The sequence below is a fragment of the Streptomyces sp. ADI95-16 genome, from assembly GCF_003721495.1.
Taxonomy (GTDB): Bacteria; Actinomycetota; Actinomycetes; order Streptomycetales; family Streptomycetaceae; genus Streptomyces; species Streptomyces goshikiensis.
On sequence record NZ_CP033581.1, the window covers coordinates 5,819,450 to 5,876,027 of the forward strand.

Here is a 56,578-nt window from a genome sequence, read left to right on the forward strand (position 1 = left end):
GCGGGTCGTCGGCATCGGCGGCGACACCGTCAAGTGCTGCGGGCAGGGCGGCCGGCTCACGGTGAACGGCAAGGAACTCGACGAGCCGTACATCGACCAGCCCAAGCCGGAAGGGGTGGGCGCCTTCGGGGAGTCGGACACGCCGAGTACGGGGGGCGCCTCGGGCGGCGCGGGCGCGTCGAGTGGGCCGGGCGCTCCCGACACGGCGGGCGCGCTGCCGGTCGTGGCCTCCGGCACGCCGTTCGAGGTGACGGTGCCGGAGGGCAAGCTGTTCCTGCTCGGTGACCAGCGGTCCGTCTCGATCGACTCCCGGGCGCACCTCCAGGAAGCGGGGCAGGGGACCGTGCCCCGGTCCGAGGTCAGTGCCCGCGTCGACGCCCTGGCCTGGCCCAGGCTGCGGATGGTGGACCGCCCGAAGACGTACGAGCCGCTGCCCGGCGGCACCTCGAAGGCCGGGCCGCTGCGGTTCCAGGCGGCGACGGTGCTGGGCGGCGCCCTCCTGGTGGCGATCGGGGCCGCGTACGGGCCGCTGGTACGGGTTCTCGGGCGCGGGCGGCGGCGGGAGCCGGTCGGTGTCGGCTGAGCCCGCGGGCGGCTCAGCCCGCAAGGTGTCACGGGTGATCCTGCTGGATCCCGAGGACCGCATCCTCCTGCTGCACGGCTTCGAGCCGGGGGACCCGTCGGACGACTGGTGGTTCACCCCGGGCGGCGGGCTGGAGGGTGCGGAGACCCGCGAGGAGGCCGCGCTGCGGGAGCTCGCGGAGGAGACCGGGATCAAGGACGTGGAGCTCGGGCCGGTGCTGTGGCACCGGTACTGCTCCTTCCCCTTCGACGGGCGGCGCTGGGAACAGGACGAGTGGTACTTCCTCGCCCGCACCCGGACGGTCCGCGCGGAGACCGTGATGGGCGGGCTGACCGAGCTGGAGCGGCGCAGCGTCAGCGGTGCCAGGTGGTGGACCTCCGAGGAACTTCTCGCGGCCCATGAGACGGTGTACCCGACCAAACTCGCCGGGCTGCTCCGGACGCTGCTCGACGTCGGTCCTCCGGGTGTGCCGGTGGTCCTCGCCCCGGAAATCGTTTAGGGGCGCGGAGGCCTGGCGCACAATAGGGGGACGCACGGCTGAAGGGGAACATGCCATGAGTGCCGAGGACCTCGAAAAGTACGAGACCGAGATGGAGCTGAAGCTCTATCGCGAGTACCGCGACGTCGTCGGGCTGTTCAAGTATGTGATCGAGACCGAACGCCGTTTCTACCTCACCAACGACTACGAGATGCAGGTGCACTCGGTCCAGGGAGAGGTGTTCTTCGAGGTCTCGATGGCCGACGCGTGGGTCTGGGACATGTACCGGCCGGCCCGGTTCGTGAAGCAGGTGCGGGTGCTGACCTTCAAGGACGTGAACATCGAGGAGCTCAACAAGACCGATCTCGAACTGCCCGGCAGCTGAGGCCGCCCGCGCGTTCGCGTCCGTCGTGTGGGTGACGCGGTTGTCCACAACGGCCCGGCTGTCCACCAAGATCCACAGGATCGGTGGGGACGCGGGACCGTCGGCGTCGGAGGTGGTGCCGGATGGACGCGAAGCGCGTGGCACAAGAGGAGTTGGCGGGGCGGGCTCCGGGACAGCGGGGTCCGGGTCCGGCGGGGCGGGCATCGGCGCAGCGGGCCCTGGGCCGGTACGGCGAAGAGCTGGCGGCGCGGAGGCTGACCGAGGCGGGGATGACCGTCCTGGCGCGGAACTGGCGGTGCCGGAGCGGCGAGATCGACATCGTCGCGCGGGACGGGGACGCCCTCGTCGTGTGCGAGGTGAAGACCCGTAGGGCGGGGGAGTTCGAGCACCCCATGGCCGCCGTCCGGCCCGGCAAGGCCGAGCGGTTGCGCCGGCTCGCCGGGCGATGGCTCGCCGACCACGGGGGACCACCGGCGGGCGGCGTGCGCATCGACCTGGTCGGCGTCGTACTGCCGCGGCGCGGTGCGCCCGTGGTGGAACACGTCAGGGGGGTGGCCTGATGGGGTTCGCGCGAGCCTGCTCGGTCGCCCTCGTCGGCGTCGACGGCGTGGTGGTGGAGGTCCAGGCCGACCTGGAGCCCGGGGTCGCCGCCTTCACCCTGGTCGGACTGCCCGACAAGACCCTCGTCGAAAGCCGGGACCGGGTGCGGGCGGCCGTGGTGAACTCCGGCGCGGCCTGGCCGCAGAAGAAGCTCACGGTCGGGCTCAGCCCCGCCTCCGTACCCAAGGGCGGCGCGGGCTTCGACCTGGCGGTGGCCGCCGCCGTGCTGGGCGCCGCCGAGGTGGTCGACCCCGGAGCCATCGCCGACCTCGTGCTCATCGGGGAGCTCGGCCTGGACGGCCGGGTGCGCCCCGTGCGCGGCATCCTCCCGGCGGTCCTCGCGGCCGCGGAAGCCGGGTACCGGCAGGTGGTGGTCCCCCAGCAGTGCGCCGCCGAGGCCACGCTGGTCCCCGACGTGTCGGTGCTCGGGGTGCGCAGCCTGCGGCAGTTGATCGCCGTGCTGACCGACGGGGTGGTGCCCGAGGAGGAACCCCCGGATCCACCGGGGCGACCGGATCCGATGCTGGCCGGCCTGATCGTCCCCGGCGCCGGACTCGGCACGGGCCTGGCCCGGGGCACGGGGAGCGAGGGCGAAGCCCCGGACCACCCCGACCTGTCCGACGTCGCCGGACAGCACGCCGCGCGCCGGGCCCTGGAGGTGGCCGCCGCCGGGGGACACCACCTCTTCCTCAGCGGGCCACCGGGCGCGGGCAAGACGATGCTGGCCGAACGGCTCCCGTGGATCCTGCCGCCGCTCACCCGGCAGGACTCGCTGGAGGTCACCGCCGTCCACTCGGTCGCGGGCATCCTCCCGCCCGGCGAACCGCTGGTCACCAAGGCCCCGTACTGCGCCCCGCACCACTCGGCGACCATGCAGTCGCTGGTCGGGGGCGGGGCCGGGGTACCCAGGCCCGGGGCGGTCTCCCTGGCCCATCGCGGCGTCCTCTTCCTGGACGAGGCCGCCGAGTTCAGCGCCAAGGCCCTGGACGCGCTGCGCCAGCCCCTGGAGTCGGGGCACGTGGTGATCGCCCGCGCCGCCGGGGTGGTACGGCTGCCGGCCAGGTTCCTGATGCTGCTCGCGGCCAACCCCTGCCCGTGCGGGAGGCACAACCTGCAAGGGGCCGGCTGCGAATGCCCGGCCTCCGTGGTGCGGCGCTACCAGGCGCGGCTGTCCGGCCCGCTGCTGGACCGGGTGGACCTGCGGGTGGAGGTAGAACCGGTCACCCGGTCCGACCTACTGGGCCGGGGCGGCCGCGGGGAGGGCACGGCGACGGTCGCCGACCGGGTGCGGGAAGCCAGGGCCCGGGCCGCGGCGCGGCTCGCCGACACCCCGTGGCGGCTCAACTCCGAGGTGCCCGGGCACGAACTGAGGACCCGCTGGCCGGCGGCCCCCGGAGCGCTGGCCCAGGCCGAACGGGACCTGGAGCGGGGGCTGCTCACCGCGCGCGGGCTGGACCGGGTACTGCGGGTCGCCTGGACCGTGGCCGACCTCCGGGGCCGCGACCGCCCCGACGCGCTGGACGTGGCGGTGGCCCTGGAGCTGCGCACCGGCATCGCCCGCGGCGCGACCCTGCCGCCCGGAGCCGGATCGTGACCCGGCCCGAGGAACAGGACCGAACACCGCTCCACGAGCCCGGGCCGGATCGAGGGGGCGCGCCCGGGCCCGCGGTGGATGCGGCGGGTGGAGAGGAGGCCGAGACGCTCGCCCGGGCCGCGTTGACGCGGGTGCTGGAGCCCGGGGAGGAACACGGCGGCCGGTGGCTCCGGGAGTTCGGGGCCGTCGGGCTGATGAGGCTGCTGACCGGGCCCGCCCCCGCGCCCGGCACGCTGACCGGGGTGGGTCCCGAGCGGCTCGCCGGCTACCGCGGCCGGGCCGCGCTCGCCGACCCCCGGCGGGACCTCGCGGCGGCCGCCGGATCGGGGGCCCGGTTCATCTGCCCGGGCTCGGCGGAGTGGCCGACCCAGCTGGACGACCTGGGCGACGCGCGGCCCGTCGGGCTGTGGCTGCGGGGCCGGCCCAACCTGCGGACCTGGGCGCTGCGCTCCGTCGCCGTGGTCGGCGCGCGGGCCTGCACCCCGTACGGGGCGCACATGGCGCAGACCCTGGCCACCGGGCTCGCCGAGCGCGGCTGGGTGGTGGTCTCCGGCGCGGCGTACGGGATCGACGGCGCCGCGCACCGGGGCGCCCTCGCCTCGGAAGGGGCCACCGCCGCGGTACTGGCCTGCGGGGTGGATGTGGCCTACCCGCGCGGACACGCCGGGCTGCTCGGCCGGATCGCCGGACAGGGCCTGGTGATGGGGGAACTGCCACCGGGAAGCCACCCCACGCCCAGCCGGTTCGTGCTGCGCAACCGCGTCATCGCCGCCCTGACCCGGGGAACGGTGGTGGTGGAGGCGGCCCACCGCAGCGGCTCGCTGGTGACCGCCCGCCGGGCCCAGCGGCTCGGCCGGCTCACCATGGGCGTGCCCGGCCCGGCCACCAGCGGCCTCTCCGCCGGGGTGCACGAACTGCTGCGCGGCGAGGCGGCGCTCGTCACGGACGCCGCCGAGGTCGTCGAACTCGTCGGCGCCATCGGCGAGCTGGCTCCCGAGCGGCGCGGCCCGGTGCTCGCCCGGGACCTGCTCGACCCGGACACCGCCCGGGTCCTCGAAGCCCTCCCGGCCGGCCGCCCCGCGCAGGTGGCGGAGGTGGCCCTCGCCGCGGCCACCGGTACCGATGAAGTCATCGGCAGACTGTACGAACTTCACTCTCTGGGGTTCGTCGAACGGCAGGGCGACGGCTGGCAGTTGGCCGGGCAGACACCTGGAAGAGGCACGCAAACGGACACCCCCCGGCGAGGCGGTCGTTGACCTGGGGCGTTCCGGTGAAAGAGTGAAGCCGATGAGAGACGCGGTCTTCCCGGTGACGGTCACCGGGACCGAGCGCCAGGCGCCGGTCCCGGGTCGCCCGCGCGGGTCCGGACGCCCCTGCACCTCCGCGCGATCCCGTACTCTTCGCGCACCGCGACACTTCCGTCACGCTACGTTCCCAAGGAATCCCGCTCCGGCAAAGGCGAAGCATGCCCCAGCACACCTCAGGGTCTGACCGCGCTGCGGTGCCCCCCGCTGCCCGTGGCAGCGTGCGGTCCACCGCACCCTCGTCCCTGGAGGCGCTCTGGCGCTCGTACAAGGAGTCGGGTGACGAGCGGCTGCGGCAGCAGCTGATCCTGCACTACTCGCCCCTGGTGAAGTACGTGGCCGGCCGGGTCAGCGTGGGCCTGCCGCCCAACGTGGAGCAGGCCGACTTCGTCTCCTCCGGGGTCTTCGGGCTGATCGACGCCATCGAGAAGTTCGACATCGACCGCTCCATCAAGTTCGAGACGTACGCGATCACCCGGATCCGGGGCGCGATGATCGACGAACTGCGGGCGCTGGACTGGATCCCGCGCTCGGTCCGGCAGAAGGCGCGGGCCGTGGAGCGGGCCTACGCCACGCTGGAGGCCCAGCTGCGGCGCACCCCGACGGAGTGCGAGGTCGCCGACGAGATGGGCATCGCAGTCGAGGAACTCCACACCGTCTTCAGCCAGTTGTCCCTCGCCAACGTGGTCGCGCTGGACGAGCTGCTGCACGTCGGCGGGGAGGGCGGCGACCGCCTTTCGCTGATGGACACCCTGGAGGACACCGCCGCCGACAACCCGGTGGAAGTGGCCGAGGGCCGAGAGCTGCGCCGGCTGCTGGCGCGGGCGATCAACACCCTTCCCGAGCGCGAGAAGACGGTGGTGACCCTCTACTACTACGAGGGGCTCACGCTGGCCGAGATCGGCAACGTGCTCGGTGTCACCGAGAGCCGGGTGAGTCAGATCCACACCAAGTCGGTGCTGCAACTGCGCGCGAAGCTGGCGGATGTCGGGAGATGACGGCGATCGGTCTTGCGCACCTCCGTAGAGTGGACGTGTGCCCAGGATTCGAGCGGCCTCCGTGGCCGAGCACCGGTCGATGCAGCGCGGCGCCCTGTTGGACGCCGCGCGTTCCCTGCTGTCCGAAGGCGGGACGGAGGCGCTGACCTTCCCCGCCCTCGCGGAACGGACGGGCCTCGCCCGGTCGTCCGTGTACGAGTACTTCCGCTCCCGCGCGGCCGTGGTCGAAGAGCTGTGCGCGGTGGACTTCCCCGTCTGGGCCGCCGAGATCGAGGCGGCGATGGAGCAGGCGGAGTCGCCGGAGGCGAAGATCGAGGCCTACGTGCGCAGCCAGCTGGCGCTGGTCGGGGACCGGCGGCACCGGGCCGTGGTGGCGATCTCGGCGAGCGAGCTGGACGCCGGGGCGCGGGAGAAGATCCGCGCGGCGCACGGCGGGCTGGTCGCGATGATCGTCGAGGCGCTGGGGGTGCTGGGGCAGCCGGAGCCCCGCCTCGCCGCGATGCTGCTCCAGGGCGTCGTGGACGCGGCGGTCCGGCGGATCGAGCTCGGCGCGGCCGAGGAACCCGAGGTCGTCACGCGGACCGCCGTCGCCATGGCCCTGCGCGGCGTCACCGGATAACCCCGCGGGCGCCGCCGCCGGCAGCAGGCGCGGCGTGGGCCGCGGGAGCAGGGCCAGCGGGTTGAGGTAGGTGTCGCCCGCCAGCAGCCCCCAGTGCAGGCAGGGCGCGGAGCAGTGGGCGCCCTCGGTGAGGACCGCGACCACCTGGCCCGCCGCCACCTCCTCGCCCTCCGTGACCAGTGGCCGGACCGGCTCGTACGTCGTCCGCAGCCCGCCCGGAAGGGTCAGGGAGAGGACCCCGCGCCCCGCCACCGGCCCGGCGAAGTGCACCCGCCCCGGGCCGACCGCCCGGACCTCCGCGCCCACCGGGGCCGCCAGGTCCACGCCGCGGTGCCCGGCCGCGTACGGCCCCGGCGGTGGATCCCACCACCGGACCACGGCCAGCGGCGCGGGCAGGGGCCGCACGCCGGGGACGGCGGCCAGGGCCAGGAGCAGGCTGAGCAGCAGTGTCGTCATGCCCCCCAGCGTCCCCGCGGGCCCCCGCGGCCCGCCCGCGCCTGTGGACGGACCGGCCGGTGTGGACAAGTGCGTCACCCGGCATACCGCCGGGTCCCGTACACTTCTTGTGGCGATCCGGGTCACCGGGTCGACTTCGCACGCCCCAGCAGCGGCCGGTCAGGCCGCGTGCCAGCGCTTCTCGGTCCCCTCTTCGGGGGCAGGGCGCAACGGGGCGTCAGGAACCAAACCGAGAAAACAAGGAGATGGCCATGGCCGTCGTTACGATGCGGGAGCTGCTGGAAAGCGGCGTCCACTTCGGTCACCAGACCCGCCGTTGGAACCCGAAGATGAAGCGCTTCATCTTCACGGAGCGCAACGGCATCTACATCATCGACCTGCTGCAGTCGCTGTCGTACATCGACCGCGCCTACGAGTTCGTTAAGGAGACCGTCGCGCACGGTGGCTCCATCATGTTCGTCGGTACCAAGAAGCAGGCCCAGGAGGCCATCGCCGAGCAGGCGACGCGCGTTGGTATGCCGTACGTCAACCAGCGGTGGCTGGGTGGCATGCTCACCAACTTCTCCACCGTCTACAAGCGCCTTCAGCGTCTGAAGGAGCTTGAGGCGATCGACTTCGAGGACGTCGCCGCCTCGGGTCTCACCAAGAAGGAGCTCCTGGTCCTCTCCCGCGAGAAGATCAAGCTGGAGAAGACCCTCGGTGGTATCCGCGAGATGTCGAAGGTTCCCAGCGCCGTCTGGATCGTCGACACCAAGAAGGAGCACATCGCGGTCGGTGAGGCGCGCAAGCTGCACATCCCCGTCGTCGCGATCCTCGACACCAACTGCGACCCCGACGAGGTCGACTACAAGATCCCGGGCAACGACGACGCGATCCGCTCCGTCACCCTGCTCACCCGCGTGATCGCCGACGCCGTCGCCGAGGGCCTCATCGCCCGTTCCGGTGCCGCGACCGGTGACTCGAAGCCGGGCGAGAAGGCCGCCGCCGAGCCGCTCGCCGAGTGGGAGCGCGACCTGCTCGAGGGCGAGAAGAAGGCTGACGACGCCGAGGCCCCCGCGGCCGAGGCCGCTGTCGAGGCCCCCGCCGCCGAGGCCACCGAGGCCCCTGCCGCCGAGGCCACCGAGGCCCCTGCCGCTGAGGCCCCGGCCGCCGAGGCTGTCGAGGCCCCGGCCGCCGACGCCGAGCAGGCCTGACCCACTGAGAGCGCCCGGCGTTCACGCGCCGGGCACTCACAGCACGGACGATGACGGCGGGGGAGCCGCGCGACGAGCGCGTCTCCTCCGCCGTTCACCCGTAGATCTACGACTTCGAGAGAGAATCACAGACTCATGGCGAACTACACCGCCGCTGACGTCAAGAAGCTCCGCGAGCTCACCGGCGCCGGCATGATGGACTGCAAGAAGGCCCTGGTCGAGTCCGACGGCGACGTCGACAAGGCTGTCGAGGCCCTGCGCATCAAGGGTCAGAAGGGCGTCGCCAAGCGCGAGGGCCGTTCTGCCGAGAACGGCGCCGTCGTCTCCCAGATCAGCGACGACAACACCTCCGGCGTCCTCGTCGAGCTGAAGTGCGAGACGGACTTCGTCGCCAAGGGCGACAAGTTCCAGGCCGTCGCCAACCAGCTGGCCGCGCACGTCGCCGCCACCTCCCCCGCCGACATCGAGGCGCTCCTGGCGTCCGAGATCGAGGCCGGCAAGACCGTCCAGGCGTTCGTGGACGAGGCCAACGCCAACCTCGGCGAGAAGATCGTCCTGGACCGCTTCGCGCAGTTCACCGGCGGTTACGTCGCGGCGTACATGCACCGCACCATGCCCGACCTGCCGTTCCAGATCGGTGTCCTCGTCGAGCTCGACAAGGAGAACGCCGAGGTCGCCCGCGGCATCGCGCAGCACATCGCCGCGTTCGCGCCGAAGTGGCTCTCCAAGGACGACGTCCCGGCCGAGGTCGTCGAGTCCGAGCGTCGCGTCGCCGAAGAGGTCACCCGCGCCGAGGGCAAGCCCGAGGCCGCGCTCCCGAAGATCGTCGAGGGTCGCGTCAACGGCTTCTTCAAGGACAACACGCTCCTTGGCCAGGCGTACGCCCTGGACGCCAAGAAGTCCGTCCAGAAGGTTCTGGACGAGGCCGGTGTCACCCTGACGCGCTTCTCGCGCATCAAGGTCGGCATCTGAATCCGTCCGTACGCGACGGACACCGGACCCCGGTAGGGTCTGAAGCAGTCGTCCGCGCTCGCGCAGGACGACCGCAGATCTGACGAGGAGGCCATTGCCGTAGAGGGAACCGCAAGGACCCACCGGCAATGGCCTTCTTCGTATGTGCACGAGGAGATCTCCATGAATCAGGGCGTAGACCCCCACACCGCTTCCGACGACAAGAGCGACCACGAGCAGAAGGGCCGCCGCTTCATGCTGAAGCTGTCGGGCGAAGCCTTCTCCGGCGGTGGCGGACTGGGTGTCGACCCCGATGTCGTGCACGCCATCGCCCGCGAGATCGCGGCCGTGGTCCGCGACGGCGCGGAGATCGCGGTCGTCATCGGCGGCGGCAACTTCTTCCGCGGCGCCGAGCTCCAGCAGCGCGGCATGGACCGTGCCCGCTCCGACTACATGGGCATGCTCGGCACCGTCATGAACTGCCTCGCCCTCCAGGACTTCCTGGAGAAGGAGGGCATCGACAGCCGCGTCCAGACCGCCATCACGATGGGCCAGGTCGCGGAGCCGTACATCCCGCTGCGCGCCGTGCGCCACCTGGAGAAGGGCCGCGTCGTGATCTTCGGCGCCGGCATGGGCATGCCCTACTTCTCCACCGACACCACGGCCGCCCAGCGCGCCCTGGAGATCGACGCCGAGGCCCTGCTCATGGGCAAGAACGGCGTCGACGGGGTCTACGACTCCGACCCGAAGAAGAACCCCGAAGCGGTGAAGTTCGACGCGCTGGAGTACAGCGAGGTCCTCTCCCGCGATCTCAAGGTCGCCGACGCCACCGCCATCACGCTGTGCCGGGACAACAAGCTGCCGATCCTCGTCTTCGAGCTGCTCGCCGAGGGCAACATCGCCCGCGCCGTCAAGGGTGAGAAGATCGGCACGCTCGTGAGCGACCAGGGCACCAGGGCCTGAGCAGTCGGCTGCCGGGCCCGGCCCCATCGGGGTCCGGCCCGCCCGCCCGCCTGAACCATCCATATCTGACATGCAGGAGCACGTGGTGATCGAAGAAATCCTCCTCGAGGCCGAGGAGAAGATGGAGAAGGCCGTCGTCGTCGCGAAGGAGGACTTCGCCGCGATCCGCACCGGTCGTGCGCACCCGGCGATGTTCAACAAGATCGTGGCGGACTACTACGGTGCCATCACGCCCATCAACCAGCTCGCCTCGTTCGCGGTTCCCGAGCCGCGCATGGCGATCGTGACGCCGTTCGACGCGTCCGCGCTGCGCAACATCGAGCAGGCCATCCGCGACTCCGACCTCGGTGTCAACCCGAGCAACGACGGCCGCATCATCCGGGTGACCTTCCCCGAGCTGACGCAGGACCGCCGCAAGGAGTACATCAAGGTCGCGCGCACCAAGGCCGAGGACTCCAAGGTCTCCATCCGCGCCGTCCGCCGCAAGGCCAAGGACGCCCTCGACAAGCTCGTCAAGGACAAGGAGGCCGGCGAGGACGAGGTGCGCCGCGCCGAGAAGGAGCTCGACGACACCACCGCCAAGTACGTGGCGCAGGTCGACGAGCTGCTGAAGCACAAGGAAGCCGAGCTCCTCGAAGTCTGATGAACGACTCTTCCTGGCAGCCGGAGCCGGTTCCGGCGGGTCCCGCATACGATGCGCAGGTGGGCCCGCACACTCGGCCCATGCCCATCGTGCCCGATGCCGCCGGCCGTGACTTCGACGACCGGGAAGCACGCGATCGGGGGGCCGCCCCGCGTGGCGGTCCCCTCTTCCGCGACGAGACGCCGCCGCAGGAGCCCATGCCCAGCCCCCCGCCTCCGTCCTCGCAGGCACCGCAGAACGACTCGCCCCCGCCGAAGAAGCGGGCGGGGCGCGACCTGCGGGCCGCCATAGGGGTCGGCGTCGGCCTCGGCGCGGTGATCTTCGCCTCCCTGTTCATCGTGAAGGCGGTCTTCGTCGGCGTCATCGCCGTCGCCGTCGTCGTCGGTCTGTGGGAGCTCACCTCCCGGCTCCAGGAGCAGAAGGGCATCAAGGCCCCGCTGGTCCCGCTGGCGGTGGGCGGCGCCGCCATGGTCATCGCCGGATACGTCCGCGGGGCCGAGGGCGCCTGGGTCGCGATGGCGCTGACCGCGCTGGCCGTCCTCGTGTGGCGGATGACCGAGCCGCCCGAGGACTACCTCAAGGACGTCACGGCGGGCGTCTTCGCGGCGTTCTACGTGCCGTTCCTGGCCACGTTCGTCGCGATGCTGCTCACCGCCGACGACGGCCCGCAGCGGGTGGTCACCTTCCTGGTCCTGACCGTGGTCAGCGACACCGGGGCGTACGCGGTCGGCTGGCGGTTCGGCAAGCACAAGCTGGCGCCGCGCATCAGCCCCGGCAAGACCCGCGAGGGGCTCTTCGGAGCGGTGGCCTTCGCGATGGCGGCCGGCGCGCTGTGCATGGAGTTCCTCATCGAGGGCGGCGCCTGGTGGCAGGGCCTGCTGCTGGGCCTCGCGGTCGCGGTCAGCGCCACCCTGGGCGACCTCGGCGAATCGATGATCAAGCGGGACCTCGGCATCAAGGACATGGGCACGCTGCTGCCGGGTCACGGCGGCATCATGGACCGGCTGGATTCCCTGCTGCCGACCGCCCCCGTGGTCTGGCTGCTGCTGGCCGCGTTCGTCGGCACCGGCTGACCGCACCCGGTCGGGTTATCCTGGAGGGCGCGCCGTGTGCATGCGGCGCGCCCTTTCCGTCCAGCGGCCGAGCCGCGGACCGGCCCTGCACGCGCGGGGTGATCCCCACCTCGTCGCACTGAGGAGTACCGCATGGCCCCCCGTCCCGCTCCGGGTGAGCTCACCTTCGTCGCCCCCCGCGGTGTGAAGAAGCCGCCCCGGCACCTGGCCGACATGACCCCGGCCGAGCGCCGCGAGGCGGTCGCCGCGATCGGTGAGAAGCCGTTCCGGGCCAAGCAGCTCTCGCAGCACTACTTCGCCCGGTACGCGCACGACCCCGCGGAGTGGACCGACATTCCGGCGGCCTCCCGGGAGAAGCTCCAGCAGGAGCTGCTGCCGGACCTGATGAACGTCCTGCGGCACATCAGCTGCGACGACGACACCACCCGCAAGACCCTCTGGAAGCTGCACGACGGCACGCTCGTCGAGTCCGTGCTGATGCGCTACCCCGACCGGGTCACCATGTGCATCTCCTCGCAGGCCGGCTGCGGCATGAACTGCCCGTTCTGCGCCACCGGCCAGGCCGGCCTGGACCGCAACCTGTCCACCGCCGAGATCGTGCACCAGATCGTCGACGGCATGCGCGCCCTGCGCGACGGCGAGGTCCCCGGCGGACCGGCCCGGCTGTCGAACATCGTCTTCATGGGCATGGGCGAGCCGCTGGCCAACTACAACCGCGTCGTCGGCGCCATCCGCCGCCTCACCGACCCCGAGCCCGACGGCCTCGGCCTGTCGCAGCGCGGTATCACCGTCTCCACCGTCGGCCTGGTCCCGGCCATGCTGCGCTTCGCCGACGAGGGCTTCAAGTGCCGCCTCGCCGTCTCGCTGCACGCTCCGGACGACGAGCTGCGCGACACCCTGGTGCCGGTGAACACCCGCTGGAACGTCCGCGAGGTGCTGGACGCGGCCTGGGAGTACGCGGAGAAGTCCGGCCGCCGGATCTCCATCGAGTACGCCTTGATCCGTGACATCAACGACCAGGCCTGGCGCGGTGACCTGCTCGGCAAGCTGCTCAAGGGCAAGCGGGTCCACGTCAACCTCATCCCGCTGAATCCGACCCCGGGCTCCAAGTGGACCGCCTCGCGCCCCGAGGACGAGCGGGCCTTCGTCGAGGCCATCGCCCGCCACGGCGTCCCGGTGACCGTGCGTGACACCCGTGGCCAGGAGATCGACGGCGCGTGCGGCCAGCTGGCCGCCTCGGAGCGCTGAATTTCGGCCTGGTCGTGCATATTCGGCCACGGGGTACCCTGTGGCCGAACCAATTGCATATTCCGACAGGGGAGCGCCACAGCGCTGAGAGTGCGGGACCGTCATCCGCAGACCCTCTGAACCTCGCCCCGGTCATTCGGGGTAGGAAGTTCGGTCATCACTCAAGCTGTTGCGCCATGCCCGGCGTCCGCTCGAACAGAGCGCCGGGCATGGCCGCGTCTTCTCCTGGACATCCCAGGAGGAATCACCAGTGAGCACCACCAAGAAGATCGCGGGTGCCGCGCTCGCGGCCGCGATCGGCGTCAGCACGCTCAGCGCCTGCGGCGGCGGCGACGCCAAGGACAAGCCCGCGGGCGCGAGCGACGCCCCGAAGTCCAAGACCGTCACGCTCGTCTCGCACGACTCCTTCAACGTGACCGACTCGGTCCTCAAGGAGTTCGAGCAGCAGAGCGGCTACACCGTGAAGGTGCTGAAGTCCGGGGACGCCGGCGCGGCGCTGAACCAGGAGATCCTGACCAAGGGCTCCCCGCGCGGCGACGTCTTCTTCGGCGTCGACAACACCCTCCTCTCCCGCGCCCTCGACAACGGCATCTTCACGCCGTACGAGGTCAAGGGGCTCGGCGAGGTGAAGCCGGAGTACGTCCTGGACAAGGAACACCGGGTCACCCCGATCGACTCCGGTGACATCTGCGTCAACTACGACAAGCAGTACTTCGCCGACAAGAAGCTCGCCCCGCCGCAGACGCTGGACGACCTGGTCAAGCCGGAGTACAAGAACCTGCTGGTCACCGAGAACGCCGCGACGTCCTCGCCCGGTCTCGGCTTCCTGCTCGCCTCCGTCGGCAAGTACGGCGAGGACGGCTGGAAGGACTACTGGAGCAAGCTCAAGGCCAACGGCGTCGAGGTCGTCGACGGCTGGGAGCAGGCCTACAACGAGCGCTTCTCCGGCTCCGCGGGCGGCAAGAAGGCCAAGGGCGACCGTCCGCTGGTCGTCTCCTACGCCTCCAGCCCGCCGGTCGAGGTCCTGTACGGCGAGCCGCAGCCGGCCGAGGCCCCTACCGGCGTCTCCACCGGCACCTGCTTCCGTCAGGTCGAGTTCGCGGGCCTGCTCAAGGGCGCGAAGAACGAGGCGGGCGGCAAGGCGCTCCTGGACTTCCTGGTGGGCAAGAAGTTCCAGGAGGACATGCCGCTCCAGATGTTTGTGAACCCGGTCGTCAAGGACGCGAAGCTGCCGGAGCTGTTCACGAAGCACGGCGTGGTCATCGAGAAGCCGGAGAACGTGGCCCCGGAGACCATCGCCAAGAACCGTGACCAGTGGGTCAAGGCATGGTCCGCGCTCGTCGTGAAGTAGTACGGGAGAGCCCGAAGGAGAGCGCGCGGGCCACGCTCGTCAGGCTCGCCCTGATGGCGGTCCCGCTCGTCTTCTTCGGGCTGTTCTTCGCCTACCCCGTCGCAGCGATCGTCGGGCGCGGGCTCAAGACGCAGGACGGCTGGCAGTTCGGCCGGATCGGCGAGGTGCTGGCCCGGCCCGACATCGCCGAAGTGCTCTGGTTCACCACCTGGCAGGCGCTCGCGTCGACGGTGCTCACGCTGCTGATCGCGCTCCCCGGCGCGTACGTGTTCGCGCGCTTCGAGTTCCCCGGCAAACAGCTGCTGCGGGCGGTGGTCACCGTTCCGTTCGTGCTGCCGACCGTGGTCGTCGGCACCGCGTTCCTCGCGCTCGTCGGGCGGGGCGGGCTGCTGGACGAGATGTGGGGCGTCCGGCTCGACACCACCGTGTGGGCGATCCTGCTCGCGCACGTCTTCTTCAACTACGCCGTGATCGTCCGGACGGTCGGCGGCCTGTGGGCGCAGCTCGACCCGCGCCAGGAGGAGGCCGCCCGGGTGCTCGGCGCCGGGCGGTTCGGCGCCTGGCGCCGGGTGACGCTGCCCGCGCTCGGGCCGGCGGTCGCCGCCGCCTCGCTGATGGTGTTCCTGTTCACCTTCAGCTCCTTCGGCGTCGTGCAGATCCTCGGCGGACCCTCGTACTCCACCCTGGAGGTGGAGGTCTACCGGCAGACCGCGCAGCTGCTGGACCTGCCGACGGCCGCCGTCCTCACCATGGTGCAGTTCGCCGCGATCGCCACGATCCTCGCCGTGCACGCCTGGACCGTGCGCAGGCGGGAGACCGCCCTGCGCCTGGTCGACCCGGGCCGGACCGCGCACCCGCCGCGCGGCCTCGCGCAGCGTTCGCTGCTGGGCGGGGTGCTGCTGTCGGTGGCCCTGCTGATCGTGGCCCCGCTCCTGGTGCTGGTCGAGCGCTCCCTCGACGCGCCCGGCGGGTACGGGTTCGGCTTCTACCGGGCCCTCCAGGACGCGGGCGCCGGAGGCGGCACGTTCCTGGTGCCGCCGCTGGAGGCGATCTGGAACTCCCTCCAGTACGCGCTGGCCGCCACCGCCATCGCGTTGCTGATCGGGGGGCTCGCGGCGGCCGCCCTGACCCGGCGCGCGGGCCGGTTCGTACGCGGCTTCGACGCGCTGCTGATGCTCCCGCTGGGGGTGTCGGCGGTGACGGTCGGCTTCGGGTTCCTGATCACCCTCGACGAGCCGCCGCTGGACCTGCGGACCTCGTGGATCCTGGTGCCGCTGGCGCAGGCGCTGGTCGGCGTGCCGTTCGTCGTACGGACGATGCTGCCGGTGCTGCGCGCGGTGGACACCCGGCTGCGGGAGGCGGCGGCGGTGCTCGGCGCGTCGCCGCTGCGGGCGTGGCGGGAGGTGGACCTGCCCTTGGTGCGGCGGGCCCTGCTGATCGCGGCCGGCTTCGCCTTCGCGGTCTCGCTGGGGGAGTTCGGCGCGACGGTCTTCATCGCGCGGCCGGACCACCCGACGCTGCCGGTGGCCGTGGCGCGGCTGCTGGGGCGGGCCGGGGAGATGAACTACGGGCAGGCGATGGCCCTGAGCACGATTCTGATGCTGGTGTGCGCGGTGTCCCTGCTGGTGCTGGAGCGACTGCGACCCGACAAGACCTCGGGAGAGTTCTGATGACACTGCTTCGGCTGGAGGGGGTCTCGGTCCGCTTCGGGGAACGCGCGGTCGTGGACGCCGTGGACCTGGAGGTCGCCGAGCACGAGATCGTGTGCGTCCTCGGACCGAGCGGAAGCGGCAAGTCCACGCTGCTGCGGGTGGTGGCCGGGCTCCAGACGGTCTCGGCCGGACGGGTGCTGCTGGGCGGCGCCGACCAGGCCGGGGTGCCGGTCCACCGGCGGGGCGTGGGCCTGATGTTCCAGGACCACCAGCTGTTCCCGCACCGGGACGTCGGCGGGAACGTCGCCTTCGGGCTCCGGATGCGGGGCGGGGGACGGGGGTCGTACGAGGCCCAGGTCGCGGAGTTGCTGGAACTGGTCGGGCTGCCCGGCGCCCAGGGCCGGGCGGTGGCCTCGCTGTCGGGCGGTGAACAGCAGCGGGTGGCGCTGGCCCGGGCGCTGGCGCCGTCGCCCCGGCTGCTGATGCTGGACGAACCGCTGGGGCAGCTCGACCGGGGGCTGCGGGAGCGGCTGGTCGTGGAACTGCGGGGGCTGTTCTCCCGGCTGGGGACGACGGTCCTGGCGGTCACGCACGACCAGGGGGAGGCGTTCGCACTGGCCGGCCGGGTCGTGGTGATGCGGGACGGGCAGATCGCGCAGGCGGGGACCCCGCTGGAGGTGTGGCAGCGCCCGGCCTCGGAGTTCGTCGCCCGCTTCCTCGGCTTCGAGAACGTGGTCCCGGCGACGGTGTCCGGCGGGGCGGCGGTGACCGCGTGGGGGAAGGTCCCGGTGCCGGCCGGATCCCCGGAGGGGGAGCGGAGCGTTCTGATCCGGCCGGCCGGGGTGGTGCTCGCGGCGGCGGGGCTGGGCTGCGAGGTGCTCTCGCGGACCTTCCGGGGTACGCACGTGGCGTTGCTGCTACGGCCGGAGGCGGGGCCCCCGCTGGAGGCCGAGTGCGGGCTCGCGGGGGCGCCGGCCGTGGGGGACCGGGTCGCGGTGACCTTCGCCCCGTCCGAGGTGGTCGTCCTCCCGCCGGCGTAACCGCGGAGCGGGACGCCCCGGACGCCGGCGGGGGAGGACCTGGGGCCTGATCCGAAAGACAGGCCCTAGGCCACCGGGGCCGGCTGCGGGGAGTCCGTCGCGGCCTCGGCCTCGTCGTGGTTGCCGTACCAGGCCACCGCCACCGCGCCGGTGACGGCCAGGACGAAGCCGAGGACCGCCAGCCAGGCCAGGCCCGGGCGGGACGCGTCGCCGAGCCAGAGCACGCCGATCGCTCCGGGGAGCACCGTCTCGCCCACGACCAGGGCCGCCGTCGCGCCGTTCACCGAGCCGATCTGGAGGGCGACGGTGTGCAGGTACATGCCGCCGACCCCCGCCAGCACGATGGCGTAGAGCGCCGGGTCGGACAGCAGGCTCCCCAGGCCGAACGGCTCGACACCGTTCAGGATGCGGACGCCGACGCCGAGCGCGCCGAAGGCGAGGCCCGACAGCAGGCCCGCCAGGATCGCCGCCCGGGCGCCCAGGAACCGTACGGCCACCGTGCCGCCCACGATGATCAGCAGCGTCACGCCGAGCAGCCACCAGTGGGTGGACATCGGGGCGTGGTGGCCGCCCTCGTGCCCGGCGGCCGTGGCCAGCAGCACCAGCGCCGCGCAGACGACCCCGATCGAGGTCCACTCCTTACGGGTCAGCCGGATGCCCAGCATCTTCACGCTCAGCACGGCGGTGATCACCAGGTTGGCGCTGATCACCGTCTGGGAGAGGAACAGCGGGAGCAGCCGGGCGGCGAGCGCGCCGAGGCCGAAGCCCACGAAGTCCAGGATGGTGCCGACGATGAACTCCCAGGTCATCGCCGCCTTCGCGGTGGAGGACAGGTTCGGTCCGCCGTGCTGGGTCACCCCCGCGGCGGCCGGGGACGTCCGGGCCGCACGCCGGGAGCCCACGGCTTGCAGGACGGACCCCGTGCCGTAACAGATGGACGCCGCGATCGCGGTCAGCAGGCCTATGAGCACCGAGGGCTCCGTTCACGTCTGGCAGGTTTTGCGGTTTGATTACCTAAGGCAGACGTGCGATCGGGCCCGGGAGTTGCCTCCCGGGCCCGTCGGGCTCATCTCATTGCGCCCGGCCCATCGCCGCGAGCGCCTCGGGGACCTCCGCCACCGAGTCGACCAGCGCGATCCGGGACTCCATCCCCCGGCCGCGCGCCAGCGCGCGCAGCAGCGGCCAGGCCGGCAGGTGCTCGGTCCAGTGGTGGCGCCCGACCAGCACCATCGGGGTCGGCTCGCCCCGCGACGCGTAGTAGTTCGGGGTCGCGTTGTCGAAGATCTCCTGCACCGTGCCCGCCGCGCCCGGCAGGAACACCACGCCCGCGGTGGACCGGGCCAGCAGCCCGTCCTCCCGGGTGGCGTTCGCGAAGTACTTGGCGATGTGGCCCGCGAACGCGTTCGGCGGCTCGTGCCCGTAGAACCAGGTCGGGATGCCCACCGAGTCACCACCGGCCGGCCAGCGCTCGCGCACCGCGAAGGCCGCCCGCGCCCAGTCGGACACCGACGGGGTGAACGACGGGGCCTTGGCCAGCAGCTCCAGGGCCTCCGCGAGGGCCGCGTCCGGCGCCGGGGCCAGGTACGCGCCGAGGTTCGCGGCCTCCATCGCGCCGGGCCCGCCGCCGGTGGCCACGGTCAGGCCCGACCGGGCGAGACCGCGGCCGAGTTCCGCCGCGCCCCGGTACTCCGTACCACCGCGCTCCATGGCGTGGCCGCCCATCACGCCGACGACCCGGGCACCGCTCAGGTGCTCGTCGAGGGCGTCGGAGACGGCGTCGTCGTGGATGGAGCGCAGCATCGAGGAGAAGACGTCGCCGTCGGCCTTGGTCTCCTGGAACCAGGCGTAGGCCTGGGCGTCAGGGGTGGCCTCGTAGCCGTCGGCGAGCCCCGTGAACAGTTCGTCGGCCGTGTACAGGAGGCCCCGGTACGGGTTGAACGGCAGGTCGGGAACCGGCGGGTAGACCAGCGCGCCGTCCGCGCGGACCTTCGCCGAGGCATCGGGCTCCATCGCGCAGCCCAGGAACACGGCCGCCGAGGTGTCGGCGGCCAGCAGCGCGAAGGTCCGTTCCAGCAGGTTGACCGACTGGATCCGGTAACCGCTGAGCGAGCCGCGGGCCACTACCTGGTCGAATTCGGCGAGCGTCTCGATCTCGATGTCTGCGTTGACCATTCGAGCACCCTAAGGGCTGCTCCCGTCAGCGGGTCAGCGCCAGCGACGTCAGCTGCGCCACACCCCAGCTCAGGGGTACGCACACGATCACCAGCGCCGTCGCCCGCAAGGTGGCGGCCGTACGCAGCACCGGGCCCGGAGCGCCCAGGTCGAGCAGGGTCTCCCGGGTGGCGGAGCGGGCCTGCCTGGCCTCCACCGCCGAGGTGAGGAGCGTCGCCGACGCGCACAGCACCACCAGCAGCGCGGCGGGTCCCGTCAGCGGGCCCAGCGGCAGCGGCGCCGTGCCCCGGTCGGCCAGGGCCGCGGCGGTGAGGGCGCCCGCGCCGACCGCGCACAGCACCCCGAGGGGGCGGCCCAGCCGGGGGGCCTCCTCCTGGAGGGCCCGGCCGGCCAGCAGCCGGAGGGCTCCGGGGCGGACGGCCTGGACCAGTGTTCCGCAGGCGTAGGCCAGGCCCGGCCCGGCGAGGGCGAGTCCGGCCGCGGTCAGGGTCCAGCCGGCCGCCATGCCCGCGGCCCCGCGTCCGAAGCCCGCTTCGACGGCGAGCCCGCACGCGGCCAGGGCGATGCCCCAGGGCAGTCCGGCCTGCGGAGCCGGCGCCGGGCGCGGCCGCAGGGCGACGGCGGTCGCGACGGAGGCGGCCAGCGGGACCAGGGTCATCAGGGTGAGGGCGGCCGCCACGGGCAGTGGCCGGTCGGCGTGCAGCAACCCGGCCCCCGCACCGTCGAAGGGCAGGCCGGCGAGGTCGCCCCGCAGGTGGAGGAAGGCCGCCAGCGCGAGCGCGCTGCCGAGCGCGCAGGCGACGGCGGTGGAGATCGCCCCGGCCAGGGTGAGCCGGATCGGTCCCAGCCCGACGGCGTCGAGCCCCTCCAGGGGCCGGGTCGCCGGGTCGGTACGGGCCACGGCGACGGCGAACTGCACGGTGGCGGCGACCGGCAGCAGGGCCCAGAGCAGCTGCGGGAACGATCCGCCGGGCCGGACGGTCGCCTGCGCGAGGACGTACAGGAGCAGGAATCCGGTGGCGGCCGAGGCGGCGGCGACCAGCAGCCGGCGCAGCTGGACGAGCGGCCGGGAGCCGCGGGCTAGGCGGAGAGCGAGCACGCGGCCTGGTCCTCCGGGGTCTCGGTGGAGCCGGCGGGCGCGGACCCCTCGCCGGCGGCCTCAGCGGCCTCAGCGGCCTCGACGGCCTCCGCGGCCTCGGCGGGCCGGCCGTCGAGCAGGGCGAGCCGCCGGTCGGCGGCGGCAGCGCTCTCCTCGTCGTGGGTGGCCAGCAGGACGGTGATCCCGTGAGAGCGGGCGGCGGTGGTGAGGGTGCGCATGAGCAGGGCGCGCTCGGCGCGGTGCAGTGAGGCCGTCGGCTCGTCGGCGAAGATCACGGCGGGCTCGCTGACCAGGGCCCGGGCCAGGGCGACCCGCTGGCACTCGGCCCGGGTCAGCGCGGACGGGCGTTTGCGGGCGAAGCCGCCGATGTCGAGGCGGTCCAGCCATGCGCAGGCGGCCGTCTTGGCGGCGCGGTGCGAGGCGCCCCCGATCAGCAGCGGCAGCGCGGCGTTCTCCCAGACCTTGAGCTCGGGCAGCAGCCGGGGCTCGGGGTCGATCCATCCGAACCGGTCGCGGCGCAGCCGTTCGCGGACCAGGGCGCCCATGGTGTGCACGGGCACGCCGTTGAACCAGACCTCGCCCTGTTCGGGCACCAACTGCCCGGAGAGGCAGCGCAGCAGGGTGGTCTTGCCGCTGCCGCGCGGTCCCGTCACGGCGAGGATCTCGCCCTGGCGGACGCCGGCCGAGACCCCGATCAGGCCGGGTGAACCGCTGTGGGAGTAGTGAAGGGACCGAGCCCAGAGGACGTCATTGTCGGGTGGGGCAGTGTCCGGTGGAGCCACCATGGCGTACACCTCCGTCCGGGGGAACGAAGCGGAGCCCGTTGAGTCACTGACGCCGCACTGAGATGTAAAGAGACGAACCGCTCGGATGGTGACAGCACACGGCCCGGACCCCCGCGTTCTCACTCGAACGGGGGATCCGGGCCGGGCATCCGGACTGTTCGCAGCCTGGATGGTGGAGCTCGGTTACAGCTTGGTCCACGCCTCGGTGAGCACCGAGCGCAGGATCCCCTCGATCTCGTCGAAGGTGCCCTGGTCCGCGATCAGCGGCGGGGCCAGCTGGATGACCGGGTCGCCGCGGTCGTCGGCCCGGCAGTACAGGCCGTTCTCGAAGAGCGCCTTGGAGAGGAAGCCGTAGAGCACGCGCTCCGTCTCCTCGTCCGTGAAGGACTCCTTCGTGACCTTGTCCTTGACGAGCTCGATGCCGTAGAAGTAGCCGTTGCCGCGGACGTCACCGACGATCGGCAGGTCGTGCAGCTTCTTCAGCGTCGAGAAGAAGGCGCCCTCGTTGTCCAGCACGTGCTGGTTGAGGCCCTCCTTGTCGAAGATGTCGAGGTTGGCCAGCGCGACGGCCGAGGAGACCGGGTGGCCGCCGAAGGTGTAGCCGTGCAGGAAGGTGTTGTCACCCTTGTAGAACGGCTCCGCGAGGCGGTCCGAGATGATGCAGGCACCGATCGGGGAGTAGCCCGAGGTCATGCCCTTGGCGCAGGTGATCATGTCCGGCACGTAGTCGAACTTGTCACAGGCGAACATCGTGCCGAGGCGGCCGAACGCGCAGATCGTCTCGTCGGAGACGAGCAGGACGTCGTACTCGTCGCAGATCTCGCGGACGCGCTGGAAGTACCCGGGCGGCGGCGGGAAGCAGCCACCGGCGTTCTGCACCGGCTCCAGGAAGACGGCGGCGACGGTGTCGGCGCCCTCGAACAGGATCTCCTGCTCGATCTGGTCGGCGCACCAGCGGCCGTAGGCCTCCGGGTCGTCGCCGAAGATCGGGGCGCGGTAGATGTTGGTGTTCGGTACCTTGTGCGCGCCGGGGACCAGCGGCTCGAAGGGGGCCTTCAGGGCGGGCAGACCGGTGATGGACAGGGCGCCCTGCGGGGTGCCGTGGTAGGCCACCGCGCGGGAGATCACCTTGTACTTGGTGTGCTTGCCCTGGAGCTTGAAGTACTGCTTGGCCAGCTTCCAGGCGGTCTCGACGGCCTCGCCGCCACCGGTGGTGAAGAAGACCTTGTTCAGGTCGCCCGGGGCGTAGTGGGCGAGGCGCTCGGCGAGTTCGACGGCCTTGGGGTGCGCGTACGACCAGATGGGGAAGAAGGCGAGTTCCTGCGCCTGCTTGTAGGCGACCTCGGCCAGTTCCTTGCGGCCGTGACCGGCGTTGACCACGAACAGTCCGGCGAGACCGTCCAGGTAGCGCTTGCCCTTGTCGTCCCAGATGTAGGTGCCCTCGCCCCGGACGATGGTGGGGACGGGGGAGTTCTCGTAGGACGACATGCGGGTGAAGTGCATCCACAGGTGGTCGTACGCGGTCTTGGAGAGGTCCTGGCTCACGGTTATCGGGTTCCCCACATGTAGGTCTGCTTCTTCAGCTTCAGGTAAACGAAGCTCTCGGTTGATCGCACGCCGGGGAGCGCGCGGATCTTCTTGTTGATGGTGTCGAGCAGGTGGTCGTCGTCCTCGCAGACGATTTCCACCATCAGGTCGAACGAGCCCGCCGTCATGACCACGTACTCGCACTCGGCCATCGCGGTCAACGCGTCCGCCACGGGGTCGAGGTCTCCCTCGACGTTGATGCCGACCATCGCCTGGCGCCGCAGCCCCACGGTGAGCGGGTCGGTGACGGCGACGATCTGCATGACCCCCTGGTCGAGCAGCTTCTGCACGCGCTGGCGCACAGCCGCCTCGGAAAGGCCGACGGCCTTGCCGATCGCGGCGTAGGGACGGCGTCCGTCCTCTTGCAGTTGCTCGATGATCGCCAGGGACACAGCATCGACCGAAGGGGACGGTTGTCTGTTCCTGGAATCTGCGCTTCGACTGACCACGACCTCACTGTGCACGAGGAGTCGTCCGTTCCGCAAGACGGAATCGATGAAATCCGTTGTTTGGAGGTTCGGATCTCACTGATTTCGTAGTTCACCGTGTCTGCCCCTGTCGAAAGCGTCCGCCGAGGAGCTAGGCTTGGGGATCGTCTCAACCATTGGACATGTGATCAGGAGTGTGGCTGTAGTGACCACCGAACTGCGTCGTCTGCGCAACTACATCGGCGGGGAGTTCAAGGACGCCGCCGACGGGCGGACCACCGAGGTGGTCAACCCCGCCACCGGCGAGGCGTACGCCACCGCCCCGCTGTCCGGCCAGGCCGACGTGGACGCGGCCATGGCCGCTGCCGCCGCCGCCTTCCCGGCCTGGCGCGACACCACGCCGTCGGAGCGGCAGAAGGCCCTGCTCAAGATCGCGGACGCCTTCGAGGCGCGCGCGGACGAGCTCGTGGCCGCCGAGTCGGAGAACACCGGCAAGCCGCTGGGCCTCACGGCCAGCGAGGAGCTGCCGCCGATGGTGGACCAGATCCGCTTCTTCGCGGGTGCGGCCCGCATCCTCGAAGGCCGCTCGGCCGGCGAGTACATGGACGGGATGACCTCGATCGTCCGTCGCGAGCCGGTCGGCGTCTGCGCCCAGGTCGCACCCTGGAACTACCCGATGATGATGGCCGTCTGGAAGTTCGCCCCGGCCATCGCCGCGGGCAACACGGTCGTCCTGAAGCCCTCGGACACCACCCCGGCCTCCACCGTCCTGATGGCCGAGATCATCGACTCGGTCCTGCCCAAGGGCGTCTTCAACGTCATCTGCGGCGACCGCGAGACCGGCAAGGCCATGGTCGAGCACTCCACCCCGGCGATGGCCTCCATCACCGGCTCGGTGCGCGCCGGCATGCAGGTCGCCGAGAGCGCCTCCAAGGACGTCAAGCGCGTCCACCTGGAGCTCGGCGGCAAGGCCCCGGTCGTGGTCTTCCAGGACGCCGACATCGCGAAGGCCGTCGAGGACATCGCCGTCGCCGGCTACTTCAACGCCGGCCAGGACTGTACCGCCGCCACCCGCGTGCTCGTGCACGAGTCGATCCACGACGAGTTCGTCTCCGCGCTGGCCAAGGCCGCCTCCGACACCAAGACCGGCCAGCCGGACGACGAGGACGTGCTGTACGGCCCGCTGAACAACCCGAACCAGCTCAAGCAGGTCGCGGGCTTCATCGAGCGCCTCCCGGCGCACGCCAAGGTCGAGGCGGGCGGCCACCAGGTCGGCGAGAAGGGCTTCTTCTACGCCCCGACCGTGGTCTCCGGCCTGAAGCAGGACGACGAGATCATCCAGAACGAGGTCTTCGGCCCCGTCATCACCGTCCAGTCCTTCACGGACGAGGCCCAGGCCCTGGAGTACGCGAACGGCGTCGAGTTCGCCCTCGCCTCCTCCGTGTGGACCAAGGACCACGGCCGCGCGATGCGGATGTCCAAGAACCTCGACTTCGGCTGCGTGTGGATCAACACCCACATCCCGCTCGTCGCCGAGATGCCGCACGGCGGCTTCAAGAAGTCCGGCTACGGCAAGGACCTCTCCGCCTACGGCTTCGAGGACTACACGCGCATCAAGCACGTCATGACCTCGCTCGACGGCTGACCGCGCCGAGCTGACCACAACACAGCTCTGACGGGGCGGGCAGTAGACAACATGTCTATTGTCCGCCCCCTCGCGTTCCCCCAGGCTTTGCCCATGCCTGAACTCCCCTTCTCCCGCCGCGCGGTGCTGCGCGGCCTGGGCGCCGCGGGCCTGGTGGCCGGCCTCGCCGGCTGCGGTGTGCCCGCGGCCTACGTCCCCGAGGACCGCCGGGAAGGCCCGGACCGCTCCGGCCGGGACCAGAGCGTCGCCTTCTCGAACTGGCCGCTCTACATCGACACCGACGAGGAGGACGAGTCGCGCCGGCCCACGCTGGCCGCCTTCACGGAGCGGACCGGCATCGCCGTCCGCTACACCGAGGAGATCAACGACAACGACGAGTTCTTCGGCAAGGTCAGCCCGGCCCTCATGAACCACCAGGAGACCGGCCACGACCTCGTGGTGGTCAGCGACTGGATGGCCGCCCGCTTCGTCCACCTGGGCTGGGCGCAGAAGATGGACCGCTCGGCGCAGTCCAACGTCAGTGCGCACCTCGACCCGCAGCTCGCCTCCCCCGCCTTCGACGAGGGCCGGCTGCACACCGTCCCCTGGCAGTCGGGGATCACCGGAATCGCCTACAACCGCAAGGCCCTCGGCCGGGAGATCAAGTCCGTCAATGACCTCTGGCGCCCCGACCTGGCGGGCAAGGTCACCCTCTTCTCCGGGCTCGACGAGTCCTTCGCGCTGCTGATGCAGGGCGACGGCGTGGACGTCACCCGGTGGACCGAGTCCGACTTCCACCGGATGTGCGACCGGGTCGAGGGCATGGTGAAGAAGAAGCACATCCGCCGCTTCACCGGCAACGACTACACCTCCGATCTGAGCAAGGGCGACGTACTGGCCTGCCAGGCGTACTCCGGCGACGCCATCCAGCTCCAGGCCGACAACCCGGACATCGAGTTCGTGGTCCCCGAGGAGGGCGCCGAGCTCTGGGCGGAGAGCCTGCTCGTCCCCAACCTCGCCCGGCACAAGGCCAACGCCGAGGCGCTGATCGACTTCTACTACGACCCCGAGGTGGCCGCCGAGCTCGCCGCCTCCGTCAACTACGTCTGCCCCGTGCCGGCCGCCCGCGAGGTCCTGGCCGCAGCCGACGACAAGGAGACCGCCGAACTGGCCGAGAACCCGCTGATCTTCCCCGACGAGGACATGCGCCGCCGGCTCGTCGTGGCCCGGGACATCTCCTCGGCCGAGCGCCGCACCCTCGCCAGGCGCTGGAACGCCATCGTCGGACTCTGACGTCCCCGCCGGCTCCGGGCGCGGCCCGGCGCGCGGGACTGAACATGTTCAGTAAATTGACTGAACGCGTTCAGAAATGGGCGTAGGCTTTCGATCATGAGCGAGAGAAGCGCCCTCCAACGGCGTATCCGTGCCTGGCTTGTCCTGTTCCTCGTCTGCCTCGTGCTCAGCGGGCTCACGGCCTTCCCCCTGGTCAGTGAGCTCCACTGGGCCAACTCCCTGGTCTCCAACACCTGGCTGCGCCGGGTGGGCGACGGCCTGGACCGAGCGGACGCGGACTACCCCTTCCTCCTCTACGGGACCGACTGGCTCGCCTTCGCCCACCTGGTGATCGCCGTCTTCTTCTACGGCGTCCACCGGGATCCCGTCCGCAACATATGGATCGTCGAAGCAGGCATGATCGCCTGCGCCGGGATCATCCCGCTCGCCCTGATCTGCGGCCCCGTCCGGGGGATCCCCTTCTGGTGGAGCGTGATCGACATGTCGTTCGGGGTCTTCGGGATCATTCCGCTGCTGGTGCTCCGCCGCATGATCAAGCGGCTGGAGACGATGCCGGCTTCGTGAAGGCCGCCATGATGATCCCGGACGTCACCTTGTTCAGGGCGGTGCCTTTGGCATCGGTGGAGTTGACCGAGTAGACGAGGGTGCGCGAGAGGTCGCGCGTCCCGCCGATCACGGTGCTGTAGCCGTACCGGGAGCCCGTCTTGCCGTAGGCCACGGTGCCGCCCGGCAGTACGATCCGCTGCATGCCCGCCGTGTGCACGGCGTCCTCCCCGGACTCGAAGTCCTTCACCGCCGGCACCGTGAACATCTCCTCCAGCTGCGCCTTCGGCACGACCTTGCCGCCGAAGAGGGCGACGGTGAACCTCTCCAGATCCGCGGTGGTCGACATCAGGTCCCCCGCGGCCCAGTTGGCCGAGGAGTTCCAGTCCGTCACATCGACCAGCGAGCTGCCGCCGCCGGGCCGCCGCACTGCCTGGTAGCCGTGGTGGTGCGGACCCGGTATCCGGTTCTGCGCACGCCCCGGAACCGAGGTGTCGCGCAGTCCCAGCGGCCTGAGGATCCGGGCGGACAGCGCCTCCTCGTACGACGCCCCCGTCAGCTTCTCGATCAGTACGGCCAGGACCGTGTAGTCGATGTTCTGGTAGTGCTGCTTCCTGCCCGGCCGGAACTCGGGGCCCTTCGCCGCCGCGGCGGCGATCAGCGCATGCGGGTCCACCCCATCGAAACGGTGCGCGTACTGCTCCTTGAACGGGGTCTCCCGGCCGTCACCCGCGGGGATGCCGCTCGTGTGGTTCAGCAACTGCCGCACGCTGACGGGCTCGAAGCCCCCGGGGCCGGCCGGCAGCAGCCCCGGCAGGTACCGCTGCACCGGGCTGTCCAGGTCCACTTCGCCCTCGGCGGCGAGTTGCAGCACCACCGCCGCCGTGAAGGTCTTGGTCACCGAGCCGGCCCGGAACCGGGCGCCTGCGACGGGCCCCCGCCCCGTACGGACATCCGCGACGCCGGCGCCGCCCCGCCAGGCGCCGCTCGTACCGCCCACCCGGACCAGCGCGGCGGTGGCCTCCTCGCCCCGGGCGCCCACACCGGCCAGCGCCTTCCGCAGCGCCACCGCGTCGGGCGGCGTCGTGAACACGGGCGGCGCGTTGACTCCGGCTGATGCCGAAGCCGCGGCCGGAGCCGGTGCGGCCCGGGCGACGGCCGGACCGGACGCGATGCCCAGGACCAGGGTGGCGGCGATGAAGGTGCGCGCGCGAGCGTTCATGATGGGATCCCCCTCGTGGTCTCTCCGGGCGGCCACCCGCCCCGATGACCTCAATGCTCCTGCTCCGAGGGGTCGTCGCGGATCACCAACGAGAGGGGTCTTCAGCGGTACGACAACTCACCGGCCAGAGGGAGCCGCCCCGCCGCGTCTCACCCGCCGGAGGGAGATACCCCGGAGCCAGTCACGACCCGGCTGAGATCAGCCCCGTCTCATAGGCGCAGATCACCGCCTGGATCCGGTCCCGTAGCCCCAGCTTCGCCAGCACGTTCCCCACATGGGACTTCACCGTGTGCTCGCTCACCGTCAGCTCCGCCGCGATCTCCGCGTTCGACCGCCCCCGCCCCAGATGCAGCAGCGTCTCCCGCTCCCGCGCCGTCAGCACCTCCAGCCGGTCCGCCGACAGCGCCGGGACCCCGGCCCGCCGGGCCGTCGCCGCCGTGTACTCCTCGATCAGCCGCCGCGCCACCGAAGGCGCCAGCAGCGAATCGCCCGCCGCCACCACCCGTACCGCGTGCACCAGGTCGTCCCGCCGCACGTCCTTCAGCAGGAACCCGCTCGCCCCCGCGTGCAGCGCCTCGTACACGTACTCGTCGGCATCGAAGGTCGTCAGCATCACCGCCCGGCACGCGCTCCGCGCCGAGATCGCCCGGCACGCCTCGATCCCGTCCAGCACCGGCATCCGGATGTCCAGCAGCACCACGTCCGGCGCGAGCCGGTCCACCGCCTCCACCGCCGCGGCGCCGTCGCCCGCCTCCGCGACGACCTCGATGTCCTCCTGGGCGTCCAGGATCATCGCGAAGCCGCTGCGCACCAGCTCCTGGTCGTCGGCCACCACCACACGGATCGTCAACTCCCCACCTCCAGCGGCGAGGTTACAAGCACCACCCGGACCACGAACCCGCTGCCGCCCGGCCCCGGGCCGGCCACCGCCGCACCGCCGTGCGCGGCCGCCCGCTCCCGGATCCCGATCAGCCCGTGCCCGCCCGACGCCGCCCCCGGGCCCCGCCCGCCGGATCCCGGGCCCCGCCCGTCGTCCGCGACCGTCACCGTCAGCTCCCGCGCCCCGTACTCCAGCCGGACCGACACCCGTGAGGCCCCGGCGTGCTTCACCACGTTCGTCAGCGCCTCCTGCACCACGCGGTGCACCGTCGCCTCCAGCGCCGCCGGCAGCCCGCGCACCGCGCCCGTCCGCTCGTACGACACCTCCAGCCCGCTGCCCCGCACCCGCTCCAGCAGCCCCGCCAGCTCCTCGACGCCCGGCTGCGGGCCGCGCGGGGCGGCCCGCGCGGCGCCGTCCGTCCGTAGCACCCCCAGCATCGTCCGCAACTGCGCCATCGCGTCCCGCCCCGTCTCCGCGATCGCGTCGAAGGCCGCCTCCGCCCGCTCGGGGGCCCGGCGCACCGCCACCGGACCGGCCTCGGCCTGCACGATCATGATGCTGACCGCGTGCGAGAGGACGTCGTGCATCTCCCGCGCGATCCGGGCCCGTTCACGCGCCGCCGCCTGCTCCGCCTCGATCCGGTTCGCCCGCTCCAGCTCCGCCGCCCGCGCCTCGACGGCCGCCGTGTAGGCCTGCCGGGTGTGCTGCAGCCGCCCCAGCGCGTACGCCGCGGCGAAGACGAACAGCGCGAACAGCAGCTCCCGCGCCGTCCCGGTGTTGAGGGCGACCGAAGCCAGGACCAGCCCGCTCAGCATCACGCCCATGGCGATCCGCACCCGCACCGGGCACAGCAGCGCCATCGTGTACACGCCGATCAGCGGGGCGTACGGCAGCGGTTGCCCGGGGCCGTCCAGCGCCAGCGTGTAGACCGAGCCGGCCGCGACCATCCCGAAGATCGCCGCGACGGGCGCCCGCCGCCGCCACACCAGCGGCAGATTGCCCAGCGTGGTCAGCGCGTACGCCGGCCAAGTGGCCGGGGAATCCAGCGGATCGCGGGGCACCACGAACGGGATCGTCGTCGCCACCTGCACCAGCAGCGTCAGCCCCGGGTCCCGCCACCGCGGGTCCGCCCGCCGGATCCGCTCCCCCCAGGCGCGTATCACCGGCCGGACTCGGCCCGTACGCCGTCCAGCGCGTCCAGCCGGTTCGTGGTGACGGAGTCCACCCCGGCCGCGATCAGCCGGCGCATCGTGCGCCTGGTGTCCGCCGTCCAGGCCGAGACCAGCAGCCCGTCCCGGTGCAGGGCGTCCGTCAGCTCCCGGCTGACCAGCCCGAAGCGGTAGTTGAGCCAGGCCGGGGCCAGCGCGTCGATCAGCGCCCGGCGCGGCGGGGACAGGGAGGTCCAGGTCAGCGCGATCTCCGCATCCGGATCGGCGGCGCGCACCGCCAGCATGGTGCGCGCGCCCGCGCAGTAGTACGTACGCTCGCGGGCCCCGCAGTCACGGACCAGGCCGACCACCGTCCGCACCCCCTCGGGGGAGGCGCCGGGCAGGTCGATCATCAGCCGGCCCGCGCCGGCGGCCGTCAGGGCGTCGCGCAGGGTCGGGATCCCGCCCCCGGTCAGCTCCCTCAGCTGAGGGGCCGTGACGGCGTCGAGCCGCACGTCATGACCCCACAGCCGCTGGAGCGTCTCGTCGTGGAGGAGGACCGGCACCCCGTCGCGGGTCAGCCGTACGTCGATCTCGACCGCGTCCGCCCCGCGGGCGAACGCGGAGCCGATCGAGGCCAGGGTGTTCTCACGGACACGGTAGGGATCGCCGCGGTGGCCGACGGCAGTCAGGGTGCGCATGCACCCCATTCTCGCGGGGCGTCAGCGCGCCAGCCAGGCCGCCGTGTAGGTGTCGATCTCCGCGCTGATCCTGGCCTTGCCGGCCTCGTCCAGGAAGGAGGCCTCGACGGCGTTCTTCGCCAGCTGCGCGAGTCCCCGCTCGTCGAGGTCGAGGAGGCGGGCGGCCACCGCGTACTCGTTGTTGAGGTCGGAGCCGAACATCGGCGGGTCGTCGCTGTTGATGGTGACGAGCACGCCCGCCGCGACCATCTCCTTGACGGGGTGCCGGTCCAGGTCGGTGACGGCGCGCGTGGCGATGTTCGAGGTCGGGCAGACCTCCAGCGCGATCCGGTGCTCGGCGAGGTAGGCGAGCAGCTCCGGGTCCTGCGTGGCGCTGGTGCCGTGGCCGATGCGCTCGGCGCCCAGGTCGCGGATCGAGTCCCAGATCGTCTCCGGGCCGGTGGTCTCGCCGGCGTGCGGCACGCTGTGCAGGCCGGCGGCGCGGGCGGCGTCGAAGTACGGCTTGAACTGCGGGCGCGGCACACCGATCTCGGGGCCGCCGAGGCCGAAGGAGACCAGGCCTTCGGGGTGCAGGTCGACGGCGAGCCGCGCGGTCTCGGCGGCGGCCTCCAGACCGGCCTCGCCGGGGATGTCGAAGCACCAGCGCAGGATGACGCCGAGCTCGGTCTCGGCGGCCTTGCGGGCGTCCTCGATGGCCTCCATGAAGGCCTTCTCCTCGATGCCGCGGCGGGTCGAGGAGTACGGGGTGATGGTCAGCTCGGCGTAGCGGATGTTCTGCCGGGCCATGTCGCGGGCGACTTCAAAGGTGAGGGTGCGGACGTCGTCCGGGGTGCGGACCAGGTCGACGACCGACAGGTAGACCTCGATGAAGTGCGCGAAGTCGGTGAAGGTGAAGTAGTCGGCGAGGGCCTCGGGGTCGGTGGGGACCTTCGAGTCGGGGTGGCGGGCGGCCAGTTCGGCCACGATGCGCGGGGACGCCGAGCCGACGTGGTGGACGTGGAGTTCGGCCTTGGGCAGCCCCGCGATGAAGGGGTGCAGGTCGGGCATGAGGGGCCTCCGGGGGACGCGGTAAGGACAGGAGCGGCTTCATCGTAGGCAGGACCCGGGAGTGTCGGTGCCAGCGCTTAGCATGGCTGTACGAGAGGGGGGCGCCGTATGACCGACCACAGCCCCGAGCCGCGAGACCCGTGGGCGCCGCCGGAGCGGCCGGCGGCCGATCCAGCCAAGCATCAGGGAGCGCCGGGCGTGTCGGGTGCGCCGGCCGGGCAGTCCGCGCCGTTCACGCCGCCCGCGCCGTCCGTGCACGATCAGCAGACCATCGCGGGAATGCCGGGGGGCGATTTCCCGCAGGCCGGTTCGCAGACCCAGTCGCAGGCACCGGGCGCGATACCCGGTCCGATACCCGGGGCCCCGCCCCTGGCGCCGGGCTACGGATACCCGTCGCAGCCCGCCCCGGGCGGTTACGGCTACCCGGTACAGCCGCAGGCCCCGGGCGGCTACGGCTACCCCGGATACCCGGGCGCCGGTGCCTACCCGCCCTACGGGGCGCCGCAGCCGAACAACAGCTTCGGCGTCACCTCGCTCGTCCTCGGCATCCTCTCGGTCGTCGCGTGCGTCACCAGCGTCTTCTCGGTCGGTCTCGGCATCGGCGCCATCGTCTTCGGCGCCCTGGGCCGGGGCCGGGCGAACCGCGGCGAGGCCACCAACGGGGGCATGGCGCTGGCCGGTCTGATCCTGGGCGTGATCGGCATGGTGCTGGGCGGCCTCCTGCTGGTGATCCTGGGGTTCGGCCTGCTGGCCGACCTCGGGGACATCGACGACGACTCGGGTTACGACAGCCCGTACTCGAACTCGCAGAACCACGAGAAGGTCTGACCGAACGAAAGGGCCGGGCCCGGGCCGTGGCTGCCCGGGCCCGGCCCCGTCCGGTCCCGCCAGCCGGTGTCCCGGCCGCCCCCGATCGGGGAGACCCTGCGGAACGCCGCGCCGGTCAGCCCGCCGAAGGCGCGCCCGTTGCCGGAACCGGCGGGCGCGCGCCCCGACCGGTACCCGGCCAGGTTCCAGGTGCAGACCGGCACACGGCCGCCCGGCTCACTCCCGCTCGGCCGCCGCCCGCGCGTCCGCCCGCGCGTCCGCCCGCAGGCGCTCGCGGGCCTCCATCAGGGCGAAGCCCAGCAGGTTCAGCCCGCGCCAGCGGGCCGGGTCCAGGGCGCGCTCGTCATCGGCGCCGAGCCCGATGCCCCAGATCCGGTCCATCGGGCTCGCCTCCACCAGTACCCGGTTCCCCGTGCCCAGCAGGTACGCCCGCAGCGCCGGGTCGGAGCCGAACTTGTGGACGCTGCCCTCCACCACGAGCGCGTACCGCTCCCGCTCCCACAGCGTGTCGTCGAAGCCGCGCACCAGTCGCCCGGCCTTCTTCGCGGCGGCCGGACTCGTCGCTTCCAGGGCGGCGCGCTCGGCCTCGGCGTCCCCGAACAGCCGTGCCTTGCCGGCCATCATCCAGTGTTCCGCCGTCGCGTACCGGACGTCACCCACAGTGAAAGCGGACGGCCACCACTGGCTCAGGCAGCTCGGCCCGAGCGATCCGTCGGGCCTCGGCCGGTGTCCCCAGAACGGCAGGAACTTCACCCGTTCACCACTGCTGACCTGCTTGATCAGGGCATCGATCGTCTCCATGCACGCGAGTGTGGCAGTCGCCACTGACACTTCGTACGGGATTTTCGGTGTGCCTCGACACATGGTCGACCGATTCCGTCGCGTAATCAAAAGGCAACAACGGAATCACTTGGCCGAGGGGGCCACCTCTGTCAGGATCGGCAATCAATTCGAGCTGTAGCTCGAACTGTAGCTAGGAGAGCGTGAGAGCGTCATGGGTAACCGCTTCCAGGTTAAGGACCGCTTCGCAGACGGCGCGCAGTACATCGACGGACAACTCAGGTCCGGCACCTCGGGCCGGTCACACACGGTCATCGACCCGGCCACCGGCGAGGAGGTCCTGACCTACGAACTCGCGGGCACCGCGGACGTGGACGAGGCCGTCGCCGCCGCCAAGCGCGCCTTCCCCGGCTGGTCCGGCGCCACCCCCGGCGAGCGTTCCGACGCGCTGCACCGCTTCGCCGCCGTGCTGGCCGAGCAGGCCGAGGACTTCGCGTACGCCGAGTCCCTCCAGTGCGGCAAGCCGATCAAGCTGTCCACGGAGTTCGACGTCCCGGGGACGATCGACAACACCGCCTTCTTCGCGGGCGCCGCGCGCCACCTCCAGGGGCAGGCCGCCGCCGAGTACTCCGGCGACCACACCTCGTACGTGCGCCGCGAGGCCATCGGGGTCGTCGGCTCCATCGCGCCCTGGAACTATCCGCTCCAGATGGCCGCCTGGAAGATCCTCCCGGCCATCGCCGCGGGCAACACCATCGTCCTCAAGCCCGCCGAGATCACCCCGCTCACCTCCCTGATGTTCGCCCAGGCGGCCAAGGACGCGGGCCTGCCCGACGGCGTGATCAACATCGTCACCGGCGCCGGCCGGGAGGCGGGCGAGCACCTGGTCGGCCACCCGGACGTGGTCATGACCTCCTTCACCGGCTCCACCGCCGTCGGCAAGCGCGTCGCCGAGATCGCCACCGCCACCGTCAAGCGGCTCCACCTGGAGCTCGGCGGCAAGGCTCCCTTCCTGGTCTTCGACGACGCCGACCTGGAGGCCGCCGCACACGGCGCCGTCGCCGCCTCCCTCATCAACACCGGCCAGGACTGCACCGCCGCCACCCGCGCCTACGTCCAGCGCCCGCTGCACGACGCCTTCGTGGCCCGGGTGGCCGAGCTGATGGAGACCGTCCGCCTCGGCGACCCCTTCGCGGCCACCACCGACCTCGGCCCGCTGGTCTCGCACGCCCAGCGCGACCGCGTCGCCGGCTTCGTCGAGCGCGCCCGCGCGTACGCCACCGTCGTCAGCGGCGGCGAGGTCCCCGGCGGGGAACTCGCCGGGGGCGCCTACTACCGGCCCACCCTGATCGCCGGCGCCGCCCAGGACAGCGAGGTCGTCCAGTCCGAGATCTTCGGCCCGGTCCTCGTCGTGCTGCCCTTCGACACCGACGACGAGGGCATCGCGCTGGCCAACGACACCCCGTACGGGCTCGCCGCCTCCGCCTGGAGCCGTGACCTCTACCGGGCCCACCGCGCCACCCGCGAGATCCAGGCGGGCTGCGTCTGGGTCAACGACCACATCCCGATCATCAGCGAGATGCCCCACGGCGGCTACAAGGCGAGCGGCTTCGGAAAGGACATGAGCGCCTACTCCTTCGAGGAGTACACGCAGGTCAAGCACGTCATGTTCGACAACACCGCGGTCGCCGCGAAGGACTGGCACCGCACGATCTTCGGGGACCGCGCCTAACGAAGACGCGGCCTCCTCCGCCGCGTGGCATCCAGCCGCCGCCCGACCAGCGGCACCCCTCCCGAAAGGGCACAGCCCATGGAGCAGTTCGAGCCCGACCGCCTCTCGGCGGCGCAACTCGCCGCGATGCGGCGCAGCCTCACCGACGGCCGCGGCGCCCTCACCCGCCGTTCGCTGCTGCGCGCCTCCGGAGCCGGAGCGCTCACCCTCGGCGCCCTGGCCTCCCTGACCGCCTGCGGGATCCCGCCCGCCAAGCGGGAGGGCGGCGCGGCGGCGGCCTCCGACGACCGCTCGGCCCAGGAGAAGGAGCTCAACTTCTCCAACTGGACCGAGTACATGGACACCAGCGACGACGAGAAGTCCCGTCCGACGCTGGAGGAGTTCACCAAGCGGACCGGGATCAAGGTCAAGTACACCGAGGACATCAACGACAACGTCGAGTTCTTCGGCAAGATCCGCCCGCAGCTCGCGGCGGGCCAGGACACCGGCCGCGACCTCATAGTGGTCACCGACTGGCTCGCCGCCCGCATCATCCGGCTCGGCTGGGCGCAGAAGCTGGACCCCTCCCGCCTCCCGCACGCCTACGCCAATCTGATCCCGCAGTTCCGCACCCCCGACTGGGACCCGGGCCGCTCGTACAGCTACCCCTGGACCGGCATCGACACCGTCATCGCCTACAACTCCAAGGCCACCGACGGCAAGAAGGTCGACTCCGTCACCCAGCTGCTCGACGACCCCTCCCTCAAGGGCCGGGTCGGCTTCCTCACCGAGATGCGCGACAGCGTCGGGATGACCCTGCTCGACCAGGGCAAGGACCCGGCCACCTTCACCACCGCCGACTTCGACGGGGCCGTCGGCCGGCTCCAGAAGGGCGTGGACAAGAAGCAGATCCGCCGCTTCACGGGCAACGACTACACCTCGGACCTCGACAAGGGCGACCTCGCCGCCTGCCTGGCCTGGGCCGGCGACATCATCCAGCTCCAGGCCGGCAACCCGGACATCAAGTACTCGATCCCCGCCGCCGGCTACATCAGCTCCAGCGACAACCTGCTGGTGCCCGCCCAGGCCCGGCACAAGGGCAACGCCGAGAAGCTCATCGACTACTACTACGAGCCCGCGGTCGCCGCCCAGCTGGCCGCGTACATCAGCTACGTCTGCCCGGTCGAGGGCGTCAAGGACGAGCTGGCCAAGATCGATCCCGCGCTCGCGGACAACCCCCTGATCGTGCCGGACAAGGCGATGGCCGCCAAGGCCCACGCCTTCCGCTCCCTCACCTCCGAGGAAGAGACCGCGTACGAAGAGAAGTTCGCCAAGCTCATCGGGGCCTGACGGGCTCCGTACGGCACCCGCGCTCCCGCACCCTTCCGACGACACCACCACCGAAGGCCGCGACCCATGACTGACAAGACCGCGGGCGGCGACGTCCGCCTCGCCGGGATCAGCAAGCACTACGGCTCGTTCACCGCCGTGCACCCGCTCGATCTCACCATCCCCCAGGGCTCCTTCTTCGCCCTGCTCGGCGCCTCAGGCTGCGGGAAGACCACCACCCTGCGGATGATCGCCGGCCTGGAGGAGCCCTCCACCGGCACGGTCAGTCTCGGCGACCGCGAGGTCACCCAGCTGCCGCCGTACAAGCGGCCCGTCAACACGGTCTTCCAGAGCTACGCGCTCTTCCCGCACCTGAACATCTACGAGAACGTCGCCTTCGGACTGCGCCGCCGCGGCATCAAGTCCGTCAAGAAGCAGGTCGAGGACATGCTGGAGCTGGTCGAGCTCGGCCAGTTCGCGCAGCGCAAGCCGCACCAGCTCTCCGGCGGCCAGCAGCAGCGCGTGGCCGTCGCCCGCGCGCTCATCAACCACCCGCAGGTGCTGCTCCTCGACGAGCCGCTCGGCGCCCTCGACCTCAAGCTGCGCCGCCAGATGCAGCTGGAGCTCAAGCGGATCCAGACCGAGGTCGGCATCACCTTCGTCCACGTCACGCACGACCAGGAAGAGGCCATGACCATGGCCGACACGGTCGCCGTGATGAACGGCGGGCGCGTCGAGCAGCTCGGCGCCCCCGCCGAGCTCTACGAGAACCCGAAGACCACCTTCGTCGCCAACTTCCTCGGCACCTCGAACCTCATCGAGGCCGAGGTCCTGGAGGCCGGCGCCGCCGACGTCGTCGTGTCGAGCGCGGGCAGTACGCTCCGGCTGCCCGCGCCGCGATGTTCGACCACACCCCGCGCCGGAGGAAAGCTGCTGGTAGGGGTGCGCCCGGAGAAGATATCCCTGGTCCACGCGGACGAGGAGGACACCGTCGCGGCCGGCCGCAACAAGATCCGCGGCACGATCGCCGCCTCCTCCTTCATCGGAGTCTCCACCCAGTACGTCATCGACAACCCGGTCTGCCCCGACCTGGAGGTCTACGTCCAGAACATCGAGCGCGACGCCCGCCTCGCCCCCGGCGCCGAGGTCGTACTGCACTGGAACCCGGAGCACACGTTCGGCCTCGACGCCGCTCAGTCCATGCTCGCGGGGACGATGGGCGCCGCGGGCACCGAGACGGCCGGGGAGGGCGCATGACCGCCACCGCCGCGCCGCCACGGGCCCAGGCCCCGGCCGAACCCCCGGTCCACAAGCCCTCGCTGCGCAAGCGGCTGGTCCCGTACTGGCTGCTGGTCCCCGGCATCCTGTGGCTGCTGGTGTTCTTCGTCCTGCCGATGCTCTACCAGGCCTCCACCTCGGTGCAGACCGGCTCCCTCGAAGAGGGCTTCAAGGTCACCTGGCACTTCCAGACGTACTGGGACGCCCTGACCGAGTACTACCCGCAGTTCCTGCGCTCCCTGCTGTACGCCGCCACCGCGACCGTGCTGTGCCTGCTGCTCGGGTACCCGCTGGCCTACCTGATCGCCTTCAAGGCGGGCCGCTGGCGCAACCTGCTGCTGGTGCTGGTCATCGCCCCCTTCTTCACCAGCTTCCTGATCCGCACGCTCGCCTGGAAGACGATCCTGGCCGACGGCGGCCCGGTGGTGGACGTCCTCAACACCCTGCACGTCCTGGACGTCACCAGCTGGCTCGGGATGACCGAGGGGGAGCGGGTGCTCGCCACGCCCCTCGCCGTCGTCTGCGGTCTGACGTACAACTTCCTCCCCTTCATGATCCTGCCGCTCTACACCTCGCTGGAGCGGATCGACACCCGCCTCCACGAGGCGGCCGGGGACCTGTACGCCCGCCCCTCCACGACCTTCCGGAAGGTGACCTTCCCGCTGTCGATGCCGGGCGTGGTGTCCGGAACGCTGCTGACCTTCATCCCCGCGAGCGGCGACTACGTCAACGCGGAGCTGCTCGGATCCACGGACACCCGGATGATCGGAAACGTCATCCAGTCCCAGTACCTGCGGATCCTCGACTACCCGACGGCGGCCGCGCTGTCGTTCATCCTCATGGCCATCGTGCTGATCATGGTCACCGTCTACATCCGCCGAGCGGGAACGGAGGACCTGGTCTGATGCGTTGGCTTCGCCGCAATCTCGTCGTGATCGCGGGTCTCGGCACGCTCGCCTACATGATCCTGCCGAACGTCGTCGTCACGGTCTTCTCCTTCAACAACCCCACCGGGCGGTTCAACTACGCCTGGCAGGAGTTCTCGCTCGACGCGTGGAAGGACCCCTGCGGGGTCGCCGACATGTGCGGCTCCCTGGCCCTGTCGCTCCAGCTCGCCCTGTGGGCCACCATCGGCGCCACCGTGCTCGGCACGGCGATCGCCTTCGCGCTCGTCCGCTACCGGTTCCGGGCGCGCGGCGCGGTCAACTCGCTGATCTTCCTGCCCATGGCGATGCCCGAGATCGTGATGGCGGCCTCGCTGCTCGCGCTCTTCCTCAACATGGGCATCCAGCTGGGCTTCTGGACGATCCTGATCGCCCACGTCATGTTCTGCCTCAGCTTCGTCGTCGCCGCCGTCAAGGCGCGCGTCCTGTCGATGGACCCACGGCTGGAGGAGGCCGCCCGCGACCTCTACGCGGGGCCGGTGCAGACCTTCGTACGGGTCACCCTGCCGATCGCCGCGCCCGGTATCGCGGCCGGTGCGCTGCTCTCCTTCGCGCTCTCGTTCGACGACTTCATCATCACCAACTTCAACTCGGGCAACACCGTCACCTTCCCCATGTTCGTGTGGGGGTCGGCCCAGCGCGGTACGCCCGTGCAGATCAACGTCATCGGCACGGCGATGTTCGTCATCGCGGTGCTGGTGGTCCTCGCCGGCCAGATGGCCGGGAACCGCCGCAAGAACGCACAGCCCAAGTAACTCTGTAGGGAGTTGGAAGCCATGGCCCCAGTCGCCATGCGAAGTGTCGCCCAATCGCTTTCCGGAGCACTGCCGGTCCCGTACTGGCTGGACGACCCCGGCAAGCCCGCCGCGGAGCCGGCGCTGACCTCCGACGAGGCCTGCGACCTGCTCGTCATCGGCGGCGGGTACAGCGGGCTGTGGACCGCGCTGATCGCCAAGGAGCGCGATCCCGCGAGGGACGTCGTCCTGATCGAGTCCAAGGAGGCGGGCTGGGCCGCCTCCGGCCGCAACGGCGGCTTCTGCGCCGCCTCGCTCACGCACGGCCTCTCCAACGGCCTCGCCCGCTGGCCCGGCGAACTCGCCAAGCTGGAGGAGCTGGGCGCCCGCAACCTCGACGAGATCGAGGCCGCCGTCGCCCGCTACGGCATCGACTGCGACTTCGAGCGCACCGGCGAGATCGACGTCGCCACCGAGCCCCACCAGGTCGAGGAGCTGCGCGAGCTGTACGAGGAGGCCGAGAAGCTGGGCCTGGCCGGCGGCTCGCGCTGGCTCGACCGGGACGAACTGCGCGCCGAGATCGACTCGCCGACCTTCCTCGCGGGCCTGTGGGACACCGACGGCGTCGCCATGCTCAACCCCGCCAAGCTCGCCTGGGGCCTCAAGCGGGCCTGTCTCTCGCTGGGCGTACGGATCTACGAGAACACCCGCGGGCTGTCCCTGGCCGCCTCGGGCTCCGGCATGGCCGTCCGCACCCCGTACGGCCGGATCTTCGCCCGCCGGGTGGCGCTGGGCACGAACATCTTCCCGTCGCTGGTCAAGCGGATCCGCCCGTTCACGGTGCCGGTGTACGACTACGCCCTGATGACCGAGCCCCTCACCGCCGAGCAGCTGAAGGCCATCGGCTGGCAGAACCGCCAGGGCCTCGGCGACAGCGCCAACCAGTTCCACTACTTCCGGATCACCCCGGAGAACCGCATCCTGTGGGGCGGCTACGACGCCATCTACCCCTACCGCGGCAAGCTGGACTCGGAGTACGACCACCGCCCCGAGACCTACCTGCTGCTCGCCCAGCACTTCTTCGCCGCGTTCCCGCAGCTGGAGGGCATCAAGTTCAGCCACGCCTGGGGCGGCGCCATCGACACCTGCTCGCGCTTCTCCGCGTTCTTCGGCACCGCGCACGGCGGCAAGGTCGCCTACGCGGCCGGCTACACCGGGCTCGGCGTCGGGGCCACCCGCTTCGGGGCGGACGTGATGCTGGACCTGCTGGACGGGGCCCGCACCGAGCGCACCGAGCTGGAGATGGTCAAGTCCCGGCCGATGCCGTTCCCGCCGGAGCCGTTCGCCTGGACGGGGATCACGCTGACCAAGTGGTCGCTGGCCCGGGCCGACGCCCGCGGCGGCCGCCGGAACCTGTGGCTGAGGACCCTGGACCGGTTCGGCCTCGGATTCGACAGCTAGCGCGCGAGCCGGCGCGCGCCGCGGGTCCGCGCCCCGTCGTGCTGTGAGCCGGTTCACCCCCACGAGGTGGCGCATCCCGCGTCATCATCGCGCCCGGCCCCGCTCTGTTCTGGTGAGAACGTCACCGAGACACAGGGAACGGAGGCCGGGCGATGACGACCCAGGGGTCCAAAACGGCGGTGGACTGGCTGGTTTCGGCGGCGCCGGATCCGGGTGCCTGCCGGTGGGAATGGGAGCGCAACCCCCTCGGGGTCGCGCTCCTGCCCGCCGGCCGGCACTGGGACGTGCTGATCCTGCCGGGGGCGCTGGGGCAGCCCGCCCTCGACGTACTGACCCGGCTCCAGGGCCCGCCCGGCCCGGTGCTCGCCGACTCCGGTGACGCCCGGCTGGGCTTCTTCGTACCGGCCGGGACCGCCTCGCACTGGCTCGGCACGGGCGTACGGGGGGCCGGGCGCGGGAGCTGGGTCGTGGTCCCCTACCCGGGCCGGGACACGGGCGGGATGCGCTGGCTGGTGGTCCCGGACGGCCGCGGGACGCTCACCGACCCGGCGCTGCTGGAGCTCGCGATGCACGAGGCCGCGGCCCGGGAGCCGGGCGAGGAGGGCTGGAGGCCTTGACCGGGGGATCCGCGGTGTCCGCCTTCCCGCGACGCCTACTTCGGCGGCTGACCCGACTCCCGGCCCGGCACCCGGCCCGTCGCCCGGCGTACCGCCAGGAGCAGGGGTACGCACAGGAAGCAGCTGGCCAGGACGTCCAGCGGCCAGTGGAAGCCGCGCAGGATCAGGCCGCAGGCCGTGGCCGCCGTCAGGGCGAGGGCCACGGGGAGCGGCCAGGGGCGGCGGGCGTACGGGCGGATCAGCAGGGCCGCGCCGAGGTAGGCGACGGCCGCGGTGGCCGTGTGGCCCGAGGGGTAGTACCCGGCCGCCCAGGGCTCCAGCGGGCCCGGGCGGGCGCTCCACTCCTTCAGCGGGACGATCAGCGCGGGCACCAGGGCCATCGCGAGACCCGCCGTCAGCGCGGGGGCCCAGGCGCGGGAGCGTCGGACGGAGTACGCCATCGCCAGCGCCAGGACCGGTATGGCGACCTGGATGTTGCCGAGGTCGGCGAGGCGTTCGGTGACGGCGTCGGGGACCGTGCGCACGAGGGCGCGGCTCAGGCTCTCGTCCGGCGCGAGCAGCGGGCCCGAGACCAGGACCTGCCAGGTCGTCAGGGCGAGGCCCAGCAGGGCGAGGAGGAGAAGGGGGAGGAGAGTGGCCGGCCGTCCCGGAACAGGGGGGATGGTTCCGGGACGGCCGCCCGGATCGGGTTGCCGCGCGCCCCGGGGGGTTTGGGGCGGACGGCCGTCCGATCGGTGAGGAGGGTGCGCGAACGCATGCCCGGTACGGCGCTGGGGAAGCCCGGTGCCGGGATCGTCCCCGGTCTCCCGGGAACGGGCTGTCTCACTCATCTGCAGAAACCGTACGGCAGCGAAAGGGGGACCGACAGCAGGAACGCGCTCCCGCCATCGGCCCCCCACACCTTCTTCACAGTGCCCGACCGTTACCGGCGGTACGGATGGGCCACCGCGTTCGGGTGTTCGCTCAGATGCCCGCGAACGCGGCCTCCAGGATGTCCAGACCCTCGTTCAGCAGGTCCTCGCCGATGACGATCGGGGGGAGGAAACGGAGCACGTTGCCGTAGGTGCCACAGGTGAGGACGAGCAGGCCCTCGGCGTGGCAGGCCTTGGCGAGCGCGCCGGCCGCCTCCGGGAACGGGGTCTTGGACGCGGGGTCCTTGACCAGCTCGATCGCGATCATGGCGCCGCGGCCGCGGATGTCGCCGATGATGTCGTACTTCTCCTGCATGGCCGTCAGACGGGCCTTCATGAGGGACTCGATCTGCTTCGCCTTGGCGTTGAGGTCGAGCTCCTTCATGGTCTCGATGGAGCCCAGCGCACCGGCGCAGGCCACCGGGTTGCCGCCGTAGGTGCCGCCCAGGCCGCCCGCGTGCGCGGAGTCCATGATCTCGGCGCGGCCCGTCACGGCGGCGAGCGGCAGACCGCCCGCGATGCCCTTGGCGGTGGTGATCAGGTCCGGGACGATGCCCTCGTCCTCGCACGCGAACCACTGGCCGGTGCGGCAGAAGCCGGACTGGATCTCGTCGGCGACGAAGACGATGCCGTTGTCGTTGGCGAACTTCACGATCGCCGGCAGGAAGCCCTTGGCCGGCTCGATGAAGCCGCCCTCGCCGAGGACCGGCTCGATGATGATCGCGGCGACGTTGTCGGCGCCGATCTGCTTGGTGATCTGGTCGATCGCCTGGGCGGCGGCCTCGGGGCCGCAGTTCTCGGCACCGGTCAGCCAGCGGTAGCCGTAGGCGACCGGGACGCGGTAGACCTCGGGGGCGAACGGGCCGAAGCCGTTCTTGTACGGCATGTTCTTCGAGGTCAGCGCCATGGTCAGGTTCGTACGGCCGTGGTAGCCGTGGTCGAAGACGACGACGGCCTGACGCTTGGTGTACGCACGGGCGATCTTGACGGCGTTCTCGACGGCCTCGGCGCCGGAGTTGAACAGCGCCGACTTCTTGGCGTGGTCGCCCGGGGTCAGCTCGGCGAGGGCCTCGCAGACCTCGACGTAGCCCTCGTACGGCGTGACCATGAAACAGGTGTGGGTGAAGTCCGCGAGCTGCGCGGAGGCGCGGCGCACGACGGCCTCGGCGGAGGCGCCGACGGAGGTCACGGCGATGCCGGAGCCGAAGTCGATCAGACGGTTGCCGTCGACGTCCTCGATGATGCCGCCGCCCGCGCGGGCGGTGAAGACGGGGAGCACGGAGCCCACGCCGCCGGCGACCGTCTCCAGACGGCGGGCCTGCAGCTCCTGCGACTTGGGGCCGGGGATCGCGGTGACGATGCGGCGCTCCTGCGGGACAGCGGTCATAGGGGGCTCCTGGGGGGTGTTTTCGGACGCACTCGTGTCTTTGTCCGCAGGCTAGGCCCGGCGGCGGGGGTACGGCATGCTCCGTTCGGGAGTGGTCCCAGCGTGTCCTTGTCCGCGACGGCCATAGGAGTGGCCGGGCGGGTGTCCTTTGGACATGGCCCGGTACGCGCCCGTGGGCTGCGCCGGGCAACTACATTGAGCGCCGCAGGGCACGGCACGGGCAGGGGGCAGGGGTTTCATGGACAGCGACGGCACGTACGACGGACGGACGACCCGCGAGGGCCGCGTACCGCGCCCGTCCGCCCCTCCCGAACACCCCCCGAAACCCCGCCACGCCCCGACCCAGTCCCCGACCCTGACGGACTGGCTGCGCGCGCCGCGGACCTCCGACGGGCCCGGAGTATGGACGTACGGGCACCTGCCGCGCCCCGCCGAAGAGCCCGAGCGGACCCCGATCCGGCAGCTGATCAGCGGAGCGCTGATCGCCTTGCTGGCCGGACTGCTGCTGTGGTCCCTGCTGTGGAACGGCTACCTGGGCGGCTTCTGGCTCTGGCCGCTGTACATGTTCACGCCCGACTCGTGGGCGGCGACGATGCCCGCCGTGGTGGCCTCGTACGTCTGGTACGGCCTGGTCATCGCCGCGCTGCTCTTCGGCTTCGGACGGCTCGGACGCTGGCCCGAGCTGGCCCGCAGGATGTTCGGTGGCGGCCTCGCGCAGGCAGCCCAGGGCGCCGGGCCGGTCCGCCCCGAGCCCGGGGGCCCCGACGACCCCGTGGAGTGGGGGCAGGTGCGGGGTGGGGGGATGGGGGAGGTGGCCGATCGGTTGGCGGCTGAGGTGCGGGGCGGGGGGATGAACGACGTCGACTACGCGCGGATCCGGCGGGCGTGGGAGACCGTGCGGGTCGACCCCTCGCGGCAGAGGGCCTTCGCCGACGCCGTCAGGGACAACGGGGCCGGTGCCTGCGTGCACCCCTCCGGGGCGCGGGACCTGCCCGTGCGGGCCGCGCGGCACGACCTGCTGGCCCGGCAGGTGCTGCTCGGCACCGTGGACGACGGCGCCCGCAATCCGTACGCCCGCCGCGGGACCCGGCTCGCGCTCGACCCCGCCGTGCTCGGGACCTCGCTGCTCGCCGTCGGGCCGTCCGGGACCGGGAAGACCCGGCAGCTCGTGCGCCCCGTCGTCGAGTCGCTGGCGCTCCAGGCGCTGGCCGGCCAGGCCGCCGTCATCGCCGTCGGCGCGGCCGGGTCGCAGCTCGGGCCGGACGCCGCGTACGACGTCGTCGTCCGGATCGGCGACCCCGGCTCCGTCTACGACCTCGACCTCTACGGCGGCACCACCGACCCCGACGAGGCCGCGACCCTGCTCGCCGACGCCTTCACCGGTGACGTCCCCGGCATGGACGTACGCCGCGCCGCGACCGCCCTCGCCCAGCTGCTCGGCCCGTTCCGCGCGGTGCACGGCCGCTTCCCGGCCGTGCCCGAGCTGCGCGAGCTGCTGGAGCGGGTGCCCGGCGCCGTCGACGGCCTGCGGGCGGCGCTGGAGAGCGCGGGGCACCCCGCGATGCTCCGCGAGCTCGACGCCCGCGACCGCCAGCACGGCGCCCCCGGCGACCCCGGCGCGGTGCTCGCCGACCGGGTGGCGCTGCTGGACCGGCCCGCGTTCGCCGGGTTCTTCGACACCACCGCCCAGTCGCGGCTGTTCTCGCTGCGCTCCCTCGAACACCCCCTGCGGGTCCGGATCGACCTCCCCGAGCGGGGCCACGCCGACGCCTCCCGGATGCTCGCCCGGCTGCTGCTGGCCCAGTTCACGGCCTCCGCCTCGGCCCGCGCCGACCGCTCCCTCTTCGCCTTCCTGGCCTTCGACGACGCCTCGCGCACCCTCACCGCCGAGACCGTGCGCGGGGTCCAGCGGCTGCGTTCGGTCAACGCCGGCGTGCTGCTGACGCTGCGCACGCTGGACGACGTACCGGAGGCGCTGCGCACGCCGCTGCTCGGGTCCGTCGGCTGCCGGATGGTCTTCTCCGGGGTGACCACCTGGGACGGGCAGCGCTTCGCCGAGGCCTGGGGCACCGAGTGGGTCGAGGCCCGTGACGTCACCAGCCGGACCGTCTTCGCCGACCAGCCGCTGACCCGGGCCATCCACGCGTTCCGCAAGCTGGTCACCGGCAAGGCCGTGACCACGGACGCGGTGACCGTGCGCCAGGTGGAGCGGGAGCGCTGGTCCGCCTCCGACCTCGCGAACGCGGTGCCGCCGGGGCACGCGGTGCTCTCGCTGACGACCGTCCGGGGGGAGCGGGCGGCCCCGCTCCTGGTCCGCCTCGCCGGCTGAGCCGGGATCCAGGTGAGGCGACCCTGCCGAGGTGGCAGAATCGAGGGGAGCCGTTCATACGCCGTGGCGAAATCGCCCCCGCCCCCGGCTCGGCTTCCCCCCATCGCTCCGCCTTCTCCTCACCTCCTGTTAGGGCACCTGGTACCCGATGCCGCTCACCCTCGCCTCGCTCGTCCAGCACTCGGCGCTCAAGCTCAGCGTCCGGGCGGGGGAGGACCGCCTCGACACCCCCGTGCGCTGGGCCCACGTCAGCGAGCTCGCCGACCCCGTCCCGTACATGGAGGGCGGCGAGCTGCTCCTGATCACGGCGATGAAGCTGGACGCGGAGGACCCCGAGGAGATGCGGCGCTACGTACGCCGCCTCGCCGCGGCCGGGGTCGTCGGGATCGGCTTCGCCGTCGGCGTCAACTACGAGGCCGTCCCCGAGGCCCTGGTCGAGGCCGCGCGGACCGAGGGCCTGCCGCTGCTGGAGGTGCCGCGCCGGACCCCGTTCCTCGCCATCAGCAAGGCCGTCTCGGCGGCCCTCGCCGCCGACCAGTACCGCGCCGTCACCGCCGGCTTCGAGGCGCAGCGGGAGCTGACCCGGGCCGCGCTCTCGGCCGACGGCCCCGCCGAGCTGCTGACCAGGCTGGCCGCGCACGTGCACGGCTGGGCCGCGCTGTACGACACCTCGGGCGCGGTCGTCGCGGCCGCCCCGGAGTGGGCCGCGCGCCGGGCGGCCCGGCTGACCCCGGACGTGGAGCGGCTGCGGGAGCGGCCGGCGCCCGCGAGCGCGGTGGTCGGCGGCTCGGAGGACCGCGTCGAGCTGCAGTCCCTGGGCACCGGCCGGCGGGCGCGCGGGGCCCTGGCGGTGGGTACGGGCGCCCCCCTCGGCACCGCCGAGCGGTACGCGGTGCACTCCGCGGTCGCGCTGCTGACGCTGACCACCGAACGGTCCCGCTCCCTGCACGACGCCGAGTCCCGGCTCGGCGCGGCGGTGCTGCGGATGCTGCTGGCCGGGGAGGCGGACCACGCGCGGGCCGTCGCCGGGGACCTGTACGGGGCGCTGCTGGAGGCCCCGTTCCGGATCGTCGTGGCCGAACCCGCGCTGGCGGGCACCGCGCAGCCGGAGGGCCTGGCGCTGCTGGCCGACGCGGTGGAGTCGGCCGCGGCCCGCACCGGCGAGGCGCTGCTGGTGGTCCCGGAGCCGGGGCGGCTCGTCGTCCTGGCCGCCGACGGGGGCAGCGCCGTACAGGCGTGCGCGGAGCACGCCGAGGTGCTGGAGTCGCGGCGCGGCCGGGACGCCACCGGCCCGGAGCCGGACGAGCTGGTCGTGGGCCTGTCCGCGGCGGCGGGGCCGGCCGGGGTGGCGGCCGCCTTCAAGCAGGCCGACCAGGCCCTCGCCGTGGCCCGGCGGCGCGGCCGGCCGCTCGTGGAGCACGAGGACATGGCGGCGGGCTCGGTGCTCCCGCTGCTCGCCGACGACGCGGTACGGGCCTTCGCGGACGGCACGCTGCGGGCCCTGCGGGAGCACGACGCGACCGGCCGCGGCGACCTGGTGGCCTCGCTCCAGGCGTGGCTCTCGCGGCACGGCCAGTGGGACGCGGCGGCGGCCGACCTCGGCGTCCACCGGCACACCCTGCGCTACCGGATGCGGCGGGTGGAGGAGATCCTGGGCCGCTCCCTGGACGATCCGGACGTGCGCATGGAGCTGTGGCTCGCCCTGAAGACCAGCCCGCCGGCGGCGTAGCCCGGGCCCCGCCGCGCGCTCGACAGTGACAAAGCGGCGCGGGGAGAGCTCCGCCTACTCCATGCCGGACAAACACCGAATCCCGGCCGGAGTTCTACGGTGGTGGGGACAAGGACCCACCGCACGAACTCCGAAGGGCCGGGATCTCGTATGACTTCCACCCACGCCTTCTGGCTCGCCGGCCGCCAGGCCACCGGCGAGGCCAGCTTCGACGTCCACTCCCCGTGGGACGGCCGGCTGGTCGCCGCCGTCAGCGTGCCCACCGACGCGCAGGTCGAAGAGGCCGTGGCCGCGGCGCACGCCGTGACGGCGGAGTTCTCCGCGACCCCCGCGCACGTCCGCGCCGCCGCCCTGGACCACGTGTCCAAGCGGCTCGCCGAGCGCACCGAGGAGATCGCGCTGCTGATCTCCGCCGAGAACGGCAAGCCCATCAAGTGGGCCCGCGGTGAGGTCGGCCGTGCGGTGTCCGTGTTCCGGTTCGCCGCCGAAGAGGCCCGCCGCTTCAACGGCGGGGACGCCCAGCGCCTGGACACCGACGCCGGCGGCGTCGGCCGGCTGGCCCTGACCCGCCGCTTCGTCAAGGGCCCGGTCCTCGGCATCGCGCCGTTCAACTTCCCGCTGAACCTGTGCGCCCACAAGGTGGCCCCGGCCATCGCCGTCGGCGCGCCGATCATCCTCAAGCCCGCCCCGGCCACGCCGCTCTCCGGCCTGATCCTGGGCGAGCTGCTCGCCGAGACCGACCTCCCGGCCGGTTCCTGGTCGGTCCTGCCGGTCACCAACGACAAGATGCCGGCCCTGGTGAAGGACGAGCGCCTGCCCGTCATCTCCTTCACCGGTTCCGACACCGTCGGCTACGCCATCCAGCAGTCGGTGCCCCACAAGCACTGCACCCTGGAGCTCGGCGGCAACGCCGCGGCCGTCGTCCTGGACGACTGGTCCTCGGAGGCCGACCTCGACTGGGCCGCGACCCGCATCGCGACCTTCTCGAACTACCAGGCCGGCCAGTCCTGCATCTCCGTGCAGCGCGTGATCGCCGACGCCTCCGTCTACGACCGCCTCGTCGAGAAGGTCGTCGCGGGCGTCCGGGCGCAGGTCACCGGTGACCCGTCCGACTCGGCCACCGACGTCGGCCCGCTCGTCTCCGAGGACGCCGCCAAGCGCGTCGAGTCCTGGGTCGAGGAGGCCGTGTCCGCCGGCGCGAAGCTGCTCACCGGCGGCAAGCGCGACGGCGCCTCCTTCGAGCCGACCGTCCTCGCCGACGTCCCGGCGGGCGTCAAGCTGGCCACCGAGGAGGTCTTCGGCCCGGTCCTGACCCTGACGAAGGTCGAGAACACCGACGAGGCCTTCGCCGCCGTCAACGACTCGAAGTTCGGCCTGCAGACCGGCGTCTTCACCCGGAACGTCCAGACCGCGTTCCGCGCCCATCGCGAGCTGGAGGTGGGCGGTGTGATCATCGGCGACGCGCCGTCCTACCGCGCCGACCAGATGCCGTACGGCGGCGCCAAGCAGTCCGGCGTGGGCCGCGAGGGCGTCCGCTACGCGATGGACGACTACACGTACGAGCGAGTCCTGGTCCTGACCGGCCTCGACATCTGATTCTCGTACGGCCAAAAAGCCGACGGCCGGAGCCCACTGTGCGGGGGCTCCGGCCGTCCCCCTTTTCCCGACGGCCCGAAGCGGGTACGACTCACAGGCAGCACCGGCCAGTAGGCCGGTACCACCGACTCCGGCGGCGAGGTGAGTCCCCGCATGTCCGCAACACAGCCCAAGGTGACCGAGCGCGAGGCACGGCAGGTCGCGGAAGCGGCCCGGGAACAGGACTGGCGCAAGCCCAGCTTCGCCAAGGAACTGTTCCTCGGGCGGTTCCGGCTCGACCTGATCCACCCCCACCCGCTGCCCGCCGACGAGGACGTCCGGCGCGGCGAGGCCTTCCTGGCCCGGCTGCGGGAATTCTGTGAGACCGAAATTGACGGCGCCCGCATCGAGCGCGAGGCGCGGATCCCCGACGAGACCGTGCGCGGGCTCAAGGAGCTCGGCGCCCTCGGCATGAAGATCGACCCCAAGTACGGGGGCCTCGGCCTGACCCAGGTCTACTACAACAAGGCCCTCGCCCTCGTCGGCTCGGTCAGCCCCGCCATCGGGGCGCTGCTCTCCGCGCACCAGTCGATCGGCGTCCCCCAGCCGCTGAAGATGTTCGGCACGCAGGAGCAGAAGGACGCCTACCTGCCGCGCTGCGCCACCACCGCCATCAGCGCCTTCCTCCTCACCGAACCCGACGTGGGCTCCGACCCGGCCCGGCTGGCCACCACCGCCGTCCCCGTCACCGACGGCGGCGAGGACGCGTACGTCCTCGACGGCGTGAAGCTGTGGACCACCAACGGGGTCGTCGCCGACCTGCTCGTGGTGATGGCCCGGGTGCCCAAGAGCGACAACCACCGCGGCGGGATCACCGCCTTCGTCGTCGAGGCCGACTCGCCGGGCATCACCGTCGAGCACCGCAACGCCTTCATGGGCCTGCGCGGCCTGGAGAACGGCGTCACCCGCTTCCACCGGGTCCGGGTGCCCGCCGCCCAGCGGATCGGCGCCGAGGGAGCCGGGCTCAAGATCGCCCTGACCACCCTCAACACCGGCCGGCTGTCGCTGCCCGCGATGTGCGTCGGCGCCGGGAAGTGGTGCCTGAAGATCGCCCGCGAATGGTCGGCCGTGCGCGAGCAGTGGGGCCGCCCGGTCGCCCGGCACGAGGCCGTCGGAGCCAAGATCTCCTTCATCGCCGCCACCACCTTCGCCCTCGAAGCGGTCGTCGACCTCGCCTCCCAGATGGCCGACGAGGACCGCAACGACATCCGCATCGAGGCCGCCCTCGCCAAGCTCTACGGCTCCGAGATGGCCTGCCTGATGGCCGACGAGCTGGTCCAGATCCGCGGCGGTCGCGGCTTCGAGACCGCCGAGTCACTGGCCGCGCGCGGTGAGCGGGCCGTACCCGCCGAGCAGATGCTGCGCGACCTGCGCATCAACCGGATCTTCGAGGGCTCGACGGAGATCATGCACCTGCTGATCGCCCGCGAGGCCGTCGACGCCCACCTGTCCGTGGCCGGCGACCTCATCGACCCCGACAAGGACCTCGGCGACAAGGCCAAGGCGGGCGCCCGCGCCGCCGGGTTCTACGCCCGCTGGCTGCCCAGGCTCGCCACCGGCGCCGGCCAGGTCCCCGGCACGTACCGCGAGTTCCACCCGGCCGGACACCCCGACCTCGCCACCCACCTGCGCTACGTCGAGCGATGCGCCCGCAAACTCGCCCGCTCCACCTTCTACGCCATGTCCCGCTGGCAGGGCCGTATGGAGACCAAACAGGGCTTCCTCGGCCGGATCGTCGACATCGGCGCCGAGCTGTTCGCGATGAGCGCGGCCTGCGTGCGCGCCGAGCACCTGCGCGCCGGCGGCGACCACGGCCGCGAGGCCTACCAGCTGGCCGACGCCTTCTGCCGGCAGTCCAGGATCCGCGTCGAGGAACTCTTCGGCCGGCTCTGGTCCAACACCGACGACCTGGACCGCAAGGTCGTCGAGGGCGTGCTGTCCGGCACCTACACCTGGCTGGAGGAGGGCGTGCTCGACCCGTCCGGCGAAGGCCCCTGGATCGCGGACGCCACTCCCGGCCCCTCGACGCACAAAAACGTGCACCGGCCACTTCGCTGACCTGAGATCATCGATACCAGTCGGAAGGATGTACGAGTACGGGTGCGGGTAGGCGTACGAGTACGAGTACACGTACGGGCACGAGGGCAAGGCGGGCAGCGATGTCGACGGCCGTGGAAGACCGGGACAGCCGGCGGCTGGCCCGGTGCGTGGCGCACGTCCTGCGCCACGCGTCCGACCACATCGCCCTCGCCCTGCTCCACCGGCTCGACCGGCCGACCCGCAAGTACCTGTGCCGCGACGAGTGGCTCCCCGCCTCGGCCGTCACCCTGCTGCTGCGCCACGGCGGCGAGGCGGACCGCCACTACATCGCCCGCAACCCGCACGTCGTCGGGCGGCCCCTGCCCGGGCTGCCCGGACCCGCCCGGTACGCCCGGCGCCGGACCCCGGCCGGGCTGCTGCCCCTGCTGCGCGCCGAACTCGGCCGGGATCCCGCCGACGGCCCCCTCACCACCGGGGAGCTGACCGGCCTGCTGCGCCGGCACGGCATACGCCGGCCCCGGGCCGCCCTCGACGTCCTGCGGCTCCCGTACGAACTCGACCCCGAGCAGCTGGCCGCCGAGCACGCCCGGCGGCCGCTGCCGGCCGGCTCCACCGAGGCCCTGCTGCTCGTCGCGGACCTGCCGGGACGGACCGTCCGCGCGCTGCTCACCGCACCCGTCGCCGTCGAGGACGGGCCCTCCTGGCACCGGCCCGCCGTCCGCGCCGTCCGGATGGGCCGGCTCACCCACGAGGAACTCGTCGCCCGCGTCGCCCCCGCCCGCCGCACGCTGCTCCTGGGCCACCTGCCCGCGTACCCCGGCCTGCGCTGGACGCTGCCCGAGCAGGCCGGGATGCGGGCGGCGGTGACCCGGGCGCTGGCCCCGCTGGCGGACGACCCCCGGCTGTGGTCCGAACTGCTGCGGCACGCCCCCGGCTTCCCCGGCCCGCTGCCGGAGCTGGTGGCCGCGGTGACCGCCGGGACCGCCGGGAGCCCGGCCGGCTCCGACGCGCCGCACGACGACCTGGTGCGGGCCGTGCGCCGGCTGGCCCCCGCCGCCGCCGAGCCGGCGACCGGCGGCGTGGAGCGGGAGCTCGCCCTGGCCAGCCTCGCCGTCCCCATGGAGACCGTCGAGGAGGACGTCCGCTGGGTACGGGACTGCCTGGACCGGGGCCTGCTCACCGGCGCCGACGTGATCCGGCACAAGCTGCCCGCCTGCTGGGCCCTGGACGAGGAACACTGGCTCGGCGCCGTGGACCACCCCGACCGGCACGACCGGCCGGGCGCCGTCCTCGCCGCCCGCGCCGAGGCCGACCGGCTGTTCGCCCTGGCCCTCGGCGAGGACCCGGACGCCTGGTGGCGGGTGGCCCGTACGCTCCCCGACTTCGCCGGAACGCTGCCGCACCTCCTGCTGCGCGTCACCGACGGGGACTCCGTGTCCACGCGCCCGTGAGTTGCGGCAACAATGGGGGGCATGAGCGACAGTCCAGCCCCCCTCGCCGACCCGCACCTCCTCTTCGATGCCGCGGCCGGCCGCCGGGACATCGTCATCCTCGGGGCGACCGGGTCCATCGGGACCCAGGCCATCGATCTCGCCCTGCGCAACCCGGACCGGTTCCGGGTGACGGCGCTGTCCGCCGCCGGCGGGCGCGTCGGGCTGCTGGCCGAGCAGGCCCGGCTGCTGCGGGTGAACACCGTGGCCGTCGCCCGCGAGGACGTCGTACCGGCCCTGAAGGAGGCGCTGGGCGCCCAGTACGGCCCCTCCGAGCCGCTGCCGGAGATCCTGGCCGGTCCCGACGCGGCCACCGAGCTCGCCGCTTCCGAGTGCCACACCGTCCTCAACGGCATCACCGGTTCCATCGGCCTCGCGCCCACCCTCGCCGCGCTCCGGGCCGGCCGGACCCTGGCCCTGGCCAACAAGGAGTCGCTGATCGTCGGCGGCCCGCTGGTCAAGGCCCTCGCGAAGCCCGGTCAGATCATCCCGGTCGACTCCGAGCACGCGGCCCTCTTCCAGGCGCTCGCCGCCGGCACCCGGGCCGACGTGCGCAAGCTCGTGGTCACCGCCTCCGGCGGCCCCTTCCGCGGCCGCACCCGCGCCGAGCTGGCCGGCGTCACCGTCAAGGACGCCCTGGCGCACCCCACCTGGGCCATGGGCCCGGTGATCACCATCAACTCGGCGACCCTGGTCAACAAGGGCCTTGAGGTCATCGAGGCGCACCTGCTCTACGACATCCCCTTCGAGCGCATCGAGGTCGTCGTCCACCCGCAGTCCTACGTGCACTCGATGGTGGAGTTCACCGACGGCTCCACGCTCGCCCAGGCCACCCCGCCGGACATGCGCGGCCCCATCGCGATCGGCCTCGGCTGGCCCGAGCGGATCCCGGACGCGGCCCCTGCCTTCGACTGGACCAAGGCCTCCACCTGGGAGTTCTTCCCGCTGGACACCGAGGCCTTCCCGTCGGTCGGGCTGGCCCGGCACGTCGGTGGCCTCGGCGGCACCGCACCCGCCGTGTTCAATGCGGCGAACGAGGAGTGTGTGGAAGCCTTCCTCGCCGGTCGGCTGCCGTTCACAGCAATCATGGATACGGTCTCTGCCGTGGTCGATGAGCACGGGACACCGGAGTCGGGAACTTCCCTGACCGTCCGGGACGTCCTCGAAGCGGAGACCTGGGCCAGGGCCCGGGCACAGGAGATGGCGGCCCGGGCCGCCGTGGAGGCGGGCGCATGACACTGGTGCTGAATCTGATCGGCGTGCTCGTCTTCGTCGTGGGCCTGCTGATCTCCATCGCCTGGCACGAGCTGGGCCACCTCTCCACGGCCAAGCTCTTCGGCATCCGCGTGCCCCAGTACATGGTCGGCTTCGGCAAGACCATCTGGTCGCGCAAGAAGGGCGACACGGAGTACGGCATCAAGGCCATCCCCATGGGCGGCTACATCCGCATGATCGGGATGTTCCCGCCCGGCGAGGACGGCAGGGTCTCGGCCCGCTCGACGTCCCCGTTCCGCTCCATGATCGAGGACGCCCGCTCGGCGGCGTACGAGGAGCTGGAGCCCGGCGACGAGACGCGGCTCTTCTACACGCGCAAGCCGTGGAAGCGCGTCATCGTGATGTTCGCCGGGCCCTTCATGAACCTGGTCCTGGCGATGGCGCTCTTCTTCGGCGTCTGGATGACCTACGGGATCAAACAGCAGACCACCGAGGTCGCGACCGTCTCCGAATGCGTCCTGAAGCAGAGCCAGAACCGCGACGTCTGCAAGGACGGCGACCAGATCGCCCCCGGCAAGGCCGCGGGCCTCCTGGTGGGCGACCGGATCGTCGCCTTCGACGGCAAGCAGGTCAAGGACTGGGCCGCCCTGCAGAAGAAGATCCGCGACACCATCGGCCCCGCGACCCTCACCGTCGTCCGCGACGGGGAGCGCATGGACCTCAAGGCGAACCTCGTCGCCAACCAGGTCGCCAAGTCCGACGGCCACGGCGGCTACGTCAAGGGCCAGTACGTCGACGCCGGCTGGCTCGGCTTCGGCTCGAAGACCGTCATCGCCCCGCTCTCCCTGGGCGAGTCCCTCGACTACGCGGGCCAGTACGTCGAGACCAGCGTGCAGGGCCTCGTGAACCTCCCCGCCAAGATCCCGGCGCTGTGGGACGCGGCCTTCAACGGCGCCGAGCGCCAGCCCGACTCCCCGGTCGGCATCGTCGGCGCGGCCCGGATCACCGGGGACCTCGCGGCCCTCGACCTGCCGTCCGAGGAGCGCGCCTCGTACATCCTGAGCATGCTCGCCGCCTTCAACCTGTCGCTGTTCCTCTTCAACATGCTGCCGCTGCTGCCCCTGGACGGCGGGCACATCGCCGGCGCCCTGTGGGAGTCCCTGCGGCGGCACGCGGCGCGGATCTTCCGGCGCGCCGACCCCGGCCCGTTCGACGTGGCGCGCCTGATGCCCGCGGCGTACGTGGTGGCGGCGGTGTTCGTCTGCTTCACGCTGCTGGTGCTCGTGGCCGACGTGGTCAATCCCATCAAGATCACCTAGGCGGGCGCCGGGCGGCGCGCCCGTACACCGCGCGTACGGGAGCCGGGCACGCATCGTGCCCGGCTCCCTACGTTCGGGTGGCACGGCCCCTCTGATGCGAGGAGCGCGCGCTCCTTGGCGTAATCTCGAAGCCTGGAGCCCGCCGATCTCGGGACCTTGATCCACACCTTGGGGTTGCACAGCAGATGACTGCCATCTCTCTCGGAATGCCGTCCGTGCCGACGAAGCTTGCCGACCGACGCGTCAGTCGCAAGATCCAGGTCGGTTCCGTGGCCGTCGGCGGCGACGCGCCCATCTCGGTGCAGTCGATGACCACGACCCGCACCTCCGACATCGGCGCCACGCTCCAGCAGATCGCCGAGCTGACGGCCTCCGGCTGCAACATCGTCCGCGTGGCCTGCCCCACCCAGGACGACGCCGACGCCCTCGCCGTCATCGCGAAGAAGTCGCAGATCCCGGTCATCGCCGACATCCACTTCCAGCCCAAGTACGTCTTCGCCGCCATCGACGCCGGCTGCGCCGCCGTCCGCGTGAACCCGGGCAACATCAAGCAGTTCGACGACAAGGTCAAGGAGATCGCGCGCGCCGCCAAGGACGCGGGCACCCCGATCCGGATCGGCGTCAACGCGGGCTCCCTCGACGCCCGGCTGCTGAAGAAGTACGGCAAGGCCACCCCCGAGGCGCTGGTCGAGTCCGCGCTGTGGGAGGCCTCCCTCTTCGAGGAGCACGGCTTCAGCGACATCAAGATCTCGGTCAAGCACAACGACCCCGTCGTGATGGTCAACGCCTACCGCCAGCTCGCCGCCGCCTGCGACTACCCGCTGCACCTCGGCGTCACCGAGGCCGGCCCCGCCTTCCAGGGCACGATCAAGTCCGCCGTCGCCTTCGGCGCGCTGCTCTCCGAGGGCATCGGCGACACCATCCGCGTCTCGCTGTCGGCCCCGCCGGTGGAGGAGATCAAGGTCGGCATCCAGATCCTGGAGTCGCTGAACCTCAAGCCGCGCCGCCTGGAGATCGTCTCCTGCCCCTCCTGCGGCCGCGCCCAGGTGGACGTCTACAAGCTGGCCGAGGAGGTCACGGCGGGCCTGGAGGGCATGGAGGTCCCGCTGCGCGTCGCGGTCATGGGCTGCGTCGTCAACGGCCCGGGCGAGGCCCGCGAGGCCGACCTCGGCGTCGCCTCC

The 56,578-nt window shown here is 72.1% G+C and carries 51 protein-coding genes, 1 pseudogene and 1 riboswitch (2 of these 53 cut by a window edge); of the genes and pseudogenes, 36 read left to right on the top strand and 16 right to left on the bottom strand.

Annotated elements, in window-relative coordinates:
* From lepB to EES41_RS26205, 8 genes are all read left to right on the top strand, one after another.
* Window positions 1-583 carry the 3' portion of a signal peptidase I gene (gene lepB, locus EES41_RS26170; protein ID WP_123080553.1) on the top strand. The gene continues 281 nt to the left of window position 1, outside the view, so the window shows 583 of its 864 coding nt (coding positions 282-864); its start codon lies off the left edge, out of view; it ends in the stop codon at window positions 581-583.
* A complete protein-coding gene (locus tag EES41_RS26175; RefSeq protein ID WP_123080554.1) occupies window positions 573-1,082 on the top strand; it encodes an NUDIX hydrolase in 510 nt (169 codons plus the stop codon). Before lepB ends, EES41_RS26175 begins: the two co-directional genes overlap by 11 nt.
* Before the next feature lie 55 nt (window positions 1,083-1,137).
* Complete coding sequence (locus tag EES41_RS26180; protein ID WP_008737534.1) at window positions 1,138-1,446, top strand: DUF2469 domain-containing protein; 309 nt, start codon at window positions 1,138-1,140, stop codon at window positions 1,444-1,446.
* A gap of 122 nt (window positions 1,447-1,568) precedes the next feature.
* Window positions 1,569-2,006, top strand: a complete 438-nt coding sequence (locus tag EES41_RS26185) for a YraN family protein (RefSeq protein WP_250568483.1) — start codon at window positions 1,569-1,571, stop codon at window positions 2,004-2,006.
* Window positions 2,006-3,640, top strand: a complete 1,635-nt coding sequence (locus EES41_RS26190; RefSeq protein WP_123080555.1) for a YifB family Mg chelatase-like AAA ATPase — start codon at window positions 2,006-2,008, stop codon at window positions 3,638-3,640. Before EES41_RS26185 ends, EES41_RS26190 begins: the two co-directional genes overlap by 1 nt.
* A 74-nt stretch (window positions 3,641-3,714) precedes the next feature.
* Window positions 3,715-4,896 carry a DNA-processing protein DprA gene (gene dprA / locus EES41_RS26195; RefSeq protein WP_123080556.1) on the top strand — a complete coding sequence of 394 codons (1,182 nt, stop codon included), beginning with the start codon at window positions 3,715-3,717 and terminating at the stop codon, window positions 4,894-4,896.
* Between the two features lie 209 nt (window positions 4,897-5,105).
* Window positions 5,106-5,942 (top strand): RNA polymerase sigma factor WhiG, encoded by an 837-nt coding sequence (gene whiG, locus EES41_RS26200; protein WP_123080557.1) that lies wholly within the window; start codon window positions 5,106-5,108, stop codon window positions 5,940-5,942.
* A gap of 61 nt (window positions 5,943-6,003) precedes the next feature.
* Window positions 6,004-6,561 carry a TetR/AcrR family transcriptional regulator gene (locus EES41_RS26205; protein ID WP_123080558.1) on the top strand — a complete coding sequence of 186 codons (558 nt, stop codon included), beginning with the start codon at window positions 6,004-6,006 and terminating at the stop codon, window positions 6,559-6,561.
* A 42-nt stretch (window positions 6,562-6,603) separates the two neighbouring features.
* On the opposite strand, the pseudogene EES41_RS26210 reads toward EES41_RS26205, so the two are convergent.
* Window positions 6,604-7,017 (bottom strand): annotated as a pseudogene (locus EES41_RS26210) (murein hydrolase activator EnvC); the annotation flags it as partial.
* A 251-nt stretch (window positions 7,018-7,268) separates the two neighbouring features.
* Between EES41_RS26210 and rpsB the strand changes: the two are divergent.
* The 9 genes from rpsB (at window position 7,269) to EES41_RS26255 (ending at window position 17,131) form a co-directional block, all read left to right on the top strand.
* Window positions 7,269-8,210 carry a 30S ribosomal protein S2 gene (rpsB, locus tag EES41_RS26215; protein WP_123080559.1) on the top strand — a complete coding sequence of 314 codons (942 nt, stop codon included), beginning with the start codon at window positions 7,269-7,271 and terminating at the stop codon, window positions 8,208-8,210.
* A gap of 135 nt (window positions 8,211-8,345) precedes the next feature.
* Window positions 8,346-9,182: a translation elongation factor Ts gene (gene tsf, locus EES41_RS26220; RefSeq protein WP_008737586.1), complete on the top strand. Its 837-nt coding sequence runs from the start codon at window positions 8,346-8,348 to the stop codon at window positions 9,180-9,182.
* Window positions 9,183-9,344: 162 nt separating this feature from the next.
* On the top strand, window positions 9,345-10,124 hold the full coding sequence (pyrH, locus tag EES41_RS26225; protein ID WP_073776623.1) for a UMP kinase: 780 nt from the start codon (window positions 9,345-9,347) through the stop codon (window positions 10,122-10,124).
* Window positions 10,125-10,209: 85 nt separating this feature from the next.
* On the top strand, window positions 10,210-10,767 hold the full coding sequence (gene frr, locus EES41_RS26230) for a ribosome recycling factor (RefSeq protein WP_008737589.1): 558 nt from the start codon (window positions 10,210-10,212) through the stop codon (window positions 10,765-10,767).
* Entirely contained in the window at window positions 10,767-11,840 is a 1,074-nt protein-coding gene (locus EES41_RS26235) for a phosphatidate cytidylyltransferase (RefSeq protein WP_123080560.1), read from the top strand. The genes frr and EES41_RS26235 overlap by 1 nt, the downstream gene beginning before the upstream one ends.
* A 132-nt stretch (window positions 11,841-11,972) precedes the next feature.
* On the top strand, window positions 11,973-13,088 hold the full coding sequence (rlmN, locus tag EES41_RS26240) for a 23S rRNA (adenine(2503)-C(2))-methyltransferase RlmN (RefSeq protein ID WP_008737592.1): 1,116 nt from the start codon (window positions 11,973-11,975) through the stop codon (window positions 13,086-13,088).
* Window positions 13,089-13,145: 57 nt separating this feature from the next.
* Window positions 13,146-13,254: riboswitch (TPP riboswitch) on the top strand.
* A gap of 84 nt (window positions 13,255-13,338) precedes the next feature.
* Entirely contained in the window at window positions 13,339-14,439 is a 1,101-nt protein-coding gene (locus EES41_RS26245; RefSeq protein ID WP_123080561.1) for a thiamine ABC transporter substrate binding subunit, read from the top strand.
* Between the two features lie 53 nt (window positions 14,440-14,492).
* On the top strand, window positions 14,493-16,109 hold the full coding sequence (locus tag EES41_RS26250) for an iron ABC transporter permease (protein ID WP_123080562.1): 1,617 nt from the start codon (window positions 14,493-14,495) through the stop codon (window positions 16,107-16,109).
* Entirely contained in the window at window positions 16,109-17,131 is a 1,023-nt protein-coding gene (locus EES41_RS26255; protein WP_174261740.1) for an ABC transporter ATP-binding protein, read from the top strand. The genes EES41_RS26250 and EES41_RS26255 overlap by 1 nt, the downstream gene beginning before the upstream one ends.
* A gap of 65 nt (window positions 17,132-17,196) precedes the next feature.
* Here the strand turns inward: EES41_RS26255 and EES41_RS26260 are convergent, their stop codons facing one another.
* From EES41_RS26260 to EES41_RS26285, 6 genes are all read right to left on the bottom strand, one after another.
* Window positions 17,197-18,102 carry a hypothetical protein gene (locus EES41_RS26260; RefSeq protein ID WP_123080563.1) on the bottom strand — a complete coding sequence of 302 codons (906 nt, stop codon included), beginning with the start codon at window positions 18,100-18,102 and terminating at the stop codon, window positions 17,197-17,199.
* A gap of 100 nt (window positions 18,103-18,202) precedes the next feature.
* Window positions 18,203-19,303 carry an LOG family protein gene (locus tag EES41_RS26265; RefSeq protein WP_123080564.1) on the bottom strand — a complete coding sequence of 367 codons (1,101 nt, stop codon included), beginning with the start codon at window positions 19,301-19,303 and terminating at the stop codon, window positions 18,203-18,205.
* 25 nt (window positions 19,304-19,328) lie between these two features.
* A complete protein-coding gene (locus EES41_RS26270; RefSeq protein WP_123080565.1) occupies window positions 19,329-20,402 on the bottom strand; it encodes a hypothetical protein in 1,074 nt (357 codons plus the stop codon).
* A complete protein-coding gene (locus EES41_RS26275; protein WP_123080566.1) occupies window positions 20,384-21,187 on the bottom strand; it encodes an ABC transporter ATP-binding protein in 804 nt (267 codons plus the stop codon). The genes EES41_RS26270 and EES41_RS26275 overlap by 19 nt, the downstream gene beginning before the upstream one ends.
* Before the next feature lie 183 nt (window positions 21,188-21,370).
* On the bottom strand, window positions 21,371-22,750 hold the full coding sequence (locus EES41_RS26280; RefSeq protein WP_008737612.1) for an aspartate aminotransferase family protein: 1,380 nt from the start codon (window positions 22,748-22,750) through the stop codon (window positions 21,371-21,373).
* Window positions 22,735-23,238 carry an Lrp/AsnC family transcriptional regulator gene (locus tag EES41_RS26285; RefSeq protein ID WP_037791052.1) on the bottom strand — a complete coding sequence of 168 codons (504 nt, stop codon included), beginning with the start codon at window positions 23,236-23,238 and terminating at the stop codon, window positions 22,735-22,737. Before EES41_RS26285 ends, EES41_RS26280 begins: the two co-directional genes overlap by 16 nt.
* Window positions 23,239-23,407: 169 nt before the next feature.
* On the opposite strand from EES41_RS26285, the gene EES41_RS26290 reads away from it, so the two are divergent.
* The 3 genes from EES41_RS26290 (at window position 23,408) to EES41_RS26300 (ending at window position 26,683) form a co-directional block, all read left to right on the top strand.
* Window positions 23,408-24,847, top strand: a complete 1,440-nt coding sequence (locus EES41_RS26290) for a gamma-aminobutyraldehyde dehydrogenase (protein ID WP_123080567.1) — start codon at window positions 23,408-23,410, stop codon at window positions 24,845-24,847.
* Window positions 24,848-24,940: 93 nt separating this feature from the next.
* Complete coding sequence (locus EES41_RS26295; RefSeq protein ID WP_123080568.1) at window positions 24,941-26,119, top strand: PotD/PotF family extracellular solute-binding protein; 1,179 nt, start codon at window positions 24,941-24,943, stop codon at window positions 26,117-26,119.
* 96 nt (window positions 26,120-26,215) lie between these two features.
* A complete protein-coding gene (locus tag EES41_RS26300) occupies window positions 26,216-26,683 on the top strand; it encodes a hypothetical protein (protein ID WP_123080569.1) in 468 nt (155 codons plus the stop codon).
* Here the strand turns inward: EES41_RS26300 and EES41_RS26305 are convergent.
* The 5 genes from EES41_RS26305 to EES41_RS26325 all read right to left on the bottom strand — a co-directional run bounded on the left by EES41_RS26305 (window position 26,652) and on the right by EES41_RS26325 (window position 31,660).
* The gene (locus EES41_RS26305; protein ID WP_164495950.1) at window positions 26,652-27,884 is read right to left on the bottom strand and encodes a serine hydrolase; all 1,233 of its coding nucleotides are present in this window, start codon (window positions 27,882-27,884) and stop codon (window positions 26,652-26,654) included. The genes EES41_RS26300 and EES41_RS26305 overlap by 32 nt on opposite strands.
* Window positions 27,885-28,065: 181 nt before the next feature.
* The gene (locus EES41_RS26310) at window positions 28,066-28,734 is read right to left on the bottom strand and encodes a response regulator transcription factor (protein WP_123080570.1); all 669 of its coding nucleotides are present in this window, start codon (window positions 28,732-28,734) and stop codon (window positions 28,066-28,068) included.
* Window positions 28,731-29,927, bottom strand: coding sequence for a sensor histidine kinase (locus tag EES41_RS26315; RefSeq protein ID WP_174261741.1), 1,197 nt, complete (start codon window positions 29,925-29,927; stop codon window positions 28,731-28,733). Before EES41_RS26315 ends, EES41_RS26310 begins: the two co-directional genes overlap by 4 nt.
* Window positions 29,924-30,613, bottom strand: a complete 690-nt coding sequence (locus EES41_RS26320) for a glycerophosphodiester phosphodiesterase (RefSeq protein WP_250569719.1) — start codon at window positions 30,611-30,613, stop codon at window positions 29,924-29,926. The genes EES41_RS26315 and EES41_RS26320 overlap by 4 nt, the downstream gene beginning before the upstream one ends.
* 21 nt (window positions 30,614-30,634) lie before the next feature.
* A complete protein-coding gene (locus tag EES41_RS26325; RefSeq protein ID WP_123080572.1) occupies window positions 30,635-31,660 on the bottom strand; it encodes an adenosine deaminase in 1,026 nt (341 codons plus the stop codon).
* 198 nt (window positions 31,661-31,858) lie between these two features.
* Here EES41_RS26325 and EES41_RS26330 point away from each other — a divergent pair, with 198 nt between their 5' ends.
* Window positions 31,859-32,488: a DUF4190 domain-containing protein gene (locus EES41_RS26330; protein ID WP_254211569.1), complete on the top strand. Its 630-nt coding sequence runs from the start codon at window positions 31,859-31,861 to the stop codon at window positions 32,486-32,488.
* Here the strand turns inward: EES41_RS26330 and EES41_RS26335 are convergent.
* Both EES41_RS26335 and EES41_RS26340 read right to left on the bottom strand, forming a co-directional pair.
* On the bottom strand, window positions 32,443-32,691 hold the full coding sequence (locus tag EES41_RS26335) for a hypothetical protein (RefSeq protein WP_123080574.1): 249 nt from the start codon (window positions 32,689-32,691) through the stop codon (window positions 32,443-32,445). The two genes, EES41_RS26330 and EES41_RS26335, sit on opposite strands and share 46 nt — an antisense overlap.
* 13 nt (window positions 32,692-32,704) lie before the next feature.
* Window positions 32,705-33,289 (bottom strand): NADAR family protein, encoded by a 585-nt coding sequence (locus EES41_RS26340; protein ID WP_123080575.1) that lies wholly within the window; start codon window positions 33,287-33,289, stop codon window positions 32,705-32,707.
* Window positions 33,290-33,482: 193 nt separating this feature from the next.
* On the opposite strand from EES41_RS26340, the gene EES41_RS26345 reads away from it, so the two are divergent.
* The 7 genes from EES41_RS26345 (at window position 33,483) to EES41_RS26375 (ending at window position 41,342) form a co-directional block, all read left to right on the top strand.
* Complete coding sequence (locus EES41_RS26345) at window positions 33,483-35,000, top strand: gamma-aminobutyraldehyde dehydrogenase (protein ID WP_123080576.1); 1,518 nt, start codon at window positions 33,483-33,485, stop codon at window positions 34,998-35,000.
* 78 nt (window positions 35,001-35,078) lie between these two features.
* Entirely contained in the window at window positions 35,079-36,329 is a 1,251-nt protein-coding gene (locus EES41_RS26350; RefSeq protein ID WP_123080577.1) for a spermidine/putrescine ABC transporter substrate-binding protein, read from the top strand.
* 66 nt (window positions 36,330-36,395) lie between these two features.
* Window positions 36,396-37,565 (top strand): ABC transporter ATP-binding protein, encoded by a 1,170-nt coding sequence (locus EES41_RS26355; RefSeq protein ID WP_123080578.1) that lies wholly within the window; start codon window positions 36,396-36,398, stop codon window positions 37,563-37,565.
* Window positions 37,562-38,491: an ABC transporter permease gene (locus tag EES41_RS26360; protein WP_123080579.1), complete on the top strand. Its 930-nt coding sequence runs from the start codon at window positions 37,562-37,564 to the stop codon at window positions 38,489-38,491. Before EES41_RS26355 ends, EES41_RS26360 begins: the two co-directional genes overlap by 4 nt.
* A complete protein-coding gene (locus EES41_RS26365) occupies window positions 38,491-39,285 on the top strand; it encodes an ABC transporter permease (protein ID WP_123080580.1) in 795 nt (264 codons plus the stop codon). Before EES41_RS26360 ends, EES41_RS26365 begins: the two co-directional genes overlap by 1 nt.
* Before the next feature lie 21 nt (window positions 39,286-39,306).
* On the top strand, window positions 39,307-40,725 hold the full coding sequence (locus EES41_RS26370; protein ID WP_123080581.1) for an FAD-binding oxidoreductase: 1,419 nt from the start codon (window positions 39,307-39,309) through the stop codon (window positions 40,723-40,725).
* A gap of 152 nt (window positions 40,726-40,877) precedes the next feature.
* A complete protein-coding gene (locus EES41_RS26375; RefSeq protein ID WP_123080582.1) occupies window positions 40,878-41,342 on the top strand; it encodes a hypothetical protein in 465 nt (154 codons plus the stop codon).
* A gap of 35 nt (window positions 41,343-41,377) precedes the next feature.
* Here EES41_RS26375 and EES41_RS26380 read toward each other — a convergent pair whose 3' ends face one another.
* Window positions 41,378-42,172 (bottom strand): phosphatase PAP2 family protein, encoded by a 795-nt coding sequence (locus EES41_RS26380; protein WP_123080583.1) that lies wholly within the window; start codon window positions 42,170-42,172, stop codon window positions 41,378-41,380.
* Window positions 42,173-42,305: 133 nt separating this feature from the next.
* Complete coding sequence (gene gabT, locus EES41_RS26385; protein WP_123080584.1) at window positions 42,306-43,640, bottom strand: 4-aminobutyrate--2-oxoglutarate transaminase; 1,335 nt, start codon at window positions 43,638-43,640, stop codon at window positions 42,306-42,308.
* A gap of 238 nt (window positions 43,641-43,878) precedes the next feature.
* Between gabT and EES41_RS26390 the strand changes: the two genes are divergently transcribed.
* From EES41_RS26390 to ispG, 8 genes are all read left to right on the top strand, one after another.
* The gene (locus tag EES41_RS26390) at window positions 43,879-45,969 is read left to right on the top strand and encodes an ATP-binding protein (RefSeq protein WP_123080585.1); all 2,091 of its coding nucleotides are present in this window, start codon (window positions 43,879-43,881) and stop codon (window positions 45,967-45,969) included.
* A gap of 148 nt (window positions 45,970-46,117) precedes the next feature.
* On the top strand, window positions 46,118-47,698 hold the full coding sequence (locus EES41_RS26395) for a PucR family transcriptional regulator (protein ID WP_123080586.1): 1,581 nt from the start codon (window positions 46,118-46,120) through the stop codon (window positions 47,696-47,698).
* Between the two features lie 150 nt (window positions 47,699-47,848).
* Window positions 47,849-49,294 carry an aldehyde dehydrogenase family protein gene (locus EES41_RS26400; protein ID WP_037798218.1) on the top strand — a complete coding sequence of 482 codons (1,446 nt, stop codon included), beginning with the start codon at window positions 47,849-47,851 and terminating at the stop codon, window positions 49,292-49,294.
* Between the two features lie 153 nt (window positions 49,295-49,447).
* Window positions 49,448-51,391 (top strand): acyl-CoA dehydrogenase family protein, encoded by a 1,944-nt coding sequence (locus EES41_RS26405; RefSeq protein WP_123080587.1) that lies wholly within the window; start codon window positions 49,448-49,450, stop codon window positions 51,389-51,391.
* 101 nt (window positions 51,392-51,492) lie between these two features.
* Window positions 51,493-52,824: a hypothetical protein gene (locus EES41_RS26410; protein WP_123080588.1), complete on the top strand. Its 1,332-nt coding sequence runs from the start codon at window positions 51,493-51,495 to the stop codon at window positions 52,822-52,824.
* Window positions 52,825-52,845: 21 nt separating this feature from the next.
* Window positions 52,846-54,099, top strand: a complete 1,254-nt coding sequence (dxr, locus tag EES41_RS26415) for a 1-deoxy-D-xylulose-5-phosphate reductoisomerase (protein WP_123080589.1) — start codon at window positions 52,846-52,848, stop codon at window positions 54,097-54,099.
* Window positions 54,096-55,397 (top strand): RIP metalloprotease, encoded by a 1,302-nt coding sequence (locus tag EES41_RS26420; RefSeq protein WP_123080590.1) that lies wholly within the window; start codon window positions 54,096-54,098, stop codon window positions 55,395-55,397. The genes dxr and EES41_RS26420 overlap by 4 nt, the downstream gene beginning before the upstream one ends.
* A gap of 185 nt (window positions 55,398-55,582) precedes the next feature.
* Window positions 55,583-56,578, top strand: the 5' portion of a protein-coding gene (gene ispG, locus EES41_RS26425; RefSeq protein ID WP_073798423.1) for a flavodoxin-dependent (E)-4-hydroxy-3-methylbut-2-enyl-diphosphate synthase. Its footprint extends 162 nt past the window's final position; 996 of the gene's 1,158 nt are visible here — the first part of the coding sequence; it begins with the start codon at window positions 55,583-55,585; its stop codon lies beyond the right edge, outside the window.

What these genes read in the sequence shown, in the direction of transcription:
- EES41_RS26180 (WP_008737534.1), top strand. Translation starts at nt 1,138, where the DNA reads ATGAGTGCCGAGGACCTCGAAAAGTACGAGACCGAGATGGAGCTGAAG.
- EES41_RS26185 (WP_250568483.1), top strand. Translation starts at nt 1,569, where the DNA reads ATGGACGCGAAGCGCGTGGCACAAGAGGAGTTGGCGGGGCGGGCTCCG.
- EES41_RS26190 (WP_123080555.1), top strand. Translation starts at nt 2,006, where the DNA reads ATGGGGTTCGCGCGAGCCTGCTCGGTCGCCCTCGTCGGCGTCGACGGC.
- whiG (WP_123080557.1), top strand. Translation starts at nt 5,106, where the DNA reads ATGCCCCAGCACACCTCAGGGTCTGACCGCGCTGCGGTGCCCCCCGCT.
- rpsB (WP_123080559.1), top strand. Translation starts at nt 7,269, where the DNA reads ATGGCCGTCGTTACGATGCGGGAGCTGCTGGAAAGCGGCGTCCACTTC.
- tsf (WP_008737586.1), top strand. Translation starts at nt 8,346, where the DNA reads ATGGCGAACTACACCGCCGCTGACGTCAAGAAGCTCCGCGAGCTCACC.
- pyrH (WP_073776623.1), top strand. Translation starts at nt 9,345, where the DNA reads ATGAATCAGGGCGTAGACCCCCACACCGCTTCCGACGACAAGAGCGAC.
- EES41_RS26235 (WP_123080560.1), top strand. Translation starts at nt 10,767, where the DNA reads ATGAACGACTCTTCCTGGCAGCCGGAGCCGGTTCCGGCGGGTCCCGCA.
- rlmN (WP_008737592.1), top strand. Translation starts at nt 11,973, where the DNA reads ATGGCCCCCCGTCCCGCTCCGGGTGAGCTCACCTTCGTCGCCCCCCGC.
- EES41_RS26250 (WP_123080562.1), top strand. Translation starts at nt 14,493, where the DNA reads ATGGCGGTCCCGCTCGTCTTCTTCGGGCTGTTCTTCGCCTACCCCGTC.
- EES41_RS26255 (WP_174261740.1), top strand. Translation starts at nt 16,109, where the DNA reads ATGACACTGCTTCGGCTGGAGGGGGTCTCGGTCCGCTTCGGGGAACGC.
- EES41_RS26265 (WP_123080564.1), bottom strand. Translation starts at nt 19,303, where the DNA reads ATGGTCAACGCAGACATCGAGATCGAGACGCTCGCCGAATTCGACCAG.
- EES41_RS26275 (WP_123080566.1), bottom strand. Translation starts at nt 21,187, where the DNA reads ATGGTGGCTCCACCGGACACTGCCCCACCCGACAATGACGTCCTCTGG.
- EES41_RS26295 (WP_123080568.1), top strand. Translation starts at nt 24,941, where the DNA reads ATGCCTGAACTCCCCTTCTCCCGCCGCGCGGTGCTGCGCGGCCTGGGC.
- EES41_RS26300 (WP_123080569.1), top strand. Translation starts at nt 26,216, where the DNA reads ATGAGCGAGAGAAGCGCCCTCCAACGGCGTATCCGTGCCTGGCTTGTC.
- EES41_RS26305 (WP_164495950.1), bottom strand. Translation starts at nt 27,884, where the DNA reads ATGAACGCTCGCGCGCGCACCTTCATCGCCGCCACCCTGGTCCTGGGC.
- EES41_RS26320 (WP_250569719.1), bottom strand. Translation starts at nt 30,613, where the DNA reads ATGCGCACCCTGACTGCCGTCGGCCACCGCGGCGATCCCTACCGTGTC.
- EES41_RS26325 (WP_123080572.1), bottom strand. Translation starts at nt 31,660, where the DNA reads ATGCCCGACCTGCACCCCTTCATCGCGGGGCTGCCCAAGGCCGAACTC.
- EES41_RS26340 (WP_123080575.1), bottom strand. Translation starts at nt 33,289, where the DNA reads ATGGAGACGATCGATGCCCTGATCAAGCAGGTCAGCAGTGGTGAACGG.
- EES41_RS26345 (WP_123080576.1), top strand. Translation starts at nt 33,483, where the DNA reads ATGGGTAACCGCTTCCAGGTTAAGGACCGCTTCGCAGACGGCGCGCAG.
- EES41_RS26350 (WP_123080577.1), top strand. Translation starts at nt 35,079, where the DNA reads ATGGAGCAGTTCGAGCCCGACCGCCTCTCGGCGGCGCAACTCGCCGCG.
- EES41_RS26355 (WP_123080578.1), top strand. Translation starts at nt 36,396, where the DNA reads ATGACTGACAAGACCGCGGGCGGCGACGTCCGCCTCGCCGGGATCAGC.
- EES41_RS26360 (WP_123080579.1), top strand. Translation starts at nt 37,562, where the DNA reads ATGACCGCCACCGCCGCGCCGCCACGGGCCCAGGCCCCGGCCGAACCC.
- EES41_RS26365 (WP_123080580.1), top strand. Translation starts at nt 38,491, where the DNA reads ATGCGTTGGCTTCGCCGCAATCTCGTCGTGATCGCGGGTCTCGGCACG.
- EES41_RS26370 (WP_123080581.1), top strand. Translation starts at nt 39,307, where the DNA reads ATGGCCCCAGTCGCCATGCGAAGTGTCGCCCAATCGCTTTCCGGAGCA.
- EES41_RS26375 (WP_123080582.1), top strand. Translation starts at nt 40,878, where the DNA reads ATGACGACCCAGGGGTCCAAAACGGCGGTGGACTGGCTGGTTTCGGCG.
- EES41_RS26380 (WP_123080583.1), bottom strand. Translation starts at nt 42,172, where the DNA reads ATGAGTGAGACAGCCCGTTCCCGGGAGACCGGGGACGATCCCGGCACC.
- gabT (WP_123080584.1), bottom strand. Translation starts at nt 43,640, where the DNA reads ATGACCGCTGTCCCGCAGGAGCGCCGCATCGTCACCGCGATCCCCGGC.
- EES41_RS26390 (WP_123080585.1), top strand. Translation starts at nt 43,879, where the DNA reads ATGGACAGCGACGGCACGTACGACGGACGGACGACCCGCGAGGGCCGC.
- EES41_RS26395 (WP_123080586.1), top strand. Translation starts at nt 46,118, where the DNA reads ATGCCGCTCACCCTCGCCTCGCTCGTCCAGCACTCGGCGCTCAAGCTC.
- EES41_RS26400 (WP_037798218.1), top strand. Translation starts at nt 47,849, where the DNA reads ATGACTTCCACCCACGCCTTCTGGCTCGCCGGCCGCCAGGCCACCGGC.
- EES41_RS26405 (WP_123080587.1), top strand. Translation starts at nt 49,448, where the DNA reads ATGTCCGCAACACAGCCCAAGGTGACCGAGCGCGAGGCACGGCAGGTC.
- EES41_RS26410 (WP_123080588.1), top strand. Translation starts at nt 51,493, where the DNA reads ATGTCGACGGCCGTGGAAGACCGGGACAGCCGGCGGCTGGCCCGGTGC.
- dxr (WP_123080589.1), top strand. Translation starts at nt 52,846, where the DNA reads ATGAGCGACAGTCCAGCCCCCCTCGCCGACCCGCACCTCCTCTTCGAT.
- EES41_RS26420 (WP_123080590.1), top strand. Translation starts at nt 54,096, where the DNA reads ATGACACTGGTGCTGAATCTGATCGGCGTGCTCGTCTTCGTCGTGGGC.